Raw genomic sequence first — 56,979 nt, 5'->3', positions numbered from 1 at the left:
GCGCGAGCAGATCATCGCTCAGGTCGCGGATACCCCTCCGCAAATCGCGTATTTCGACATTCCCAAACGCCGTGCCGATGATGGCTATTTACGCGGAGTGGACGAATGGCACGACGCGATTGCATTGCGCTGGCAGGAGGCCATCGCAGCCCACCCGAAGGCCCGCCATGTGGCGCTGCTGATCTGGGGGGATCCGTCGCTGTATGACAGTTCGCTGCGAATCGCGGCACGTTTGACCCCTCAGCCAGAAACACGGGTGATTCCCGGCATCACAGCGCTGCAAGCGCTGACGGCGGCCCATGCGATTCCGATCAACGAACTGGGCGCGCCCTATATCGTAACAACTGGTCGTCGCATCCGGGACGAAGGATGGCCGGAAACCGCAGAAAACGTGGCGGTGATGCTGGATGGCGAATGTTCCTTCCAAAACCTGGACATGGAAGACTTGGACATTTGGTGGGGCGCATATGTCGGCATGAAAGAGGAAATCCTGATCAAAGGCCCTTTGGCCGAGGTTGCGCAGCAGATTCTGGACCGTCGCGCCCATGCCCGTGCCGACCATGGTTGGATCATGGATATTTATTTGCTGAAAAAGCGCATAATCTGACACAATACGTCGCAAATGATGATTGCACCGCCACAGCTATAGCGGCTAAATGGGGGTGTCTGGTCCTGCCGGAGAAATCCGGATGCTAAGAGGGAATTTGGTGCGACTGCCTCGGTGGTCAACTCCAAAGCCGCCCCCGCGACTGTAAGCGGAGAGCCCCTGTTCAACCAGCCACTCCCGGTTCTCCGGGGGGAAGGCGAACAGAGGCATCGACCCGCAAGCCAGGAGACCTGCCAGGCGCAAAAACGAAACACCGGCCGTCGGGTGCGGCGGCAGAGGAGAATACAAAATGGCAACACAAACGAAAACAGCATCCGCCGCGCGTACAGGCTTTGTTCCGGTCATGTTTGCAGTGGTTCTGGGTCTGGGTCTCATCACGCTGACCGGTCACGTTCAGGCAGCGGCCCTGCATGATGCAGCGCATGACGTGCGTCACGCGACCGGCTTCCCCTGCCACTAAGACCGTGTTCAGTCGTATATTGACCAGCGCGTTGTTCGCTGGTGCTGCAGCGGGGCTGATTGCCGCCTTGCTGCAGTTGGTATTTGTGCAACCAGTATTGTTGCATGCCGAGCTTTATGAATCCGGTGAGCTGGTGCATTTCGGGGCCGAGACCGTATCGGCTCATCCCGAACTGCCGCGCATGTTCTCTGAACTGACGCGCGATGCGCTGAGTGTCATCTTTACCATGCTGACCTATACCGGCTATGCGTTGGTGATGGTTGCGCTGATGTCGGTAGCCGAAGGTCAAGGACATCAGATTGATGGCCGGACCGGCGTCCTTTGGGGGTTGGCCGGATTTATCGCCTTCCACCTTGCACCAGGTTTCACCCTGGCGCCCGAAGTGCCGGGTGTCGCGGCAGCCGATGTCTATGCACGTCAGGTCTGGTGGTTCGCAACAGTTGCAGCAGCCCTTGTCGCCATGTGGTTGATCGCCTTTGGAGGTAACCTGATCAGCTATGTGATCGCCGCGGTACTTCTGTTGGTGCCACATCTTATCGGTGCACCCGAGCCCGATGTTTTCACCGGCCCTGTGCCGACTGAAATTGGCGCGTTGTTCGCGGCACGAGCTTTTGGAATCGGTCTGGTTGCATGGGTTCTGGTTGGCGCGTTCGCTGGCTATTTCTGGCAGAAAGAAGCGCAACCTTCCGAAGCAACGGCCTGATCGCACTTCGATTGAACGCGCTGGGGGTAAACTCGGCGCGTTTCCCTATGTTTTCAAGGAAATACAATGACCCGTTCACTTGCTCTATTCGTGATCGGTCTGGTCTTTGGTGGCGGTGCAGGATTTGTAATCGCTGCTGCAAATGGCGTCACATTTGATGGCCACGACCATTCTGATCCGTCTCTTCACGGAGCCTCACACACTGAGACCATGGCCCACGATCATTCCACGGCCCTGAACCTACCGGCAGGCGCAGATGCACCTACACTGGACATCGCTCTGACACAGGATCCTATGTCTGGCTGGAACCTGCATGTCATGCCAAAAAACTTTACCTTCGCACCGCAGAACGCATCTACCGCTGACATGGCAGGCGAAGGGCACGCGCATGTTTACATCAACGGAGAAAAGCTCGCCCGGCTTTACGGCAGTTGGATGCATATTGATCAGTTGCCCAAAGGCGAGGTCGAGGTTTCGGTTTCGCTGAATTCCAACAGCCATAGCCCGCTTTCGGTCGATAACGTGCCGGTTCGTGCTGCGGTTACGGTTCAGGTCGACTAAAGCGCCGGAATACGCGCACGCAAACACATCCGAAGCCGCCCGCAGGGTCGGGCGTCTTCGATCCAGCCCTGCGGGCTGTTCAGGTAAGTACGGCAAGTTTCAGCGATATCCGCGGCATCCGCCACCACATCGACACCCGAAAACACATAAGATGCGCGCCCCTGCGCCTGTATAGCCAGCGCCGTGGGTTCCGCGCAGCTGCTGAAACAGGCGTGTTCGCTCAATTCGACCTGATCCGTCAATCCAGCCCTTTTCAGTGCGTCCTTCACAGCCTGCACCTCGGCCGCCCGATCGCGTGCGGTGCCACAGGTTTTGCAGATCATCAGGCGCATCCGATCCAGACCTTTCCCTTCGTCCTGCGCCCGTTTCTGCGGCTTTAAGCGGCGCGGCGCAATCCCGAATGCGCACAAGATTGTGAGTGCGACGTCCTCACATTTCTGGCAGGATTCCTGCAGACACCTTAAAAGGAGGCCTCTGGATGAAACTGCTTTGGACTGTCTTCGCCCTGCTGGCTCTGCCCGCCTGGGCCGACGAACCGCTCTCGGGATGGGCCGTGTATCCAACAGGCAAAAGCTATGATGAATTGGTCTCGGACACCAAATCGGCGGTTAAGGCAAACGGTCTGATCGTGGTCACGCAGGCCGGCCCCACCAAAGCCGCCGCCGCGCGGGGGATTACAATCCCAGGCAATCTGGTGATCGGCGCCTTCAACAATGAATATGCGGTGCGCGTGCTGGAAACCTCGGTGCGCGCAATGATCGAAGCACCGATCCGGTTTTACGTGACCGAAAACGAAGACGGCACCGCCACCCTGTCCTATAAAACGCCCAGCTTTGTATTCGCGCCCTATATCTATGAGGGCGGAGACCCCCTGAGGGACATTGCCCAGGAATTGGATGACACCTTTCAGATCGTGGCCGAAGCCGCTGTCAAATAGTCACACTGGCGTGATGCGCCTTGCGTCCGGGTCTGTCCTCCGCAATCTGCGTTGAAACAGTTTTCGGAGCTTTACTGATGCAGGACTCGTCGCCCCGCGCTGCGGACATTCTGGCCCAACGGCTTTATGAGGCTGGCTGCCGTCACGCTTTTGGCATGCCAGGTGGCGAGGTGCTGACCCTAGTGGATGCGTTGGAAAAGGCGGGGATAACCTTTCACCTGACCAAACACGAGAACGCGGCCGGCTTTATGGCCGAGGCGGTGCATCACCGCGACGGCGCCCCGGCCATTCTGGTGGCCACGCTCGGCCCAGGCGCGATGAACGGGATCAATGTGGTCGCCAATGCGTTGCAGGACCGGGTGCCAATGATCGTGCTGACCGGCTGTGTCGACGCAGATGAGGCGCTGACATACACCCATCAGGTCATGGATCACGCACGGGTCTATCGCTCGATCACCAAAGGGACGTTCATGCTGACCGCCAAAGGCGCGGATATTATCGCAGACAAAGCGGTGTCGCTGGCCAATCAGCCGCGCCCAGGACCGGTGCATATCGACGTGCCGATTTCGGTTGCGGATGCGCCTGTGACCGATGTCAAACGCCGCCGTCTTGTCAAACCTGCCGCCGTCGCGCCCGAGGGGGATTGCGTTGAAAAAGCCCGCCGCTGGGTGGCACAGGCCGAACGGCCCATCGCGATTATCGGCCTGGATGTTCTATATGACGACTCGCGCAATGTGGTGCAGGCGTTCCTTGAACATTTTGGCATTCCTTTTGTGACAACCTACAAGGCCAAGGGCGTGGTTCCCGAGGATCATCCACTGTGCCTTGGCGGCGCGGGCCTGTCGCCGCTTGCTGACACCCATCTGGTGCCGCTGGTTGAACAGGCCGATCTGGTGTTGTGTCTGGGCTATGACCCGATCGAAATGCGCCCAGGCTGGCGCGAGATTTGGGACCCCGAAGAAAAGCGCGTCATCGACATTTCAGCGGTTCCAAACGATCACTACATGCATCAGGCCGGGTTGAACCTGGTGGCTGATACCGGCGCGACCCTCGAGGCCATTGCAAAGGGCAACCCTGCCCGCGCCACCTGGCCCGGCGGCGAGCCCGAACAGGTTCGGGCCGCCCTGGCGCGAGCCTTCCCTACTGATGACGTATGGGGTCCCGCCGCGGTAATTGCGGAAACCCGCGCGGCTCTTCCTGCCGAGACATTGGCTACCGCTGACAGTGGCGCACATCGCATCCTTCTCAGCCAGATGTGGGGATGTTCCGAAGAACGCGGGCTGATCCAGTCTTCGGCGCTCTGCACCATGGGCTGCGCTCTGCCAATGGCCGTCGGGCTGAAACTGGCCGAACCCACGCGCCCGGTCATCAGCTTTTCCGGCGATGCCGGGTTCCTGATGGTCGCCGGAGAACTGTCGACCGTTGCCGAGATGGGTGGTAACCCGATTTTCCTGGTGTTCGTCGACGCCAGCCTTGCCCTGATCGAGTTGAAACAGCGTCAGCGGCAAATGGGGAACGTAGGCGTCGATTTCGACCGCCACGACTTTGCAGCTATTGGCCGGGCCTTCGGCGGGAATGGTCACACGGTGCGCACCCGCGCCGAACTGAGGGATGCTCTGGAAGCGGCAACCAAGTCTGATAGGTTCACCGTAATTGCTGCTGAGATTGATCGCGGAGGATATGATGGCCGGATCTGAAGGACCGCTGAAGGGCGTCAAGGTTCTGGACCTGTCTCGCATTCTGGCCGGACCGACCTGCACACAGTTGCTGGGCGATTTGGGTGCCAGCGTTATCAAGATCGAAAACCCTGCTACTAAAGGGGACGACACGCGCCAGTGGGGCCCACCCTATGTCGCAGATGCCGACGGGTTTCCATCAGATCTTAGTGCCTATTTCATGTCAGCCAACCGCAACAAGAAATCGGTCGCCATCGACATCACCACACCCGAAGGTCAGGCGGAAATTCGGCGGCTGGCCTCGTTTGCGGACATCCTGATCGAGAATTTCAAACCCGGCGGGCTTGCGAAATACGGGCTGGATTACAAATCGCTCTCGCAGGAAATCCCTAGCCTCGTCTATTGTTCGATCTCAGGCTATGGGCAGGATGGGCCTAACGCATCAAAGCCCGGATATGATCTGATGGCGCAGGGCTATGGCGGTGTCATGTCTCTGACCGGCGATCCCCAAGGGGCGCCGATGAAAGTTGGCGTTGGTATCGCTGATGTCATGTGCGGTATGTATGCCTGCGTTGGCATTTTGGCAGCATTGCGCCATCGGGACCAGACCGGAGAGGGACAGCAAATTGATCTGGCTCTGGTCGATTCCCAGATTGCGTGGCTGATCAATGAAGGCGTGAATTATCTGACATCCGGCAATGTGCCACAACGCCGTGGGAATGGTCATCCAAATATCGTTCCATATGACGTTTACGAAACCGCTGATGGCCATGTGATCCTTGCTGTAGGTAATGACAGTCAGTTCCGCCGGTTCTGCGAATTCATCGACCAACCTGATCTGGCGGATGACGTCCGCTTTGCGACGAATCCGGCGCGGCTGGAAAACCGGGATGCGTTGAACGCCCTTTTGCGCCCTGCGGTTCAGTCATATGATACCACAACCGTCATCGCAGAACTTGAGGCACGCAAAGTACCAGTTGGGCCGGTCCAGACCCTGGATCAGGTTTTTGACACCGAGCAGGTCGCGGCGCGGCAAATGCAGATCGCAATGCAGGCCGCCCCAGCCGAGGTAAAACTGATCGGAAACCCGCTGAAATTGTCGCGGACACCGGTAACCTATCGGACGGCTCCGCCACAGTTCGGAGCGGACACTGCAGCAGTCTTGAACGCTAAGAACCCATTTGAAGATTGAAACACAATGCCTTACTAGGCGGCATATTGCTGAAACATGCCGTTGAATCGGCGGATTTTTTCACGTTTTCCACACACAGCTTTTCACCAATTCGAGAGCAGGGCCGATACTGATACGACCCCGCCTGACTCTCTGCTAAATCGAATAAAGTAATAAATCGCAAATGGATTGGATCCCGCGCATGAAACAAGATGTTTTCGGACAGAATAACACTCTTTGCCATTCGGCCAGTGTCGAGGCGTGGAATGGTGTTCTGCTTGGTTTCATGGCGCATTCAGCTGTCACACCCCAGCATCTGGGCAAAGTGCTAGAGCTTGAGCCCGATTTCGCGCTTGGTCACGCCATCAAAGGTCTGTTCCTGGTCTTGCTGGGCCGGCGCGAGATGATGCCAGTTGCAGCGGAAGCGTTGAATGCTGCCAACACCGCTATGGATCGCCAACCGGTAACTGAGCGCGAGCGGCTTTATGTCGACGCGTTGGCCCTTTACCTGTCCGACCTGCCCTCACATGCAATCCAGAAGTTTGAAGAAATTCTGCGCCTACACCCACAGGACTCGCTGGCGATGAAACTCAGCCACGCAACACGGTTTGTCTTGGGAGATGCCGCTGGTATGCGACGGTCGATCGAACGTGTCCTGCCCGCTTATGAACCCGACCACGCCGGTCGCGGATATCTTCTGGGGTGCCATTCCTTCGCGCTTGAGGAAACCGGGGCCTATGAAAAAGCCGAAATCGCCGGACGTCAGGCCCTGTGGATGGTGTCGGATGATGCCTGGGGCCTGCACGCAGTGGCCCATGTGCACGAGATGACCGGCAATGCGCAGCAAGGTCTTGACTGGCTGGCCGGACGCGAGGATGCCTGGGCGCATTGCAACAACTTTCGCTATCATGTCTGGTGGCACAAGGCGCTGATGCATCTGGACCTGGGTCAGGTCGATCAGGTTATGGAACTGTATGACCAGTATGTCCGGCAGGACAAAACCGACGATTACCGTGACATATCGAATGCCACGTCGCTTTTGTCCCGGCTCGAGCTTGAGGGCGTCAAAGTTGGAAACCGCTGGGAGGAACTGGCCGACCTCAGCGCCGCCCGGACCGAAGATGGATGCCTGATCTTCGCCGATCTTCACTATCTGCTGGCCCTGACTGGCGACAACCGGACCGAAGCGACCGGCAAAATGCTGCAGCGCATCCAGAAAGATGCCCAGCGCAATCAGGGCGACACTCCGATCCGGATGTCGGATCCCGGTATTGCCGCAGCCAAAGGGCTTGAGGCTTTTGGCGACGGCCTTTACGGCGAAGCATTTGATTTCCTGTCGAATGCACGGGACGGAATGCAACTGGCCGGTGGTAGCCACGCCCAACGTGATGTATTCGAGCGCATCACTATTGATTCCGGCTTGCGTGCCGGCCGTTTGGATGCTGTCGAGCGCATTCTAGACGACCGCCGTGCCAAGCGGGCCGGGGGTGAGGACAATTATGCTATGGCGCGCCGCGCATTGATCGACGCGGCTCGCGATAACCAAGACGCACAAAGCGTTCCGGCAGAATAACAAAACAAAAAGACTGAAGAAGGACAGAACTCGTATGGCGACTCTATCGCCCGCTTCTGATTTTGCACCTGTGGCAGCCACCTCGGCCGCCCCTGTTAGTACGCGCGACCCGCGTCTGGATTTCTATCGCGGAATTGCGATGTTCATCATCCTGATTGCGCATATTCCCAACGACCCTTGGGCCAAGTGGATCCCTGCCCGGTTTGGTTTTTCGGATGCAACCGAGATTTTTGTTTTTTGTTCGGGCATGGCCTCGGCCATCGCCTTTGGCGGCGCGTTCCTGCGCAAGGGCTGGTGGATGGGCACTGCGCGGGTATCATACCGGATCTGGCAGGTTTACTGGGCGCATATCGGCCTGTTCTTCTTTGTCGCGATGACGATGGCTGCGCTGAATCAAACAGGCCTGTTTGAGAAGAACTACATCTCGTCCCTGAACCTGCAGCATTTCTTCAATGATCCTGCGCCGCAGATCGTCGGCCTGTTCACCCTGACCTACGTGCCGAATTATTTCGACATTCTACCCATGTATCTGGTGGTACTTGCAATGATGCCGCTGTTCATGGGCCTGTCCCGCATCGGATTCTGGGCGGTTGCAGCCACATCCGTTGCTATCTGGCTCGTGGCGCAGACCGACGTTCTGGACCTGCCTGCCGAGCCCTGGTCGGATCGTCAGTGGTTCTTTAACCCTTTTGGCTGGCAGTTGCTGTTCTTTACAGGCTTTGCATTCATGCGCGGCTGGATCCCGGCCCCTCCGGTGTCAAAAACGTTGATCTGGGCAGCGGCGCTGTTCCTGATCTTTTCAATGCCTTTCGGGTCGTGGAAAGTGTTCACATGGGTGAATGCCGCAGCCCCGGATTTGGCCGATGAAATCCGCAAAGTCTGGCCCGTCACGAAGGAATTCCGCGACAAGACCGATTTCGGTCTGTTTCGCTACATGCATTTCCTGTCGCTGGCCTATCTGGGCTGGGTCGCTGCTGGCGAGCATGGACACCGCCTGATCGCAACCGGTCAGAGCGCAGGCGCCAAAGCTTGGCAAATCGTGCTAACCCTGGTCACCAAAGTGGGTCAGCAATCACTTGCCGTATTCGTATTTTCCATGGCAGCAGCACGACTTATCGGCGTTGGGCTCGATATGTTTGGGCGGGATTTTGCCACTGTCTTTGTCGCTAATATGATTGGCTTTGCCATGATCATCAGCGTGGCCTATTTGGCCGCGTGGTTTAAGTCACAACCCTGGAAATCAAAGAAATGAAATTCACACGTCGCGCATTTCTGGCCACGACTTCGGCGCTTGCCTTCGCCCCGGCCACCTTTGCCGTGGGCGGAGAGGTCCCGTTTGACCGCAGTGACGTGATCTCGCTGGCCCGCGAGTTGGCCGCAAAGCCCTTTGCCGAGCGCGAGATGGTCCCGCAGGAATGGCAGGACCTGACCTATGAGCAATACCGCTCGATCCGGTTCCGCCTGGATCGCGCGATGTGGTACGAGACCGAGACGCCGTTCAACGTCGATTTCTTCACCCCTGGGCTTTATTTCCCCCGCACGGTTCAGGTGTCGACTGTGGAAGACGGCATGGCCAAACCCGTAGCCTTCGATCTGTCAATGTTTGACAAGTCGACCGAGGTCCCTCAGTTGCCCGTCGACGACACACTTGGTTTTTCGGGCCTGCGCCTGCGGACTGAAATGCACCGCCCCGGAAAAACCGATGAGTTCTGTGTGTTTCAAGGCGCCAGCTATTTCCGCGCCATCGGCCTGCACGAGGTCTACGGCCTGTCGGCCCGGGGGTTGGCGCTGAAAACCGGCGATCCGGATGGCGAAGAATTTCCCGAATTCATTCGTTTCTGGCTGGAACGTCCCAAGCCCGGTCAGCGCAACATGGTCGTTCATGCCCTGATGGACAGCCCCAGCGTGACAGGGGCCTATCGGTTCAATGTCACGGCAGGCGCGGATTGCGTGATGGAGGTCGAGGCCACTCTGTTCCCGCGTACGGAACTGACCCATGTCGGCATTGCACCCGGCACGTCGATGTTCCTGTTCGATCAGACCAATCACAGCCGTTTCGACGATTTCCGCCCTGCTGTGCATGACAGCGACGGGCTGCTGATCCGCAACGGCGCTGGCGAGGTCCTGTGGCGGCCTCTGGCAAACCCGACCCGCCTGCAGTTCTCGTCCTTTGTCGACATGAACCCGCGCGGGTTTGGCCTGATGCAGCGGAAACGCGCGTTCTCGGATTATGCCGATCTTGAAGCGAGTTACCACAAACGCCCCGGCCTCTGGGTCGAGCCAACCGGCGATTGGGGCAAAGGCGCGGTCACTCTGGTCGAAATCCCGGCTGATCAGGAAATCTACGACAATATCGTCGCCTATTGGCGCCCGATGGAGCCCTATGCGGCCGGAAGCCAGGTGGACCTGTCCTACCGCCTGATCTGGGGTGAAGAACCACAGCGCACCCCGATGCCACGCGTGATCAACACCGCGATGGGTGACAACACATTTGGTCACGGCCGTCTGGCAGTGATTGACTTTGAGGCCAGCGAGCTATTCGACGAACCTGAGGCGATGACGATCTTTGTGGACTCGCCCCATGCAGAGACCTCGGAAGGCGTCCTGCAGCGCAACCCCGATACTGGCGGCCTGCGGTTGGCCTTTTCCTTCGAGCCGGGAGACCGGAACCATGTGGAACTGCGGGCACAGTTGCTGAAAGACAAGCAGCCTGCCTCCGAAGTCTGGCTGTATCGTTGGACATCATGAGCAACGATCTGCATATCATGCCGCCTGAGGCACCCCTGGCGATGCCGGAGCAGAATTTCAGCGCTGGGTTCCGTGACGCTCAGGCGCCCCGCAGTAGGCAGGCATCTGCGGGATTCTGGCGTGCGCTGGCGTTCTCGCCTGCGATGGCGGCTACGCTGGGCATGCTTTGGGTCATGACCGACTGGTTCGGAGCCGAAGGGATCAATCTAATCGAAGCGATTCTGTTGGCTCTGATCTCATTCAACTTTTTCTGGATCTCTTTCACGGTCTGCACCGTGTTGTTGGGTATGATTTCCCTGTCGCGGCAGGAACAGCCCAAACGTCAGGGCCGCCCACAGGCGCTGCGCGTCGCGCTTCTTATGCCGGTCTATAATGAAGTACCCTGGAACGTGCTGGGCAACGCCCGCACGATGCTGGAAGACCTGCGCGCGCGGGATGGTCAGCACCACTATGCGATGTTCATCCTCTCTGACACCCGCGACCCCGAGATCGCGGCACAAGAACAAGCCAGCGTCGAAGCGTTGCGCACCACCCTCGCGCCGGGACTGGAACTGTATTACCGTCGGCGAGAACAGAACACAGACCGCAAGGTCGGAAATATCGCAGATTGGGTCAGCCGTTGGGGTGCGGATTGGGCTGCGATGCTCGTGCTGGATGCCGACAGCCTGATGACCGGCCGCGCCATCCTGCGCCTGACGAATTCTCTGGCGCGCGACCCCGGTGCGGGCCTGATCCAGAGTTACCCTCAGTTAATTGGCGCTCAGTCGGTTTTTGCCCGGATGCAGCAATTTGCCAATGGTGTTTATGGTATCGCCTTCGCCGAAGGTCTGGCCCGCTGGTGTGGTCAGGAAGGTAACTATTGGGGCCATAACGCGATCATCCGCACCAAGGCTTTTGCCAACTGCGCGGGGCTGCCAAGACTGCGCGCAATGAATGGTCAGGAACAACTGATCATGAGCCACGATTTCGTCGAGGCCGGCCTCATGCGTCGCGCCGGATGGGGCGTGCGGTTCCTACCGCGCATCCGAGGATCCTATGAAGAAACCCCACCAACGCTGATCGACCACGCGTTGCGTGACCGGCGCTGGTGTCAGGGCAATTTGCAACACCTGAAGTTGCTGGGCTCAACCGGATTCCGCGCTGTGTCGCGGTTCCACATGTTCCATGGAGCAGTCGGATATCTGATGTCGCCGCTGTGGTTTGCCTTGCTGGTGATGTGGGCGCTGATCGGTCAGGGTGAGGATGCCTCGGTCCTGCACTATTTCAGCCCCGACAATCCGCTGTTCCCGCAATGGCCCGAGATGTCGGAAACCCGCCACGTGCTGATCATTCTGGTCATGTATGCTATGTTGCTGGCCCCCAAGGTACTTGGCGTGCTTGCCCTGCCACTTAGCGGTGTGCGCTATGCGGATTTCGGTGGCGCAGGTAAATTCATGACCTCATTCATCTCGGAAGTCATCCTGTCGATCCTCTATGCGCCGATCCTTATGGTGCAACAGATGATCGCCGTCTTCCGGACAATTCTTGGTATTCAAAAAGGCTGGTCGCCTCAGGCGCGCGATGGTGGCAGCTATGGCCTGCGGACGCTGATCATCTGTCACGCGCTGGAAACTATCAGCGGTATAGCCTTGGGCGCCGGCATCCTATCGGGTCTGGTGTCAATCTGGCTGGCTCCGATTGCCATAAGCCTGGCCTTTGCCATCCCGCTATCCGCACTCAGCGGCGTTTCAACCTCACCGGCGCGGCGCATGGTCGGAATGAAAGAAGATGTTCAGGAACCGGCAATCACCCGATCCGCCCGTCTCCACAGGGATGAATTGAAGCGCCTGGTCGAAGGCAAAACTGTCATGACTCCTGCCGAGTGATCAACCACCCGGCAGGCCCTCGTACCACTCTACCATCATATCCGACCATCCCTGCGGCACGTTGTGACCACCTGGGAAAAGTGCGAATTCCAACATCGCGCCATCGGCGCATCCGGTCCATCTGCGGCGCATGAATTGCCCGGTCGTGGAAAATCCGCTGGGTTTGGTATCGGCGCATTCGTTTGCGACCCGCCAGATTTCCAGACCGGCAAAGATATCGCCCTGATGGAATCGACCACCGCCCAAAAGGCGCCCTTCCAGCGGGACTACATTGTCGGTCCAGCCATGGGTGTGAAACATACGCACCGGGCCATCGCAGGCCTCGGGATGCGGTCGCCAAAACCCACCTGAAACCGGAGCATAGGCCGAAAACGTATCCGGCGCCGCGCAAGCGAGGTAGTAGACCATGAAGGCCCCCGCAGAAAACCCGCCCAACACGACGCGGTCATCATCGACCCCGAACCGGTCCGACGCATCCTGAACCACCTCGCGCAGAAAAGCCGTTTCGTCACGCCCTTCCCAACCCGGGAAGAAATTCCAGCTTTGGCGGCCGTTACGCTCGGACCCCTCCGGTGCCATAACCGCATATCCGCGCGCAAGCAGAGGATCAACCAAGCTGCGGTTCTTCAGCGTTCCGGTCGCAGTCCCGCCATAACCGTGCAGAAACACCACCAGCGGTGGGTTTTCGGTTTCGGGAAGTTCGATATGGTACCCACCCGACGGCGTTTCGCACATGTCTTCCTGATCGACACAGGCGGCCATTCCTGCATTCGCGATCACGGCCATCCCAACCGACAGAAACAAGCTTCGGATCATTCTGCTTTCCCATCATAGTGTTGAACCGGCAGGCCTGCCCGGACCCAGCCCGGCCCTGCTGCTGAGCCTAACATACCCTCGGGCACGTCGATGATATTTTCGAATCCCGCCTCGGACAGCCGGTTGCTCAGCCGGGCCGAGCGCACACCGCGCGCGCAGATCAGGGCGATTGGGGCATCGAGGTCTCCGCCGACAATCTGCAGCAGCGCCTCATCAAAATCATCGCGACGCATGTCTAGGGGATGCGCGCCTTCGCCCACGCCCGAGGCATCCCATTCGCGTGGGGTACGGATGTCCACCAAAAATATATCTCCAAGCCTAGCTCGCTGATGCGCATCCCTGACACTGATCCGACCGCCCGCATAGCTCTGTGGGATCAGGCGGTATTCGCGGATCGCAAAACCGCCCAGAACAGCAGCCGCACCAAACAGCAGAACCTTTCGCCGTGTCCGGTTTGCCCCAGCAGCCACTGTAATCCCTCCTGATCCGATGCGGTCCTATGTATCACAGCAGCTTATCCAGTTCCGCGTCGAAATTAACCTGCCTGTTCAAGTTCGTGTCATCGCCGCTTTACCTGTACCATCCTCTGCCTTGGGGCCCCTGAACAGGCAGAATGGCTTGCAATCGCTGGACACTCCGCGAATTATCCTTACAAAATCAATAGCACTTTTGACCGCCCAGACCGGAGTATCGCAGTTGTCCCTATTCCTCATCGCGGCCCTTCCCTTCCTCGGAGCTGTATTCCCAGCCCTTTTGATCCGGGCTGGACGAAACGCAGCAGCCTCGGCCGCTGGGTTGACCACTTTTCTGGCGCTGATGGGGCTGTTGATTCACATCCCAACCGTGATGCGCGGCGAGGTCGTTACCGCCCGGTTCGACTGGATTCCGGCACTGGGCCTAAACGCCAATTTCATGTTGGACGGCCTTGGGTTTCTGTTCGCGCTGCTGATCCTTGGCATCGGTTTGCTGATCATCCTCTACGCCCGGTTCTACCTGTCGCGCGAAGACCCGATGGGGCAGTTTTACACCTATTTGCTGCTGTTTCAGGGCGCGATGGTGGGAATCGTTCTGTCGGACAATATCCTGCTTTTGCTGATATTCTGGGAACTTACCTCGCTTAGTTCATTCCTTTTGATCGGATATTGGAAACACCTCCCCGAGGGACGACAGGGCGCACGTATGGCGCTGGCTGTGACCGGCTCTGGCGGCTTGGCGATGATTGCGGGGATGCTGATCCTGGGCAATATCGTTGGCTCTTATGACCTAAGCGTCATTCTCCAGAACAAAGAGCTGATCCAGTCTTCACCCTATTACATGCCAGCGCTGATCCTGATTTTGCTGGGGTGTTTCACCAAATCGGCACAGTTCCCCTTCCATTTCTGGCTGCCACACGCGATGGCCGCCCCTACGCCAGTATCAGCCTATCTGCACTCGGCCACGATGGTGAAGGCAGGGTTGTTCCTGATGGCCCGCATGTGGCCCGTTCTGGCGGGTACTGATGCGTGGTTCTACATTGTGGCCACAACCGGCCTGGTAACCATGCTGATCGGGGCCTGCATCGCCCTGTTCAAAGACGATCTCAAGGCGCTGCTGGCGTTTTCGACCGTGTCGCATCTGGGCCTGATAACCATGCTGCTGGGGTTTGGAACCAAGATCGCCGCCGTTGCTGCCATCTTCCACATCATCAACCATGCGACGTTCAAAGCAGCCCTGTTCATGACCGCCGGGATCGTGGATCACGAGGCCGGGACCCGCGACATCAAGCGACTGGGCGGATTGCGCCATTTGATGCCAATCACCTTCACCATCGGGACGATTGCCGCACTTTCCATGGCCGGTCTACCTCCGCTGAACGGGTTTCTGTCCAAGGAGATGATGCTGGAGGAAACGGTCCACACAACCTGGCTGCATTCGCATTATCTTGTGCCCGGACTGGCGCTGCTGGCGGCCTTGTTCTCTGCAGCCTATTCGTTCCGCTTTGTTGGTCACGTGTTCCTTGGTCCAGTACGCGACGATTACCCAACCCATCCACATGACCCACCGGCCGGGCTTTGGCTTGCACCCGCTTTCCTGGTCGTGCTTGTCGTCCTGATCGGTCTTTATTCCAACGCCATCGTAGGTCCGCTGGTGGCAGTTGTTTCAAGTGCGGTAATCGGGGGCGAGAAGCTGCCCTATTATTCGCTGAAACTCTGGCACGGGTTTACGCCTGCCCTGTATATGTCCGCGTTCGCGACACTGGGTGGCCTGGCCTTGCTGACACAGCATCGGCGCGGTGAGTTTATCTGGAATGCGCTGCCCAGACCCGAGGCGAAAACTATTTTTGACGCAGTGATCGCTGCGCTTACGACGACCAGCCGCTGGGTCACAGATACTCTGCATAATGGTGTCCTCAGCCGGTATGCGGCCATCCTGATCGTCTTTACGGTTGGGCTGGGATATTACGCATTCGCAACCGGATCTATTGGCGTTGAAACACGCACGCCCCTACCCGTTCAGATCATTCCGTTCATTGGCTGGATCTGCCTGATCGCCGCGACGCTGGCCATCATGTGGTTCCACCGCAACCGGCTGTTGTCCTTGGTGCTGATCGGGGTCGTGGGCCTGATCGTCTCGATGGCCTTCAACTATCTGTCCGCACCCGACCTTGCCCTGACACAGATTTCTGTCGAGGTAGTGACGATGATCCTGCTGTTGTTGTCACTGAACTTCCTGCCCACGGACACGCCCTGGGACAGCAGCGCGGCGCGGCGTTGGCGGGATGCGGCAATTTCGGTCGTGGCAGGCATCGGATCAGGTGCGTTGATTTACGCGTTGATGCTGCGGGATTTCGGTTTCCCGAGCATTTCCGAATTCCATCTGGCCAATTCGTATAAGGGCGGCGGAGGCACCAATGTGGTCAACGTGATCCTGGTGGATTTCCGTGGCTTTGATACTTTCGGCGAAATCATCGTTCTGGGCATTGCCGCCCTGATCATCTTTGCCCTGACCGAGGCGGTTCTGGAAACCAATGTCCGGGGGTATTTGCTGAACCGTAAACCGCACTGGCCGCAATCGGGTGACTCTCATCCGTTGATGATGGTCGTGGCGACAAGAGTGATGATGCCGATCGCGCTGATGGTCGGGGCCTATATCTTTTTCCGCGGCCATAACCAGCCAGGCGGAGGGTTCATCGCCGGTCTGGTCGTCGCCATCGCCTATCTGATGCAATATATGGCCAGCGGCTATACCTGGGCCATCGAACGGCAACGGTTCTATTATCACGGCACAATCGGCTGGGGCGTTCTGATCGCCGCAGCAACTGGAATTGGCGCATGGTTCAATGAACGTCCCTTCCTGACCAGCGATTTCGGATATCTGAACTGGCCGCCGCTGGAAGAGTTCGAATGGGCAACCGCCATGCTGTTCGATACCGGCGTGTTCCTTGCGGTTTTGGGCGCGGTGATGCTGGCACTGGATAGCCTGTCCCGCTTGGCCTGGCAGCCCGGCATGGCGCAGGAATTCCCGATGGATATCAACCCGCTGCGGGACGATCCGCCTGAAGAAGAACAAGAAGAAAAGGAGCAGGTCTGATGGAAGCGCTCGTAGCCTCTGCGGTTGGCGTGATGACCGCCGCCGGGATTTTCCTGATCCTGCGTCGCCGGACTTTTCCGGTCATTCTGGGCCTATCTCTGCTGACCTATGCGGTGAACGTCTTTTTGTTTGCCACCGGGCGGCTGGCTTTGGACGCGCCGCCGGTTCTGAACAAATATGAAGAGGTCGCCTATACCGATCCCTTGCCGCAGGCCCTGGTGCTGACCGCCATCGTGATTTCATTCGGGATGACTGCGGTGATCGTGATGATCTCGCTTTCGGCCTACCTGTCGGCCAAGGATGACCACATCGACATGGCCGCCCATGACAATACGGACGCGCCGGGAGAAGACGCATGAACCATTGGATCGTTGCGCCAGTCGTCCTGCCCGCGATTCTGGCTCCGTTCATCATCATGGTCCTGCGGTACCACCTTGATTTGCAGCGCATATTCTCGGTCGCCGGTGTCGTGGCACTGCTTGGCATCGCCCTGACAATCACCGCACAGGCCGCAGGTGGAGATATTCTGGTCTATGAGTTGGGCAACTGGCCAGCGCCCTTTGGAATCGTGCTGGTGCTGGATCGGTTATCTGCCATGATGGTCTTGCTGACCGCGCTTTTAGCCCTTCCGATAGTGCTTTATGCGATTGCCTCCGGATGGGATGCACGCGGCAAGCACTTTCATCCCTTATTCCACTTTCAGCTTATGGGCGTATGCGGTGCCTTCCTGACAGGTGACGCCTTTAACCTGTTCGTGTTCTTCGAGGTATTGCTGATCGCGTCCTACGGTTTGATGACGCACGGCGGTGGAGCCGTTCGGCTCAAGGCAGGCGTGCAATATGTCGCCTACAACCTTTTGGGCTCAACGCTGTTTTTGTTTGCCCTTGGCACGCTCTATTCAGTGACCGGCACGCTGAACATGGCGGATATGGCTGTACGGATTGCCGAGCTTCCGCTCGAAGACACCGCTCTGATAAGAGTGGGTGCTGCCCTGTTGCTGCTGGTATTCTGCATTAAGGCTGCAGTTCTGCCGCTGCATTTCTGGCTACCGGCCAGTTATGCGAATGCTCCTATGCCAGTTGCAGCGCTGTTTGCGATCATGACAAAGGTCGGGGCCTACTCGATCTTGCGCATGTACACGCTTGGCTTTGGCCCCGAGGTATTGGTTGCGCATGATCTTGTGATCAACTGGCTGCAACCTGCCGCTTTGGTAACTTTGGCCGTTGGTACAATCGGCATATTGGGCTCACAACACATCGCGCGCCTTGTGGCTTTTTGCGCCATCGCGTCAATGGGTACCCTGCTGATCGCAATTTCCCTGTTCACCGAAACGGCCACTGCTGCCGCTTTGTTCTATATTTATCATTCGACACTGGCGACGGCACTGTTGTTCCTGATTGCTGATCTGGTGATCGAGCGGCGCGGAGGCGCAATTGCCCCAAAGCACCCAATGGCACAGACCGGACTGATTTCCGCACTGTTCTTTATTGGTGCGATTGCTTTGGCCGGGATGCCGCCTCTTTCCGGGTTCATTGGCAAACTGCTGGTCCTGGACGCCGCGCGAGATGCACCAGACGCAAATACGGTCTGGGCTGTGGTATTGATCGGCTCATTCGTAACCATAGTAGGGTTGGCCCGCGCCGGAACTTTGATCTTTTGGAAAAGCCATGACGCCAGCTTGACCACCGACCAAGCCGATACAACTGACGGCGAGACCGCCTTTCAGGCAGCCCCGGAACCTTCGCCCGGGTTGGCCTTTACGTCGGTATTTGCTTTGATCATCGGTCTGGTCATGCTGACATTGTTTGCCGGGCCTGCAATGAACTACGCTACCAGCACAGCGGAACAGTTGTTTGCACCCGAAAATTACATCTCGGCCGTGTTAGGGGTGGAAGAATGAAAAAACTGCTTCACCGGATATTCCCGCACCCGCATCTGACTTTCCTGCTGACGGTCGTGTGGATTTTGCTGGCAAACACACCATCGCTGAATTCACTTGTGTTTGGCCTTGTGCTGGGGATTATCATCCCCTTCGTCACACAGCCGTATTGGCCAGACCGGCCCGTTCTTCGGAATTGGCCGATGATCACCGAATACATATTGGTGGTTCTATGGGACATTGTTGTCGCCAACATGACAGTTGCCAGGATCATCCTGTTCAAACGGGATTCCGACCGTGAACCGAACTGGGTCTGCATTCCGCTGGAACTGCGCACACCCGAGGCGATCACGGTTCTGGCCGGAACCATCACCATGACCCCCGGCACCGTCAGTTGCGATCTGTCCGCGCAGGGTCACAACTTACTGGTACACTGCCTCGATGCGCCAAACCCGGACGAAGTACGCGATCAAATCAAGCAACGATACGAGCGCAGGCTAAAGGAGATTTTCGAATGATCGAGCTGGCAATCTACTTCGCCTTCGCCTGTTTCGGCGCAGCCATCATGATGTGCTTGTGGCGGATCATTACTGCCGATGGTGTAGGCACACGCGTTCTGGCGCTGGACACGATGGTGATCAATACAATCGCCCTCATGGTGCTTTATGGGCTGTTTCTGGGGACCGAAATCTTCTTCGAGGCCGCCATGATCATCGCCATGCTCGGCTTTGTCTCAACCGTTGCCTACGCGCGTTTTATGCTGCGCGGCAATATCATCGAGTGAGGGCGACATGTCGGTAATCTTCGAATTCCTGGTCGCCTTCTTCCTGGTTGTTTCAGGCATATTTGGTTTTGTCGGATCGTACGGGATGATCAAGCTAAAGGACCCGATGTCCAGGCTTCACGCCCCCACCAAAGCGACAACGCTTGGGGTGGGTGGCGTTCTGATCGCCTCAATCATCCATTCCGTATTGATCGAACATCACCTGTCTCTGCACGAGCTGCTGATCACGCTGTTTCTGTTCCTGACTGCTCCGATCACGGCCCTGTTTATTGCCAAATGGCATATTCACCGCCATGAAAAGCCCCAGGATCTGCCGGACGCGGGTGAGGACAAAATCTGGGCCACACATGCGGTCGAACAGGTCGAAGACGTTCCTGATCACAGAAACACCTGATACCTATGTATAGACCTCCGCTGCCCCTGACCCGCGATCTGGTTCTTATCGGCGGCGGTCATACGCACGCGCTGGTGTTGCGAAAATGGGGGATGAACCCTCTGCCTGGCGCGCGCCTGACGGTCATCAACCCCGCGCCTTCAGCCCCCTATTCAGGGATGCTGCCCGGTTTCGTTGCCGGTCACTACCGCCGGGATGACCTGGATATTGATCTGGTGCGCTTGGCTCGCTTTGCCGGGGCACGGGTGATATTGGGTGCCGTCGAAGGGTTAGACCCTGACCGGCAAGAGGTACATGTACCCGGCCGACCGCCCGTCGCCTATGATGTAGCCTCGGTTAATGTTGGCATTACATCCGACATGCCGGCCCTGCCTGGATTTTCCGACCATGCGGTCCCCGCAAAACCGTTAGGGTCTTTTGCCGCCAGGTGGGCCGAGTACCAATCTGGCGCAGGCGCCGCCTCGGTTGCCGTGATCGGTGGTGGTGTTGCCGGGGTCGAGTTGATCATGGCGATGGCGCACGCTCTGCGTTCCGCAAACCGCAGCGCCCGATTGACCCTGATCGACAATGCTCGGGCCCTGACCGCGATTGGCGCAAAGGCGGCCTCGATCATTCGCAATGCGATGGCTGACCTTGGCATCGACGTGATCGAACAGGCCGCCATCGTCGAAATTCATGCGGATCACATCCGGTTGGAGGACGGGCGCCAGATTGCGGCTGAATTCGTGACGGGGGCGGCGGGGGCCAAACCCTATGGTTGGATGGCGCAGTCCGGGCTGGATCTTCACGATGGATATATCACGGTGAATAGCAGGCTGCAGTCCAGCAATCCTTTTGTGTTCGCAGTCGGCGATTGTGCCCATCTGTCAGAAAACCCCAGACCAAAAGCAGGTGTCTATGCCGTCCGAGAAGCCCCGATTCTTTATGGCAATCTTCGGGCCTCGCTGGGTGCCGGAAAGATGCGCCCCTATCATCCGCAAAAAGATTACCTCAAGCTGATATCGCTGGGTGAGAAATCCGCATTGGCCGAGCGATTGGGAACCTCGCTCAGTGGTCCGTTGATGTGGAAATGGAAGAACCATATCGACCAGAATTTCATGAGTAAGTTCCGGAATCTGCCCCAGATGAAAGCAGCAGAGTTGCCCCGCGACCACGCTTTGGGCGTGCCCGAAGTCCTGGGTGAAAAGCCCATGTGCGGTGGGTGCGGCGCAAAGATTGGGCGTCGCGCTTTGCGCAGTGTTCTGTCTGATTTACCGCCCCCCGATCGGCAAGACGTAATACCGCTTTCAGGTGACGATGCGGCTTTGCTTCTCACCGGCGGCGCGCGGCAGGTGATAACCTCGGACCATTTGCGCAGCTTTACCAATGATCCGGTTTTGATGACACGGATCACGGCCATTCACGCATTAGGTGATATCTGGGCGATGGGTGCGGCACCGCAGGCCGCCACCGCGACGATTATTCTGCCTCGGATGTCACCCGCACTGCAACAACGTACCATGTCAGAAATCATGGCCACTGCTAGTGACGTCATCCGCGCAACCGGGGCCGAAATCGTCGGAGGCCACAGTTCGATGGGGGATGAGATGACCATCGGGTTCACTCTGACCGGCCTGTGCGAAAACGACCCGATCATCTTGTCCGGGGCCCGCAAGGGCGACGCTTTGATCCTGACCAAGCCGATTGGCAGCGGCGTGATCATGGCCGCCGAAATGGCCGGTTTGGCCAATGGCATCTGGGTCGCAGAGGCGTTCCGCCACATGGTTCAGCCGCAGGGCGAAGCCGCGCGCATTCTGTTCAGCGCCCATGCGATGACCGATGTGACCGGGTTTGGTCTGGCAGGGCATCTGCAAGGTATTTGCGGTGCCTCTGGCTGCGGTGCGGTAATTGCTCTGGATGCGGTTCCCGTGATGGCCGGGGCCGTAGAGCTCAGCACAAGCGGTGTTCGGTCCACGATCTTCGAGGACAACCGCGCCATCGCGCCTGAACTCGCCAACGGACCCAAGGCTGATCTTCTTTTCGATCCTCAAACCGCCGGAGGGCTATTGGCCGCTGTCCAAGCCGATGACGCGCCAGGCCTGTGTGCAGACCTACATGCGGCTGGATATCCGGCAGCAATCATCGGCATGATCGACGATACGCCGGGTGTAAAACTTCAGAGCTGATCCAGGACCTGTTCGACCCGCACAGCGACCTCTTTCAGACCGGTACTTGCCAGCGAGGGCACCTGGATCGAGGCTACAATTTCGGCGCTGTGTACGCGCGCCGACTTGGCATAAGCCGGGTCGTAATGCTGTTCCATAAGTGACCGTGTAAGGGCCAACTTGTTACCGCCGTCAATCAGCGCAAACCACCCATCCACCACCTCATGCCCACGGTGAGACCTCAGCGGCGACAGGAGATCTTTCAACCGCTCGGCATCGCTGAGGACATCGTCATATGCCGAGACCAGATATTCCGCGCGCGCTTCTATCGGGGCGTCAATCTGAATACGCACGGCCGCACACATGGCGGACCAAAGCCTCGGCGGCAGGATCAAAGAGCCGATTTTGGACGATTCCGCTTCGACTACGACGGGACGGGTGGGGGCAAAACCACAAAGTTCTGCGGCCAGCGCGGATTCGAATGCCTTTTGACTGGGTTGTCCGCCCGGCATTGCCCCCAGCAACGACCCCCGGTGATTGGCAAGCCCTTCGAGATCCAGAACCTGGACACCACGTTCCTGAAGGTGTGTAAGCAGCTCGGTCTTTGCTGTGCCCGTATACCCATCCAGAAGGACGAATTGAAACGGCAACGGATCGTCATAAAGATACCGGCTTACCAAGCGGCGATAGGAGCGATAACCGCCTTCGACAACCTCGGCCCGCCAGCCGATCTGTTGCAACATCCAGGTAAACGCGCCTGATCGCTGCCCACCGCGCCAGCAATAGACAAGGGGCCGCCATCCTCCTTCATGATGGGACAGGCTGTGTTCGATGTGATTGGCCGCATTCCTGAAAACCAAAGCCGCCCCCAGTTTGCGGGCCAGAAACGGGCTTTCCTGGACATAAATCGTCCCGACGCGCGCGCGTTCATCGTTATCCAGAACTGGCAGGTTGATTGAGCCCGGCAAATGATCCTCGGCAAATTCAGCCGGGCTGCGCACGTCTATGGTCGTGTCGAACTCATGCGCATATAATTGCGGAAGGCTGGTAAATTTCAGAACCATGTCAACGATCTAACGCGCGTGGGAACGGATGGAAAGCCACGGCGTCAACCGGCGATGGGATCGACAAGCGCCGGCCCGCTGGCCCGATTGGAATTGACGCCCCGATCGACGCGGTGAAAGCCAAGAATATCTTCATGTCCCGGAGACACCAGCCGCGCAGCCCCCTTACCCGCTTCACCCAGCCATAGAGGCCAGTTTTCGGGTTCGACAATCAAGGGCATGCGGTGGTGAATGCGTCCCAGGTTGCGGTTCGCCTGTGTCGTAACTATCGCGCATGTTCCCATCCGGTCGCCCTCAGGGCCCCACTCCTGCCAGACGCCACCAAAGGCAATCGGGGCCGCGTCATTTCTGAATATGTACCAGGGCAGCCGGTCGCCGGTCTCGGTTTTTGTCCATTCATAGAACCCGCTGGCGATAATCAAACATCTCCGTTCCCTGCAGGCCGCCCTGAAAGCCGGTTTTTCAGCTAGCGTTTCGGCGCGGGCATTGATCAACAATGGCCCAGCGGTTTTGGACTTGTACCAGTGTGGTAAAAACCCCCAACGCAGGGCATCCAACTGACGCCCGGTTTCGCCTGCCCTGACCACATGCACCTGACATGTCGGACAAACGTTGAAATTCGGGACAACAGGCAGAGCATTGGCCGGGCGCGCAGAAAACAACTGGGCCATGGCATCATTTGGAAGGGTTATTGCAAACCGTCCGCACATAGGTAATGAACTTTCAACAATCGTTTTCTACAGGCACAGGTTCTCACGGGGTCATATGCAAAATCAAACGGCGAAAACCTTAAAAGTCAAAGCTGTCGCAGCGCTGGAAGAAGGCAAATTCCAGGCTGCGCTGAAAAAGGCTCAACTTGGCGTAAAAAAGTTTCCGACCGACTCGGATTTTCATGCCATTTCCGGTTTTGTTCTGACCGAGATGAAACAGTATAAAAGGTCGATCCCGCATTTTGTCGAAGCCGCGCGGATGAAACCTGACGATCCGCAATTCGTCGAAAACCTCGCCAATGCTCTTATGCAAACCGGCCAGATGGCCAAAGCCTTGGAATATGCCGAACTCAAGGCCGAAAAATTCCCAGCCAGCAAGGAACTGAACCGGGTCATTGATGAGATTACGCTGAAAGGACAGAACTGGCGTCTGATCATTGATCACGTGACCAAAAAACTTCAAAGCGACCCTGAAAATGTCAGCCTTTTGTCGACTCGTGCCCGCGCCTATGGCCGCATCGGTTATATCGAGCACAACTCACGCGATATAACCAAGGCGTATGAATTGGCACCGGACAACGAAAAGATAGCCTTTCAAAAAGCCGTAAATCTGCACCAGAGTGGCGACAAAAAGAGATGCGCCAATATTCTGCAGGGCATCTACGCCAAAGAACCCTTCCATGTTGCCACCCTTCTTCAGCTTTCGACAATGTCCAGCAAAGAGGACGCCCCGAAACTGATGGAGGCGGTAGAAGCAGCGATATCCGAAAGCGTACACGAGCTGTCGGAACTGGAATTTGCCAAGGCCCACCTGATCCAAAAAGCCGATAGCCTTGGCGCAGCACTGCCGCAATTTGCACGTGCCAATGCCATCCAACATAATGTCAAACCCTATGATTTAGAGGCGGAAGAACAGAAGTTCGAACGTATCACTGGCCTGTTCCCTGTAGGGGGAAGAGTTCCTTGGTCCGAACAAACCGATCAGCCGGTTCCGATCTTCGTTCTGGGCCAGCCGCGCTCTGGCACAACGCTCATGGAAATGATGCTGAGCTCCGCGCCAGACATTGCTGGCTGCGGCGAACTGACGGTTGGGGCCGATCTTTCGCGCGACTACGCACAACATCGCAAGACCTTCGATTCCACTGCCGCAGCGAAATATGCCAAAGAGTTCCGAGAGTTGATGCCGCCGATCCCCGATGGCTCGACCACTTTTGTTGACAAGATGCCCCACAATTTTCAGCGGGTCGGCTTCCTGTTGTCGGCATTCCCAAACGCCAAGATAATAAACATGCTGCGTGATCCGCGCGATGTCGGTCTTTCGAAATGGATCCGCCGGTTCCCTGCGGGGGGCATGAACTATGCCTCGAATCTTAAAACCATCGCCCATTCTGCCAACCTGTATCGTCGCTATATGGCGCATTGGGATGCTGTTTTTGGCGACAAGATCCTGACCGTTCCATATGAAAAGCTTGTCGCGGACCCCGAAACCTATAGCAAGCAGGTCGCCGCTTTCTGCGACCTCGAATGGACCGAGACGATGATGCATCCGGAAGAGAATACCAAACAGGTCCGGACTGCCAGTATCGACCAGGTTCGCAACAAAATCTCAACCAAATCCATTGGGGGATGGCGATCTGTGTCGGAACATATCCAGCCCATGCTTGCGGGTTTTGATACAGGGCTTTGGCCGGAATACGACATTGATCAAGGCTGAAGGTTAGCTGAATGAAATAGGGCCGCATCCCAAAGTGCGGCCCTTTTCGTTTCGCTCTGGTCGCCTTACTTTTGCTTGATGCGACCGTCCAGATAAGGCTGGTAAGGCGCGTTTTCGGCTAGGTATTCCGCCGTGACATCCGCCAGATCCGGGCCAAAGTCATAGGCATTTTTATCGTCGCCTTCGAACATACTGTACCCGTCACCGCCATTTCTGACGTAGTTATTGGTAACGACAAGGTAAGTCGCCGCCGGATCAATCGGGGTAAGCCCATCGCCGTTGGATACCATGACCTCTGATACGCGCCCTTCGTTTGGTGCCACCGATGCGTCCCAAACAAAGGTCAGACCGGCAACCTGCGGAAAGCGGCCCTTGACCTCTTCTACCTGGCTCACGCCGTTTTCAAGCGCGTCAACGATGCCTTGTCCGCTGATCTCAAAGGTTGAAAGCGTATTCTGGAACGGCAGCACGGTCAGAACTTCACCCATGGTCACATCGCCAGGGTCAATCGAAGCGCGCAGGCCGCCAGAGTTCGCAATCGCGATATGAACGCCCTGATCAGCAACCCGCGCAAGCATGGCATCAGCGACCAAATTGCCCATCTGACATTCCTGAACACGACAGATCGAACGGTCACCCTCAATCGCCTCAGACGTGCTGGCCACGACCTTATTGCGGATTTCGTCCAAAGGAGCGGCCAGTTCCGCGATACGGTCCAGCGAGGCCTGATCTTCGGCCACGTTGTTGTCCATGATCAGCGGCTCACCAGCCGCCGCGACAACATTTCCGTCGTCATCAAAAGTGACATTCAGCTCGCCCAGGAATTTGCCATAGGCATAGGCCTGAATGATCTGCACGCCATCGACCACTGTCGGATAGGGGCCAACAGCCTTGTCAGAAACGTTGGACAAATATGTATTGGAATGCCCACCTACGATTACGTCAACGCCGGTCGTTTCCTGTGCAACACGCTGGTCGACAGCATATCCCGAATGGCTGAGAACGATGATCTTGTTCACGCCTTCCGCGGTTAGCTTGTCCACTTCGGCCTGAACCGCGGGAACCGGGTCCGAGAATGTGATGTTCGGGCCAGGAGAGGCCAGTTCATGCGTGTCTTCCGGCGTCAGGCCAACAAGGCCGACTTTTTCTCCGCCGACTTCAATCACTGTAGACTTTTTGATCTTGCCGTTCAGCAATTCTTCGCCGGAAAAATCCGCGTTCGACATCAGCACCGGGAAATCAACCGTGTCGATAAACCCGCGCAGGACTTCCGGGCCATCATCGAATTCGTGGTTGCCCACGGTCATAGCGTTATAGCCCAGTTTGTTCATGAACTCGGCCGCGACCTTGCCCTTGTAATAGGTATAGAACAACGAGCCCTGAAACTGATCGCCGCCATCTACCAGGATCGAGTTTTCGGCACGCCCGCGGGCTTCTTCCACTGCTGTTACGAGACGGGCAGATCCGCCAAAACACTTACCTTCGGCGTTGTCATCTGAACTACAGCCGCTGTCATATTTGTTGATCGGCTCGATACGCGAATGAAAGTCGTTGGTGTGCAGAATGGTCAGTTTATATTCGGCGGCGGCCATTCCTGCAGTCAAACCCAGCACAGCAGCCGAGGCTAGGAAACGGGTGAACATATTTTAACTCCCTTTGTTAATTGCCAAGATGTTGCGCCGCCTTCAGCAAAGAGTCAAAGGGGGAAATCCGGCTTGAATCTAGCCGCAGCGCGGGGCATGACCGTTCTATGCTGATTTACAAGATTTTCCGCGCCAACGAATGGACGGCGCTGCAGACCGATGGCGCCACGGATGGTGCTCCGATTGATGTTTCGGACGGTTTTGTCCACTTTTCGACAGCTGAACAAGCTGCGGAAACCGCTGCCAAGCATTTTGCCGGCGCCGAAGGTTTGACGCTGTTGGTCTGCGATGCTGACGCGATGGGCGAGGAACTGAAGTGGGAGGTTTCGCGCGGGGGCGCTCTGTTTCCGCATCTCTACCGTCAGATCCGCATGACCGACATAGCTTGGTCCTGCCCCCTGCCCTTTGACGGCAACGCGCATCGCTTCCCGGACGACATGAAATGACGGAATATATCGACCCGGATCGCGCCCAGTTCGAAGCCTTCAAGGTGCTGGATCGTGACCACCCGATCGAGATGCTGAACCTGTTACGGTTTCGTGACCGTGCCGAATATCCATCGGGCCACAACCTGGCCAATAGCGGGCTGAGCGGAGCGCAAGCCTATCGGAACTATGGGGCCGAAACCGCACCGATCATCGCCCGCCTCGGGGCGTCAATCCTCTGGCGTGGCGCATTTCAGACCACGTTGATCGGCCCGCGCGATGAGGCATGGGACGCGGTATTTATCGCGCGTTACCCATCGGCCCATGCCTTTCTGGAAATGATATCCGACCCTGATTACAAACAGGCGGTCGTGCATCGTCAGGCTGCGGTGAAGACCTCTCGCCTGATCCGATGCGCGCCGACCGAAGGCGGAGAAATGTTTGGATGAAACTGACTGAAAAGCTGGGGCTGGCTGCCCTGCACCGCTTGGATCCGGAAACCGCACATGCCCTGTCGATCAAAGCCCTGAAGGCAGGGCTTGCGCCTGCACCAGGGCCGGTCACGTCACAGCGTTTGCGGACCAAATTCGCCGGGCTGGATCTGCCCAATCCGGTTGGTCTGGCAGCTGGGTTCGACAAGAACGGAGAGGTTCTTGGCCCCCTGTCTCGCGCCGGGTTTGGGTTCATCGAAGTCGGTGCCGTTACCCCACGCCCGCAGCCCGGCAATCCCAGGCCGCGCCTGTTCCGCCTGACCGAAGACCAGGCTGCCATCAACCGCTTTGGCTTTAACAACGAAGGGATGGAGGCCATGGCCCGTCGTCTGGCGGCGCGCCCCAGGGATGCGGTGATCGGACTGAACCTTGGTGCGAACAAAGACAGCGATGATCGACCCGGTGACTTTGCCAAGGTACTGGCCCATTGTGGGGCGCATCTGGATTTCGCTACGGTCAACGTGTCATCTCCGAACACTGAAAAGCTGCGGGATTTGCAAGGCAAAGCGGCGCTGAGCGCTCTGTTGAGCGGCGTGATCGAAACCCGAAACACCCTAATGCGCCCTCTACCAGTATTCCTCAAGATCGCCCCCGATCTGACCGAGGATGAGCTGCGGGATATCGCCGAAGTGGCCCATGCATCGGGCGTTGATGCGGTCATCGCCTCGAACACCACTTTGTCGCGCGATGGGTTGCGCAGCGCACACAGAGACGAAGCAGGCGGCCTGTCCGGCGCACCTTTGTTCGAAAAATCCACCCGCGTTCTTGCCCGGTTTAGCCATTTGACCGACGGTCAGATTCCGTTGATCGGTGTTGGTGGCATCAGCACAGCAGAACAGGCCTATGCCAAGATATGCGCCGGTGCTTCGACCGTGCAATTCTACACCGCGATGGTTTTCGGTGGTATCTCACTTGCGGCGGATATCGCGCGAGGTTTGGATGACTTGCTGGCGCGCGACGGGTTTGAAACAGTTGCGCAGGCCGTTGGAAGCAAAAGACAGGACTGGATATGATCGAATACTGGCACAATCCCAGATGCTCTAAGTCTCGCGCAGGGCTCGCTTTGCTTGAGGAAAACGGAGCGCAGGTCGAAATTCGCAAATACCTTGAGGATACGCCCTCGGCAGACGAAATCCGGGCCGTACTTACACGCCTTGATATCCCCGCCATAGACCTGATGCGGACTAGCGAAAAGCTGTTCAAGGAACTGGGCCTAACCAAGAATACCGCTCAGGATGACCTGATCACAGCAATGGCGGCCCATCCGATTTTGATCGAGCGCCCGCTTGCAATCAAAGGGGACAACGCAGCCATTGGTCGCCCTACGGAATCCCTTCTGGACCTTCTTTAGGCGACCAATGCCTCAAGCTTGGGGTACCGCCATCCCAGCGTGCAGGCACGCGCGATGTTCAAGATCATCAGCGCGGCCCAAAGGCCGTGATTGCCGAGCGCAGGCACCAATATGAACAGGGCCAAAACATAAATCGCAACCGAATGGATCATCGCATTGCGCATTGCGCGCGTCCAGGTAGCGCCTATGTAGATGCCGTCAAACATCCAGCTTGCCACACCGATCACCGGCGCCAGCGCCGCCCAGACCAGATACTCGCGTGCGGCTAGTCGCACCTCAGGTGCAGTTGACATCAGGTCGATCAACGCTGGCCCGGCCAGATAGAAAACCGCACCAAGTACAAATGCACCCCCTACCCCCCATTGCGAAGCCATGGCCGCGGCTCGGCGCACCTGATGCCGATCCCGCGCGCCAATGGCGCCGCCGACCAGTGCTTCGGCGGAAAAGGCGAACCCATCCAGTGCAAAGGCGGTAATTTCGAGAAACTGCAGCAAGACCTGATTGGCTGCCAGATTAACATCCCCCAGATCCGACCCGACGAAGAGGAATGTGGTAAAGGCGCCGGTCAGCAATACCGAACGGACCATGATGTCACCATTCACCTGCATCATCCGACGCAGACGCGTGGGATCAAAAATTCGCGGCCAGTCACGCCATTGATTCCCGGTAAAAGCACTGCGGCACAGCCAGAGACCCAGTGCCAGCCCGCTCCACTCGGCGATGAGCGTCGCGATGGCCACCCCCTCGACGCCCCAACCCAGACCAAGCACAAACCACAGATCCAGCAGAATATTCAGCCCGTTCATCCAGACCTGCAGGACAAAGACCCCACGCGTACGTTCAATCGCAATCAACCAGCCAGTGATGGCGAACAGCGCAATCGTTGCCGGCGCACCCCAGATGCGTATCCGCAAATAGTCGCGGGTCAGCGCCTCAACCTCGGGGCTGGCGGGGGAAAGGGCAAAAGCCCCTTTGAACAAAAGGACCTGGGCCAATATGAAAACCATACCTGCCGCACTGCCCAGCAATATGCCCCGCATCAGCAGCGCACCGGTTTCGGCAGTGTCACCCGCCCCGCGCGCCTGCGCCGCCAGGCCGGTGGTCCCCATCCTCAGAAAGCCGAATATCCAGTAGATCGAGGCCAGAATCACGGCCCCCATCCCAACAGCCCCAATCGGCGCAGCCAGACCCATCTGCCCGACTACGCCAGTATCCACGGCCCCAAGGATCGGAACCGTGGCATTCGACAGCACGATGGGCGCTGCAATTTTAAGCACGCGCCTGTGCGTGATGGGTGCCGAGGCGTCTTGCATGGAAATCTACTCAGCTTTCGATTTGGACTGCGGCATCAGAAAATGCCCGCTGGCCTGTGCGAAAGGACGCTGATGATTGTCCTGCCACGCTTCGACACGAACCGACGCATACCGGCGCCCTAATCGGCGAACAAAGGCACGCGCATAGGCATCCCGAGGCAAGCCCGATCGCAGGTAATCAACGGTGAAATCGACTGTTTTTGGAAACATGATGGTTTCATCTTGAAAGACCGTGCTGGCATCCAATTCGCCGTTTTCGATCCGGGGAAAGAAATACTCCCAACTCAGGGTGATAACCGCGGTTACTTCCAGAAAGGCAGCCGTCACACCACCATGAAGCGCCGGAAGCATCGGGTTTCCGATCAGCTTTTGGTCAAAGTTCAGTACCCCGGTCAACTCATTTCCCCGCCGGTCAAATTCGATTCCGAGAAACTGAATATATGGAACACCATCCACGATTGCCTTCAGTGCTGCATCGCGACGCTGTTCGATGAGCTGCATGGCTTCGGGCCGAGGTCGTGACATCATCGGCTCTCCACTGTGAATGAACCGGTGGCGGTTGCCACGGGCAGGTCCTTGTCCTCATCCATCGCAGTTGCGCGGACAAAGGCCACGTTTCTGGTGATATGATAACAGACAGCATGTGTCGTAATGCTCTGCCCTGGCGTCGCCGGGCGCATGTAGTCTATCCGCAGATCTATTGTCGCGGTGGCGCCGGGCGAAGAAGGATGGCACATGACCGCGGAACCGCAGCAGGTGTCAAGCAGGGCAAAAACCGCCCCGCCATGGATCACACCCGTGCGTGGATCACCGATCAGTTCGGCCTTGTAGGGCATCGAAATCTCGGCCTCGCCATTACCCATTTTGGTGAGTGTCAAACCCAAAGCTTTGGCATGCGGAATGGCCTCAATAAACTGTCGTGCTATAGCAGCTTTGTCGACCATCTACTTGTGTCCTCTCTGTTTCTCCCTTTATGAGCGTCAGGCTAGCAAAAGAGCAAGCCCGCCTGTTGCGCTTGAAGTCGCCACGTCCTACGCTGTTTCGAAGGAGACCAGGAATGCCCGACAACCGTTTGTCATTCAAAGAGATGTGCGCCGAGTTTGACGTGACTCCACGTACCCTGCGCTACTATGAATATATCGAACTTCTGCAGCCTGACCGCGAAGGCCGAACTCGCTTTTACGGGCCTAGGGAATGCGCTCGGATGACGCTGATCATGCGGGGACGGAAATACGGATTTCCACTGGAAGATATCCGCCAGTGGCTGCTGATCTACGAAGATCAGGGGAATCAGGCACAGATGAAGGCCTTCATCGAAATGGCCGAACATCAGCTTGTCGAACTGAACAATCAGAAAAAACAGTTGGATGAAGCCATAGATGCCTTGGAACAAATGCGTGACCAGACCGCGAAATTGTTAGACTAGGCATTGCTGCCCGGCTGACCGCGTTTACTATCGGATTTGCCAAAGCCAAAAACAGACCCTTCCTGGGCTCTTTTACCCTTTCAGCATGCTTTTCCGTGTTTGGAAAATTGCATCTGGAAGGTGATCTGACGTGACGTCCTGAAATTCCCTGCAGTAGAAACCTTGACGCGAACGGAAGTTACGTCAACTTATTTGTGACGCAGCGTTCGCGTTACGTGAACGGCATCTACGTGCTGTAAGACGCGCATCGACTGCGCAAATCAGCTTAACGAAGGCCAGTTACAAGAGTGCAGAAACCATGACCGAAGATCTGATGACCATTCGTGAAATGTGCGAGACCTATGATGTCACGCCGCGCACATTACGTTTTTACGAGGCAAAGGAACTTTTGTTTCCGATCCGCGAAGGGCAGAAACGACTGTTCACCAAAAGCGACAGGGCGCGTCTCAAGCTGATCCTGCGAGGCAAACGCTTTGGCTTCAGCCTGGAAGAAATTCGCCAGCTTCTTGATTTGTATCACGTAGGTGATCAGCAGGTTACGCAGATGACCCGCACCTATGAGATCGCGTGCGAGCGGCTTGCCGATATGGAATCCCGGCGTGAAGAGCTGACCCAGGCCATTGACGATCTAAAAGAACAGTTGAGATGGGGCGAGAAAGTGATCGCCTCGATCAAGAGCGACAAAAAGGCCGCAGAATAATCCCGGCGGCGCCCACCCACCGGACAAGCGAAACTAAGGAAGTTCCCAATGCCCGTATACAATGCACCAACCAAAGACATGCAGTTCGTATTGCACGAAGTGCTCAATGTATCGGGATCGGACATCCCGGGTTATAGCGAGCTTGAACCTGATTTTACCGGCGCTGTTCTAGAAGAAGCCGGTAAGGTGGCCACAAATGTTCTGCACCCGCTGAATACAATCGGTGATACCGAAGGATGTCGTCTGGAAAACGGTGTGGTATATACCCCTACTGGCTTTAAAGACGCATTCGGTCAGATGAAGGAAGGCGGCTGGACCGGCCTGGACATGCCCGAAGAATTCGGCGGCCAGAACATGCCTTATGTCATCGGCTCTGCCGTGGCCGAGATGTTTTCCGCCTCGAACCAGGCGTTCACCATGTATCAAGGTCTGACCCACGGCGCAGCATCGGCCATTCTGGCGCACGGCACCCAAGAGCAGAAAGAAACCTATCTGCCGAACATGGTTAGCTGCGATTGGACCGGCACCATGAACCTGACCGAACCGCATTGCGGCACCGACCTGGGTCTGATGCGCACCAAGGCTGAACCGCAGGCGGATGGCTCCTACAAGATTTCCGGTCAGAAGATCTTTATCTCGGCTGGTGAACACGACATGGCCGACAACATCATTCACCTGGTGCTGGCCAAGATCGTGGGCGGCCCCGAAGGCATCAAGGGTGTATCCCTGTTCATCGTTCCTAAATTCATGGTGAACGAAGATGGCAGCCTGGGTGAACGCAACGGCGTATCGGTCGGCAACATCGAAGAAAAGATGGGCATCCACGGCAACTCGACCTGCGTCATGAACTATGACGAGGCAACCGGCTATCTTTTGGGCGAAGAGCATAAAGGCATGCGCGCGATGTTCACCATGATGAACGAAGCTCGTATGGGTGTAGCCATGCAGGGTCTGTCCCAGGCCGACGCGGCCTATCAGAACGCGGTGGAATATGCCAAGGACCGCCTGCAGGGCCGCGACGTGACCGGCGCGAAAAATCCGGACGGTCCAGCCGATCCGCTGATCGTGCATCCCGACATCCGCCGCAGCCTGATGGATCAGAAGAGCTTTACCGAGGGTGCCCGTGCCTTTGTTCTGTGGGGAGCCACCATGATCGACAAGGCCCACCGCTCTGGTGACGATGACGCCGATGGCTTGATCTCACTGCTGACGCCGGTCCTCAAAGGGTTCCTGACCGACGAAGGCTATGACATGACGGTCAAGGCCCAGCAAGTCTATGGCGGCCACGGCTACATCGAAGAATGGGGCATGTCGCAATATACCCGCGACGCCCGGATCGCGATGATCTACGAAGGCGCAAACGGCGTTCAGGCGCTTGACCTTGTGGGCCGTAAACTTGCCCAGGATGGCGGCAAACACGTCATGGCGTTTTTCGAAATGGTCAAAAACTTCTGCAAGGAAAACGCAGGTCAGAACGAAGCCTATGATACGGCGTTTATCGAACCGCTGAAAGCGGCCTCCAAGGATCTGCAGGCCGCTGCCATGTACTTTATGCAAAGCGGCACCAAGAACCCCAACCATGCGCTGGCTGGGTCGAATGACTTCATGCACATGTTCGGTCATGTCTGCCTGGGCCTGATGTGGGCACAGATGGCAAAAGCCTCTTATGCCGCACTTGAAGCCGGGACTTCGGACACCGAGTTCTACGAGACAAAGATTACCACCGGCCAGTTCTACATGGTGCGTCGCTTGCCAGCCACCGGTCTTCATCTGACACGCATCCAGAGCGGTGCGGATACTGTCATGGGCCTGGACGCGGCAAGCTTCTGATCTCTGACCGGCCCCAGACCATCTTGGGGCCGGCCATTCGAAAGGCTCGATATGCCAAAACGATTTCGCCTAACACGCCGTTTCCCGGTCGCCATGACCGAAGACGGCTATCGCAAACTCAGAGGGTTCGCGCGCGAGGCTGGTCTGGACGAAGGTGAGGCACTGTCATTCCTGTTCGAGAACTTCAACAGTGTCATCGACGAAGAGAGCCTGACGCACCGTTTGCGTATCTTCAATTCCGAACTTGAAGAACGCAAACGATAAGAAAACAGACCCGCCCAAAAAAGGGCGGGCTACATGATACAGCACATCGCACTGACTCATGTGCCAAGGGAGGCAAATGATGACCATCAAACTGCATTGTTTCGGCGTCAGCGGAAACTCGTACAAGGCGGCGCTGGCTCTGGAGTTATCAGGGTTAGAATGGGAAGCCGTCGAAGTCGACTTCTTCAAAGGAGTGACACGCACTCCCGAATTTCGTGCCACTGTCAACGAAATGGGTGAAGCGCCCGTCATGATTGATGGCGACTTTCGCACCAGTCAGTCCGGGGCCATTCAGACTTATATAACTGAAAAGACAGGTATGTTCGGAGGAAAGACGCAGGAAGAGAAATACGAGGTACTGCGCTGGGTGCTGTGGGACAATCACAAACTCAGCTCGATGGCAGGCCTGACCCGTTTTTTGATCAACTTTCTGCCGGAAGAACATCGCAACCCAGACGTGATCGCATTCAACCAGGGTCGTCTGAAGGCTGCGTATCAAGTCCTGGATGCACATCTGAACGGTCGCGACTGGATCGTAGGGGACGGTGTAACCAATGCTGATCTCAGCTGCTGTGGCTATCTCTACTATCCTGAACCCTTCGGCTTTGACCGCACCGAATGGCCAAATATCGACGCCTGGCTGACACGCTTGTCCCAGCAGCCTGGCTGGAAACACCCCTACGACCTGATGCCCGGCTCTGTGCCGGATCGAGCTTAAGGAGAAAACTATGACCGACGCATATATCTATGACGCCCTGCGTACTCCGCGCGGCAAAGGCCGCAAGGATGGCAGCCTGCACGAGCTGACTTCGGCGCGCCTGTCCTCGCTGACATTGAACGCCGTAAAAGAGCGGAACAATCTAGAGGGCCACGCCGTAGAGGACGTCATCTGGGGCAACGTAACCCAGGTTATGGAACAGGGCGGCTGTCTGGCACGAACCGCAGTGCTGGGTTCTGATCTGGATGAATCGATCCCCGGGCTGGCGATCAACCGGTTCTGCGCCTCGGGCATGGAAGCTGTGAACCTGGCGGCCAACCAGGTCAAAGGCGGCGCAGGCGACGCCTATATTGCAGGCGGGGTCGAGATGATGGGCCGTGTTCCGATGGGCAGCGATGGCGCTGCGATTGCGGCTGACCCTTCACTGGCGATGAACACCTATTTCGTTCCGCAGGGTATCTCCGCTGATATCATTGCGACCGAATACGGGTTCACACGCGATCAGGCTGATGCGCTGGCGATGGAATCGCAGCGCCGTGCAAAAGCTGCGTGGGACGACAACCGGTTCTCGAAATCGGTCATCACCGTTAAGGATCAGAACGGCCTGACCATTCTGGACCATGATGAATACATGCGCCCCGGCACGGACATGCAAAGCCTGGGTGGCTTGAACCCCGCATTCCAGATGATGGGCGAGCAAATGCCCGGCTTCGACAACGTCGCAAAGCTGAAATACCCGCATCTGGAAAAGATCAATCATATCCACCACGCGGGTAACAGCTCGGGCATCGTGGATGGTGCGGCGGCAGTTCTGATCGGCAACAAGGAATTCGGCGAGAAATACGGCCTGAAGCCGCGCGCACGCATCAAGGCCACGGCCAAGATCGGCACCGACCCCACCATTATGTTGACCGGTCCGGTTCCGGTGACCGAGAAAATCCTCGCCGACAACGGCATGAAAATCAGCGATCTCGACCTGTTCGAAGTGAACGAAGCCTTTGCCTCGGTTGTTCTGCGCTTCCAGCAGGCATTCGATGTCGATCCGGCTTTGGTCAACGTCAATGGCGGCTCGATTGCAATGGGCCACCCGCTGGGCGCGACCGGCGCGATGATCATCGGCACCCTGCTGGATGAGCTTGAACGTCAGGACAAGGAAACCGGGCTGGCCACTCTTTGCATCGCATCTGGCATGGGTGCAGCAACGATCATCGAGCGCGTCTGATGCCCAAGCTGGATCTCTCTCAGATTCCGTTTCAGGGCGGCTCGGCCTATCCCGGCAAGCTGGCCGAGGCGACCGCAGGCCGTTTTGTTCAGCGCCTCGGTGATGCGGGCGGGCTAACCCAGTACGGGGTCAACATCGTACGGCTTGAACCGCAATGCATGTCCTCGCTGCGCCACTACCATATGGAGCAGGACGAGTTTGCAATCATGCTAAGCGGCACCTGTACGCTGATCGACGACGATGGCGAGCATGAAATGCAGCCCGGCGATTGCGCCGCATGGCCCGCAGGTGAAGCCAACGGCCATCACCTTGTGAACAACACCGATGCGCCTGCGACCTTTCTGGTGGTGGGCACACGGACCCCGAACGAGACCGGCTATTACAGCGACTTAGACATGATGGTGAAGGATGATGAGAACGGATTCTCTTTCACCCGGAAAGATGGCAGCCCGCTAACGGCTGACCAGATTGGAGATGACAATGACTGATTTCACTCTGAGCAAAGACGCGGACGGCGTCGCCATTATCACCTGGGACGTTCCAGGAAAATCCATGAACGTGATGTCTTTTGACGGCTTCGCACAGTTGAGCGATTGCATCGATCAGGCACTTGCCGATGACGAGATCAAAGGCATCGTTATCACCAGCGGGAAAGAAGGTTCGTTCGCCGGTGGCATGGACCTGAACCTGCTTGCGGTGATGAAAGAACAGGCGGGCGACAACCCCGCCAAGGGCCTGTTCGAAGGCACCATGAATATGCACGGCGTGCTGCGCAAGATCGAGCTGGCGGGCATGGACCCCAAGACCAAGAAAGGCGGCAAGCCGATTGCAACCGCCCTGCCCGGTACAGCCGCAGGCATTGGCATGGAACTACCGCTGTCGACGCACCGCATCTTTGCAGCCGAGAATCCAAAGGCGAAATACGGCCTGCCTGAAATCATGGTTGGCATCTTCCCCGGCGCTGGTGGCACCACCCGAATGGTCCGCAAGGTCGGTGCGATTGCAGCCGCTCCGCTGTTGCTGGAAGGCAAGATGCTGGACGTCAAAAAGGCGAAAAGTGCAGGCTACATCGATGAGATCGCAGAGGATCCAGTTGCCGCGGCAAAAGATTGGGTGCTGAACGCCAAAGATGCGGACATTGTGAAGCCTTGGGATGCCAAGGGTTACAAAATGCCCGGTGGCGCGCCTTACCACCCTGCCGGTTTCATGAATTTCGTCGGCGCCTCGGCTATGGTGAATAGCAAAACCCAGGGTGCGTTCCCTGCCGCCAAGGCGTTGCTAAGCGCTGTTTACGAAGGTGCGCTGGTCGATTTCGACACCGCGCTGAAGATCGAAGCCCGTTGGTTCACCTCCGTTCTGATGAACCCGTCTTCGGGTGCCATGATCCGATCACTGTTCCTGAACAAGGAAGCCTTGGAAAAAGGCGCCGTGCGTCCTGCGGGCGTACCGGATCAGTCAGTCAAGAAGATCGGTGTTCTGGGCGCTGGCATGATGGGTGCGGGTATCGCACTTGTATCGGCGCAGGCCGGTATGGAAGTTGTTCTGATCGACCGCGATCAGGAAGCCGCAGACAAAGGCAAAGCCTATACCGAAACGTACCTGGACAAAGGTATGAAGCGCGGCAAGGTTACGGCTGAAAAGAAAGAGGCCATGCTGGGCCGCATCACCGCGACCCCTGACCTTGATCATCTGAAGGGCTGTGACCTGATCATCGAAGCCGTCTTCGAAGACATGGGCGTCAAGGCCGAGATGACCAAAAAGGTCGAGGCGATCATTCCCGAGGACTGCATCTTTGCCTCGAACACCTCGACCCTGCCGATCAGCGACCTGGCCAAAGCTTCGGTGCGTGCGGATCAGTTCATCGGCATCCACTTCTTCTCGCCCGTCGAGAAGATGTTCTTGGTCGAGATCATCAAAGGCAAGGAAACCGGTGATCGCGCAGTGGCCAAGGCGCTGGACTATGTGCGCCAGATCCGCAAGACGCCTATCGTGGTCAACGATGCCCGCTTCTTCTACGCCAACCGCTGCATCATTCCCTACATCAATGAAGGTGCCCGGATGGTGACCGAAGGCGTAAGCCCGGTTCTGATCGACAACGCGGCACGCCAGTTGGGCTTCCCTGTCGGGCCTATCCAGCTGACTGATGAGACCTCGATTGATCTGGGTGCCAAGATCGCACGCGCGACCAAGGCCGCGATGGGCAACGAATATCCTGAGAGCCCGTCCGATGATCTGATCTTCTGGATGGAAGAACAGGGCCGTCTGGGCCGCAAGGCAAACGCGGGCTTCTTCGACTATGACGAAAAAGGCAAGCGCGTCGAATATTGGAAGGGTCTGCAGGACAAGTATCCGCTGGCAGAGGATCAGCCCGACCTGATCGAAGTGCAGGAACGCCTGATGTTCGCTCAGGTTCTGGAGGCCGTCCGCGCATTGGAAGAAGGCGTTCTGGAAGACATCCGCGAGGGTGACGTCGGCGCAATCTTGGGCTGGGGCTTTGCACCTTGGTCAGGTGGCCCACTGAGCTGGCTGGACATCATCGGCACCCCTTATGCGGCCGAGCGCTGCGATCAGTTGACCGCACAATATGGGGAACGGTTTACCTGCCCGCCGCTGCTGCGTGAGATGGCAGATAAAGGCCAAAGCTTCTACGGGCGGTTCAACCCCGAAGCCAAGGCTGCCTAAACAGTTGGTGCTGGCGTAAGAGACCTTACGCCAGCACCCTGCTTGTCGTGTTTGGTTGGTCTGCCGTTCAGATCACTGGGAGAGGTCGGCCCGGACGACCCGGGCGACGCGCACCCCTGCTGGGTCTCAAAGGGACAACTTGTTCCAGCGAGATGGGTGCAGGCAGCGCACCCAACGGGTTGGCAAGGGCTGCCACGCGGCCCTCGGTTCGTATTTCTTCGACCAAATCCGCCGCTGTTTCGCTTTCGGCAATTTGATAGCCCGCACTTGTGCCGCTGTGGCCGCCGAAACGCCCTGACGGGCAGAAGGCGCGCATGCCGCCTTCCATATAGACCACTTCATCCTCGTCAAAGAACAGTGCGCTGACATCGAATGATGATGCCGGGACGTCCGACTTGATGCGGAACAAACCGCTCAACTTTCGTGCTGCCACAACAGTCAGATCTGCGGTGCCATGCTCCAATGCTATACCCTGTTCAGGCATGATCCAAATCGTACCTGGGCTGTCGACGGCACTTGGGGGTACGCGGACTGGCAAATACTCGATCCGACTTTCTTCAGTAGGAACCGAAATCGTATCGACAGAAATGCGCCTTACTACCTTAAAGCCGTTCTCGACTGTCCGGATCAGATCACCAGGCTGAATGTCTTCAATCGGCGTCCAGCCGTCGACAGTTGCAACCCTGGTCCCGTGGATCAAGCCGCCACGGCGCGCGTTCAGTTCTACTCTGGTTTCGAATTGTGTCCGGCTTTCCGGAACATCTGAAATACCCATGTCACTCACTACTTCAAACACGTGCCTCCCCCCCTGCTGGCACCAAAAACAATAGATATTCATTAGCATCCAAACCGATCAAGCGTCCAAATTTTGACACATTTGAGCCTGATTTGGGTCCCAAACCCCGTTGGATAACGCTAAAAACGGAACAACGATCTGTAATCGCCCGGTATTAAGTCCCGCAGGGAAACGATATTTCTGTCATCTAATCAAAAGAGTATCCGAATCTGTCTATATCTTCAGCGCAAGCCTCGGCGATGGCCTCCTGTGATGCGGCTGAATAATAGCTGCGGTAGTCTTGTGACCGCTCTGATCGGTTCAAATGCGGCAGCGTGATCCGAAACCCCAAATGGTCAAACAGAGGCTCTGCGTCCTGATCAAACGCTTCGAGTCTGATGAAATACTGGCACTGCTCGATACCATCGGCTCGCGTCACGTAGTGCCGCGCCGGATGCTGACGGAGCGACTGTTGCGTCGCGGGATGGCAGACAAATCCTTCAAACGAATGGGCGCGGGCCAGCGCGATTGCGGGATGATCAAAGCCTTGCACCTTGAGCCAGTGATAATAGCTGACAAGCCGATCCCAAGGATTTCGGACCAGAGTAAAGACTGTCATCCCCGAAAAGTCATCCGGTGAAAGAACACCTTCGATATCGGCGAGGGTTGAATGTTTCCAAAGGCGGCCACGCGCCGATAGCTGTTTGATCCGCCTATTGCGTTTCTTTGCCTTGGGCGTATCTCCCAGCAAAATATCATCCTTCATCGCGCGCTGTTCCAAAGCCAGCGACAAAGATGTCCCTCCAGTTTTGGGAATGTGGACGAAGATATAAGAGCGACCGCGCGAAATGATCACGATGCGGCCTCTGTAGCGGCGGGACGCGTGGACCGCCAGGCCAGCAGAACTCCGGCCGTTGCGATCAGGCATATGCCGAGGATCTGCAGAACACCGATATTCTGCCCAAAGACCCTCCAGGCGAACAAGGGTCCAAATATCATCACCGAATATTCAAACACCGCCACATAAGAGGTCTCACCGATCTGATAGGATTTGATCAGCATGAATACCGCAATCGTCGACCCTATTGCCTGAACTATAATCCAAGGAATTGCCGGTCCCATTTGCCAGACCCAGCCACGGGTGACGAAGCCCTCCGGCCCAGCGTCCGGAACCCCCGGAAACAAGGATAACACGATCAGCCCTACCGCTCCGGCCACTCCCAAGGTTGTCACCATAGCCGCCAGCAATGCCGTTGTGCTTTCCTGCGCGCAGTGGCTTCGGGTGATGACTGAACTGAACGCGTAGAACAGCCCTCCGGCGACCGGCAACAGCGTTTTTGCATCAAACTCGCCGGGATTCGGCTGCAACACGCACAAAATCCCGGCAAACCCTACTGCAACGGCCAGAATACGCCATGGGCCTATCCGTTGCTTCATGGCGACGGTTGTAATCAACAGCACAAAGATCGGCGACGTGAACAAACCCGCCAACGCCTGAGCAATCGGCATCAGCGCAAGCGAGGCAAAATAGAACAACATGGCCAATGTGATGAGAACACTACGCAGGATCACGGGGCCAAGCCTAATCGGGCGCAAGCGGCCCAGCCCAAGCAGTGACAGGCCCATTATCAGCGGTAGCATGAGCAGAGCCCGGCTGAAATGGAACTGCCACAGTCCGATCGTTTCGGCCACCAAGATGACCACATTATCAATTACGCCGATGATTGCCATAGCACTGACCATCAGCACCGAGGCCAAAACCGGTGAAGTCTGGGTGTCCGCCTGCATCATTTTCCCCGCGGCATGATGGAGAGCGGTAACAGAATATTCCGCTCGTCTAGGTATCCAGCACATTTCCTGAACATCGCGCAACAGGTTTGCGCCGGTTGAATTTAGCGTGTTAAGCTGGCTCCAATTAAGAACGAGCAGACATCACCCCGATGACGGCACTGAAACAGTTCCAGCGGATCGAAGCCACCGGTCTGTGGCGCCCCTCGCCCGATGTTCAGCGGCGCGAGGTTGTTGTGTCGATTGGCGAAGCGACTCTGACGATATCAGATTTCAACGACCGGGCACTGACGCATTGGTCGCTGGCTGCGTTAGAGCGCCAGAACCCCGGTGTTTTCCCTGCGATTTACCACCCGGATGGCGACCCGCAAGAGACGTTGGAACTGGCCCAATCCGAAACCACGATGATCGAAGCCATTGACCGTCTGCAGCGTGCCATCGACTGGTCACGCCCCCACCCCGGGCGTTTGCGGTGGTTCAGCGTGGCCGGGGTTGTGGCTGCTGTGGCCGCGCTCATGCTGTTGTGGTTACCGTCAGCGTTACAAAACCATGTCGTATCCGTCGTTCCCGAAATCAAACGTATCGACATCGGTGACACAATCCTGAGGCGCATCGAAAGAGTGTCAGGCCGCGCCTGCGTGTCCGAGGGCACTCAGGAAGCACTGGATCATCTGGCGGCAAGAACGGGCGTGCGCGCAATCGTTATCCTACCCGCCGGAGTACAGACCAGCCTGACCCTGCCGGGTGGAATTGTCCTGTTGAACCGATCTCTGGTCGAAGATCACGAAGACCCCTCGGTCGTGGCCGGGTACATCATTGCGGAACGTGCACGTGTGCAGGCACAGGACCCACTGGATGATCTGCTGGACCGGACCGGCATCAGATCTGCGTTCCGCCTGCTGACAACCGGTGAGCTGACACCTCAGATTGTCGACAGTTATACCGAAGAAGTTCTATCAGAACCCCGTCCGGCTGTACCAGACGAGAACCTGCTGGAAATTTTTGCCGAGGCAGCTTTGCCCTCGGTCCCCTTTGCCTATGCGACGGACGTCACAGGTGAAACCGTGCTGGGCCTGATCGAGGCCGACCCGATGGCGGGCCGGCCCCTGCAACAGATACTGCCAGATCGCGAATGGGTCCGGCTGCAGAATATCTGCGGCGGATAAGCCCGCTTACTTGGTCCCGAACATCCGGTCACCCGCATCGCCCAAACCTGGCATGATATAGCCTTTTGAGTTCAGCTCACGGTCCAGTGCGGCGGTGACGATGTGAACATCCGGGTGCGCCTCTTTCATGCGGGCAACACCTTCGGGGGCGGCCAACAGGCAGAGGAAACGGATATCCGTCGCGCCAGCCTCTTTCAGCAAATCAATCGCAGCGGCCGAGCTGTTGCCGGTTGCCAGCATCGGGTCGACGGCTATGACCAGACGGTCCTTCAGCCCCTCGGGCGCTTTGAAGTAATATTGGACGGGCTTCAAAGTCTCTTCATCGCGGTACAGGCCAACGAAGCCGACGCGGGCCGAGGGGATCAGTTCCAAAACGCCGTCCAGCATTCCGTTACCGGCGCGCAGGATAGAAACCAGCGCCAGTTTCTTACCTGCCAGGATGGGGGCGTCCATCTCTTCCATCGGGGTTTCAATGTGCCGGGTGGTCAATGGCATTTCGCGCGTGATCTCATAGGCCAGAAGCAAGGTGATCTCACGCAGCAACTGACGGAATTCGGCGGTCGAAGTGCCCTTGTCCCGCATGAGCGTCAATTTGTGCTGCACCAACGGGTGGTCGACGACGGTCAGGTGTTCGCTCATGATATCTCCAGTCTTTTCTTGACCCGCGCACGGGTCGCTTCATCGCAAAAAGCCGCATTCAGGGCAGTTTCGTTCACAGCGGCAAAATCCTCGACCTCCCATCCAAAGGCCTTGGCCAACATCTCATATTCACGCCGCATTGTGGTATGGAAAAACGGCGGATCGTCGGTGGACACGGTGACCTGGACACCTGCCTCGCGCAACTTGGAAATCGGATGGCTGGCAAAGTCGGGAAACAGGCCCAGAACCACGTTCGAGCCCGGGCAAACCTCGAGCGTCACACCACGATCAACGATCTCATGCACAAGGTCGGGATCTTCGATCGCACGCACGCCATGGCCGATGCGTTCAACTCCCAGATCACGGATCGCATCGCGGACACTATCCGGCCCGCCGAACTCTCCGGCATGGGTGGTCAGGCGTAGTCCAGCCTCGCGCGCGCAGTCAAACGCCCACTTATAGTCGCCCTGAACCCCCATGGATTCATTGCCCCCCATACCGAACCCAGTAATCCAGTCGCCCGCTGTTTCAGCGGCACAATATGCACTGAGCTTGGCCTGATCGGGTCCGAAATGCCGGACACAGGTCACCACGCCGCGCAGAGTGATATCGTATTTCCGCTCGGCTTCATCAGCGGCATCCTGAATGGCACTTAGATAGTCGCGCCAGGCCACCAAATCGCCACCGCCACAGAAATCGGGGCTCAGAAAGCTTTCCGAATACACCACCCCGTTCGCCGCGCTTTCTTCAAGAATAGCCAACGTCAGACGGCGGAAATCCTCGGGCGATTTCAGCACTTCACAGGCGGCCTCATATACGCTGAGGAAATGGGCGAAATCCCGGAAATCATATGACCCATCAGGTTTGAAAATCCCGCTGAGGTCGATGCGCTTTTCATGCGCCAGCTGACGGATGAAGGCAGGCGGCGCGGCACCTTCGTGATGCAAGTGCAGTTCGATCTTGGGTAGGTCAGCGACAGTCATAGAAAGCTCCGCCCCGGCCCTTGTGCCGGGATATTCAGGTGATGTGCGATACTGGCGGCAATGTCGGCGAATTTGACCTGACCGATCTGCCCCGCCCCCAGCCCTGCAATCAGGACAGGTACTTGCTCACGCGTGTGGTCGGTGCCGATCCAGCTTGGGTCGTTGCCGTGATCAGCGGTCAACAACATCAGGTCATCGGGGCGCAACCGGGTCAGAATTGCACCTATCTCTTGGTCAAACCATTCCAGCGCGCGGGCATAGCCGCTGATGTCGCGCCGATGGCCATAGAGACTGTCGAACTCGACAAAATTAGCGAATGTCAGGCTGCCCTCTTCGGCCTCATCGACCAGATCGGACAGATGACCCATCAAGTCAACATCCGACCCTTTGCGCAGTGTGTCGATCCCCTGCATGGAAAAGATATCGCCGATCTTGCCCACTGCATGAACACGGCGGCCCACATCCTGACACCAATTCGTCAGCACCGGAGCGGGCGGCACGATGGCAAAATCCTTGCGGTTGGTCGTGCGGGTGAACCCCTGTTCGGGCGAGCCGACAAAGGGCCGTGCGATCACACGCCCCACTTTCATCTGGTGCAAACGTGGGGCCAGCGCGCGGCAGAGGTCAAGCAGACGGTCTAGGCCGAAACTTTCTTCATGAGCGGCGATCTGAAAGACACTGTCGGCCGAGGTATAGCAGATCGGCCAACCGGTTCGCATATGCTCGGCCCCCAATTCGGCGATGATCGTGGTGCCCGAGGCGTGGCAATCCCCTAAAATCCCTTCGGTTCCGGCGGCCTTGGCTGCGGCCTTGCTCAGATCAGCCGGAAATGATGGTGTTGTATTGGGAAAGTAATGCCAGTCCCACGGCACAGGCAGCCCTGCTAGCTCCCAATGCCCCGATGGCGTGTCCTTGCCCGGTGAATCCTCACAGGCGCAGCCCCACAGACCTGTCGGCTGGGCCAGCAAACCCGGCGTTTCCGCACCCGAGGCCAGCCGTGCCGCAGCACCCAACCCCAGCGCATCCAAATGCGGTAGATGCAAAGGCCCGGATCGCCCCTCTTCCGCCTGGCCTTGTGCACAAGCCTGCGCGATATGGGCCAGAGTGTTTGCCCCAGTATCCGGCATGTCGCCATTAAAGAACTGATCAGCATCGGGCGCGCCGCCGATACCCACAGAATCCATCACCACAAGGAAGGCGCGGCTCATGGCGTGATCCTCTCGTGGACAAGGGATGGCACCACTGGTTTACCCGTTCCAAGCGTGATCGCCTTTTGAACAGCATCAGCCGCACGTCGCGCGGCATCCTCGCGGGCGGCATGGACGACAGCCAATGGAACGCCTTTTTCGACCCGGTCGCCCAGTCGCACCAGATCTGACAGCCCGACCGCAGGGTCGATCACATCGCTTTCAACCTGACGTCCGCCACCCAATTCGACAACCGCAAGGCCCAGAGCCTCTCCGTCTATCGTGGTTACATAGCCCGCAGCGGGAGCGGACACTTCGAGGATCACGCTGGCTTCGGGCAAATAGCGCGACCAATCGTCGACAAAGTGAATGGGTGCCCCAACTGCGGCCATCATGCGGCCAAACCGTTCTGCGGCACGGCCATCGCGGATGACCTTGGCGATTTTGTCCCGGCCTTCTTCCGAAGTGGCAAACATACCGGCGTCAGCCAACAGAACCCCACCCAGTTCGGCAGAGATCACAGCCAACGGCGCGTCAGGCGCTTGGGTCAATACCTTCATGACCTCATCCACCTCAAGTGCATTGCCCAGCGCAGAGGCAAGCGGCTGGTTCATATCGGTTATGACTGCCGAGGTCCGACACCCTGCAGCGTTGGCGGTTTCCGTCAGCGCCCGTGCCAGATTGCGCCCGTCATCAAGGGTTTTCATAAAGGCCCCACTGCCAACCTTAACGTCCAGCACCAGCGCATCCGGGCTGGCCGCAAGCTTTTTCGACAGGATCGACGCGGTGATCAGGTCGAGGCTTTCAACTGTCGCCGTGACATCCCGAATGGCGTAAAGCCGTTTGTCCGCCGGCGCTATTTGCCCGGTGGCCCCGACGATGGCTGCTCCCGTTTCGTTCAGCACCTGCACCAGCCGGTCCTGGCTGATCTGGGTGGTCACACCGGGGATGGATTCGAGCTTGTCCAGCGTGCCGCCCGTATGTCCCAGTCCCCGGCCAGAAATCATTGGCACATAGGCCCCAAGCTCGGCCAGTGCGGGGGCCAGTACCAGGCTGACGCTGTCGCCCACACCCCCGGTCGAGTGTTTGTCGATTACCGGACCTTCCACATCCCAGTTCAGGACATCGCCGCTGTCGCGCATCGCAATGGTCAGATCGGCACGGCCCTGCGCACCCAACCCACCCATGCAAACCGCCATCGCAAAGGCCCCTGCCTGCGCGTCACTGACCCCACCATCGGCAAGCCTCTGGGCAAACCAGTGCAGTTCCTCGGCGGAGGGTATATCCTTGCGGCGCAACTTTGCGATGATCGAGCGGGCGTCCATGGGGTCAGACATCCTCCATATGCGAGGCGTCAAATGCGCCTGGCAGCAGATCCCCGATAGTGGTTTTCAACTCCGCCCCGTCCAAGCTGGCCAATACCACCTTGACGTCACGCTTGCCGAACTCGGCCAGTTTCTGGCGGCACCCCCCGCACGGCGGTACTGGCTGAGGAGACGACGCGACCACGTAAACCTCGGTCAGTTCCTGCTCGCCAGCAGCGACCATGGCGGCAATGGCTCCGGCCTCGGCGCAAGTGCCTTCGGGATAGGCCACGTTTTCCACATTGCAACCGGAGTAGATCTGCCCCGACAGGGACCGGATCGCCGCGCCGACCTTGAAATTGGAATAAGGCGCATAGGCGTTTTCCCGCACGGACAAGGCTGCGTCTTTCAAGCTCATGGCGATTCCCCATTTTTTGATCATCTGGTCAGAAAGTCATACCCTAAATGAAAGCCCCCGGGGAATTGAAGCCCCGAGCGCAGAATTCCTGAGCCAAAATGCTTAATCCAGAACCGTATTGAACACGCCAGGCAGCGTGACCTCAAGCAGTTCAACATCATCGGTCGGATCAGACAGGCGTGTCCGCATGCCCGGTGGAATGACAAAGGCATCACCTTGTTCCAGCCGATACGGGTCGCGCCCCTCGTCTTCGAGCGTCAACTCACCGTTCATAACGAAGGTGAAATGAATATCGGTATCATGTGTAGCCCAGGCGGTGTCACCCTGCCCCCGACGCACCACCTGAACGCCTGCGACACCCATCGTGTTCTGGGCAATCGTGGTGTCGCGACAGATGTAGCCCGGCAAACGGAACGGCCCCCATTCTGCCCCCTCGGCCCGGTTGTAGACAAAGCGCTGGCCCTGCCATTCGCGATCCGGGCGGTATTGCGGGGTCGGCAACTGCATTTCGTGGTCGATTTCGGTGACATGTTCGGCAGGAACACCAATTTCGATCACCTGCACATTGTCCGATGCTTCCAACACACGATGACGGATTTCGGGCGGCTGGATAAAGCAATCACCGGCGGTCAGGCGCATCTTGTCGCCCTGATCCTCGTAAACCACATCGACCCAGCCATGGATGCAGAAAATCAACTGAAACCCGACCTTGTGGAAATGCACCATGTCCGGAACCGGACCGCCATCGGGAATGCGGATATGGCTGGCAATGATCGACCCGCCCAAGCGATCGGGTACCAGATCGCGATAATGCATTCCGGCGCGCCCGATGACCCACGGGGCCTGATCCTTGAGTCTGCGCACGACAAAGGAATGCACGGTATCCGGCATCACCATCGGCGGGTTCAGTTCATCAATTTCGACACGCGTCCCGTTCGGCGCGACCAAACTGCGCTGGCCAGCCGCAAACTCATCCGGATTTTCGGTCAGAATGCGCAACATTCCGGGCGCCTCGGGTGCATCCTGTTCGATCCGCAATCGCAATCCATGCCCGGAGAACACGGCGACCCGAGGGTCATCAGCAGGATAGATCATATCCATCCGCATCCCCAGTACCTTGGTAAAAAACGGGATGTCGTCACGTAATTCCTGCGTCGGCAGACGAATCTCAGCTTTGGTCTGATTGCTGGTCATTCAAGTTCTCTTCGGTCGTGGCTTTGGGCCATCCGATCAGAACAGAAGCCAAAATGCCAATCGAAAAGAACATCTCAAGCGTTTCTTCCAACACAAACAAACGCATGATCATCTGGTCCGACAGGTCGTCTTTCAGTGCACCACTGACTTCTTCCAACCCCTGCGCAACCACCGCACACATACCGGCCAGAAAGAACACCATTAGAAACGGGACCCGTTGCTTGAACGCACGCCACCCGTTTGGCACCCCGTGCCAGAGCAAGCCTCCCAGAACCAAAACAGCCAGGATGACGCGAACCGCGTTCATATCAAGCAGCGTGTCCAGCCCATTCAGAATCCCATATGGCAGGCTATCTACGGCATAGATATCCGCAGCAAGTTCGCGCTCTGCCAGCAGCAAACAGACGAGACCGATATAGAGACGGGAAATCCCGCGATACCGGAAAAGCGCAATGCCCCCGGCCAGAACAAGTGCCGCGGCCGAAATGGATTCGAACGGGCCGCCCTCATGGCTGAGGGACATCGCCTGCACCGGCCAGATACAGAGGACCACCAAGATCAGCAACGCAACACCAATCGCTGCACGAAACAGCGGCTGGTCCAGCCCAAAGGACCGCTTGGTATCGGTTGTGACGGGTATCGACTGAGATTGTTTTTCCGGGGTCATCTTGGGCCTTCGATCTCCTGTGGAAGCGGTGCCGAATATGAAGATGCGAGACCGTAACCATATTGGAACAAAATTCAACCTACGGCCGTGTTTGGCAAAAATCCATTTATGAAGTGACGTCACGTAGCCAAGGCGCCAGAAATAGTTTAACCCTTCAACCAAATTCGGAACGGAGATGAATTGCCTATGTCTGACACTCCCAACCTGCGACAGGCCGCGCTTGATTATCACGCTCACCCAAAGCCTGGAAAGCTCGAAATCAGGGCTACGAAACCCATGGCCAACGGTCGGGATCTGGCGCGCGCATACTCGCCTGGCGTCGCCGAGGCCAGCCTGGAAATCAAGGCCGACCCATCCAACGCCGAGCTTTACACTGCGCGGGGCAATCTTGTTGGCGTGGTCTCGAACGGAACAGCAGTGCTGGGCCTGGGCAATATAGGCGCTCTGGCTTCCAAGCCGGTGATGGAAGGCAAAGCGGTTCTGTTCAAGAAATTCGCAGGGATCGACTGTTTCGACATCGAGGTTGACCAATCCGACCCCGAAAAGCTGGCCGATATCGTTTGCGCGCTGGAACCCACGTTCGGTGCGATCAACCTTGAAGACATCAAGGCACCCGATTGTTTTATTGTCGAAAAACTGTGCCGCGAGCGGATGAACATCCCCGTTTTTCACGATGACCAGCACGGCACCGCAATCGTCGTGGGCGCCGCTGCCAAGAACGCGCTGTACGTTGCCGGGAAAAAGTTCGAAGATATCAAAATCGTCTCGACCGGCGGAGGCGCGGCTGGGATCGCCTGCCTGAATATGCTGGTGAAGCTGGGTGTGAAACGCGAAAACATCTGGCTGTGTGACATTCACGGGCTTGTCTATGAAGGGCGAGCCGAGGACATGAACCCGCACAAGAGCCAATTCGCGCAAAAGACTGATCTGCGCACGCTGGATGACGTGATCGGGAATGCCGATCTGTTTCTGGGGCTTAGCGGACCGAATGTCCTGAAACCCGAAATGGTCGCGAAAATGGCCAACAGACCAATCATCTTCGCGCTGGCCAACCCGACGCCCGAGATTCTGCCGGACGCAGCTCGCGAAGTGGCCCCCGATGCGATAATCGCAACGGGTCGCAGTGATTTTCCCAATCAGGTGAACAACGTTCTGTGCTTTCCTTTCATCTTCCGGGGCGCCCTGGATGTTGGTGCGACCGAAATTAACGACGCTATGCAGATCGCCTGCGTAGATGGTATCGCTGATATGGCCCGGGCAACGACCAGTGCAGAAGCCGCCGCCGCCTATAAGGGCGAGCAACTGACATTCGGACCTGACTATCTGATCCCAAAACCTTTTGACCCGCGCCTCGTCGCTGTTGTGTCCTCGTCAGTGGCCCGGGCGGCTATGGACAGTGGCGTTGCCAGGCGTCCGATTCCAGATATGGAGGCCTATAAAGAGCGCCTGAACCAGACGGTTTTCAAATCCGCCCTGATCATGCGCCCGGTTTTCGAGGCCGCAGCAGCTGCGTCGCGCCGAATAGTATTTGCCGAGGGCGAGGACGAACGTGTGCTGCGCGCCGCTCAGGCCATTCTGGAAGAAACCACGGAAACACCGATCCTGATCGGACGTCCCGAAGTCATCGAAGCGCGATGCGAGCGCCTGGGCCTGACAGTGCGTCCCGGCGAGGATTTTCAGATCGTGAACCCGGAACATGACAGTCGCTACTATGATTACTGGACCTCATATCACCAGATCATGCAGCGCCGCGGTGTCACCCCTGATCTGGCCAAGGCCATTATGCGCACAAACAGCACAGCCATTGGGGCGATCATGGTCCAACGTGGCGAGGCCGACAGCCTGATCTGCGGAACCTTTGGCGAATACCGCTGGCACCTAAGCTATGTCGAACAGGTGTTGGCCAATGGCGACCTGCGCGCGCATGGCGCTTTGTCTCTGATGGTTCTTGAGGACGGCCCCTTGTTCATTGCCGATACACATGTGCGGCAATTACCAACGCCTGCAGAGCTTGCCGAAACCACCCTGGGCGCGGCCCGTCATGTCCGGCGTTTCGGGTTGGAGCCAAAAATCGCGTTCTGTTCGCAATCTCAATTCGGCAATCAGGCCGAAGGCTCGGGCAAGCGCCTGCGGGCCGCTTTGGAGATTCTGGACTCGGAGCCACGCGATTTCACATATGAGGGTGAGATGAATCTGGACGTAGCGCTTGACCCGGAACTGCGGTCGCGCATTTTCCCGCATTCACGTCTAGAAGGTGTCGCCAACGTCCTGATATTTGCCCACGCAGATGCCGCCAGCGGTGTGCGCAACATCCTGAAGATGAAGGCCAACGCGCTGGAAGTTGGCCCGATCCTGATGGGTATGGGCAACAAGGCACATATCGTGACCCCCTCGATCACCGCACGCGGGTTACTGAACATGGCGGCGATCGCAGGAACGCCTGTCGCTCATTACGGGTAAAAGGTCACGGATCCCCTCCGGGCACCGAAACAGGTGCCCGGAGTGATTCCTTCATATTTGCACCAATACATTTGCAGTTTTGCAAAACTGTGAATTCGGCGCGCAAAATCCATAAATTGCCGACAGATTTGCAAAAATTTGCAGGGAAATTCTTATACATCTGCAAATATTTTGCGATAAAGTGACGCCCCGTCACTTCGACCGCTTGTCTGCCCCCTATACCCCGCCCTAGACACGGTGCAGGGATTTTTCGGAGGAGACCAAAGTGGCATATCAGGACGTTTACCAGAGCTGGAAATCCGATCCAGAGGCATTCTGGATGGAAGCTGCAAAAGGAATTGATTGGGTTCGGCCACCCAGCAAGGCTTTGTTTGACGACAATGCTCCTCTTTATGAATGGTTCTGTGATGCCAGGGTCAACACCTGCTGGAATGCAGTTGATCGCCATGTCGAGAATGGTCGCGGTGAACAGACGGCCATCATCTATGACAGCCCAATCACCCACACCAAGCGCGAGATCTCATATGTCGAACTGCGCAATCGGGTCGCTACTTTGGCCGGGGCATTGCGGGCAAAAGGTGTCGAAAAGGGCGACAGGGTTATCATCTATATGCCGATGATCCCCGAAGCGCTTGAGGCGATGTTGGCCTGTGCCCGGCTGGGTGCGGTGCACTCGGTTGTGTTTGGTGGCTTTGCAAGCAACGAATTGGCGGTCCGTATTGATGACGCCAAACCAAAAGCAATCATCGCCGCTTCTTGCGGGATGGAGCCGGGCCGTGTGGTGCATTATAAACCGCTGCTTGACGGTGCCATCGAACTTGCCAGCCACAAGCCCGATTTCTGCGTGATATTCCAGCGCGAACAAGAGGTTGCGCATTTGATCGAGGGGCGTGATTTCAACTGGCACGGGTTCCAGTACGGTGTTGAGCCTGCGGAATGTGTTCCTGTCGATGGCAATGATCCAGCTTATATCCTGTATACATCGGGCACGACCGGAGCGCCCAAAGGGGTCGTACGGCCGACGGCCGGCCATCTGGTCGCCCTGAACTGGACGATGAAGAACATCTATAACGTGGATCCCGGCGACGTGTTCTGGGCGGCTTCTGATGTCGGCTGGGTCGTTGGCCACTCATATATCTGCTACGCGCCGCTGATCCACGGCAACACCACGATAGTGTTCGAGGGCAAGCCGGTTGGAACCCCGGACGCGGGCACCTTCTGGCGGGTGATATCCGAGCATAATGTTCGCAGTTTCTTCACTGCTCCCACCGCAATCCGCGCGGTCAAACGTGAAGATCCCAAGGGGGAATTAATCCCTGAATACGACCTCTCCTGCCTGCGAGCCCTGTTTCTGGCCGGAGAGCGGGCAGATCCCGACACGATCGAATGGGCCAAAGACGCGCTGAACGTTCCGGTCATCGACCATTGGTGGCAAACCGAAACCGGTTGGACCATCGCGGGCAATCCGCTGGGGATTGAAGAGCTGCCAACCAAGCTGGGCTCACCTGCCAAGCCGATGCCCGGCTACGACGTGCAGATTCTGGACGAAGGCGGCCACCCGATGAGACCCGGAGAGCTGGGCGCGATTGCGGTAAAGCTGCCCCTGCCCCCCGGCACTCTGCCAACGCTGTGGAACGCCGAAGACCGGTTCAAAAGCTCGTACCTGAATCACTTTCCCGGATATTATGAAACCGGTGATGCGGGCATGGTTGATGAGGACGGGTACCTCTACATCATGGCGCGCACCGATGACGTGATCAACGTCGCCGGCCACCGCCTGTCCACCGGCGGAATGGAAGAGGTTCTGGCCGCGCACCCTGACGTTGCCGAATGCGCCGTGATCGGCGTGTCGGACCAGTTGAAAGGCCAGATGCCGGTTGGTTTCCTGTGTCTGAACGCGGGCTGTGATCGTGACCACGGTGACGTCGTTCAGGATGTCGTCAAGCTGGTGCGCGAAAAGATCGGACCGGTCGCTGCTTTCAAACTGGCCGTGGTTGTGGACCGGCTGCCCAAAACGCGGTCGGGCAAAATATTGCGCGGGACCATGGTCTCGATTGCGGATGGCAAGGAATACAAGATGCCCGCCACTATCGACGATCCGGTGATTCTGGACGAAATCACCGAAGCCCTGAAATCCATAGGCTACGCCCAGTAGAATATCGGCACAGTTGCCGCCTCTTGCAACCTGACACTGGGCCTCTACTGTCTGACCAAGACAGTGAGGCCCCATGACAGTGACCGACATCTGGCGTCTGAGCGCCACCGATCTGACCGCGTTGACCCGCAACCGTAAACTCAGCGCGGAAGAGGCCGTAAAAGCCGCAATCGAGCGGATGCATCAGGTCAACCCTTCGTTGAATGCGGTTGTTGAAGATCTGAGCCTGCAGGCGCTGGACCGTGCGCGATATCTGGACAAGGCGGTCGGTGGCGGAGAGCAGCCCGGCCCCCTGCATGGTGTGCCGGTCACCATCAAGATCAACGTCGATCAAAAAGGACATGCGACCTCGAATGGGGTCGTCGCCCTGAAAGACGTGATCGCCCCGGATGATGCGCCGGTTGTTTCCAACCTGCAAAAGGCGGGCGCCATCGTCATCGGTCGCACCAACACGCCCGAATTTTCATTCCGTGCTGACACAGATAACGAACTGCATGGCCGCACGTATAACCCCTGGGGGCGTCATATCTCGCCCGGGGGATCTTCTGGTGGCGCGGGCGCGGCTGTGATGGCTGGGATCGGTGCGCTGGCCCATGGCAACGATATAGGGGGCAGTCTGCGATTTCCAGCCGCCGCCAATGGGGCGGTCACCGTCAAACCGGGTCTGGGTCGTGTTCCGGCGTGGAATCCCAGCCAATCGGCAGAACGGGGCATATTGGCACAATCGATGTCGGTGCAGGGTCTGATCACGCGCTCCGCAGCGGACCTGCACCTGTCCATGCCCAGCTTGATCGCGCCCGATCCGCGCGATCCGTTTCACGTGCCGATGCCGTGGCGGGGTGAGGACCAAACCGGCCCGATCAAGGTCGCCTTCACCAAGCAGACCTTTGGATACGATTTGCATCCCGAAGTCGACAAGGCTCTGGATACTGCATGCGATGCATTGATCGATGCAGGCTATGTAGTGGAAGAGGTCGCACCACCCGATATCTTTGAAGCTGGTCGTGGTGGGTACCGCGCCCTGATGGGTGAAGTTCTGACCTTGTTGAAAGCCGATATCGAGGCTGCGGGATCAAAAACAATCCGCGACATATTCGAGGTCTACTTTCAGGAATTCCCACCCATAGTTGGCACAGACCTTATCGAAATGCTGGCCAAGCGCAGCCACTATGCGCGCGAGTGGTCTCTGTTCATGCAAAACTATCCTCTGGTCCTGTCACCATTCCTGCCACAGCCGTTCTTCAAACCGGACCGAGACACCGAGGGCGCCGAGGGCGTGCATGAAGTATTGGGCTGTGCGGTCTATTCCTATGCGATGAACTTCATCGGCCTGCCCGCGGCATGTGTTCCGGCGCGGCTGGCCGAGCTGCCGCATGGGCCGCAGCCGATCAACATCCAGATCGCAGCCCGCAGATGGCGCGAGGATATGGTCGTAGACGCCGCCGCGGCAATAGAAGACCGGGTAGGGCAAATGTGCCTGCCATTGTGGAAGAAAATGGGACGTCCTTCTAAATAGACGTTGTCCAAAAAAATTGACCCCGGGGTTTTGTACCCGGGGTCCGCTTTCTAAAATATGCCTAGAAATCCGATAACGAGCGTAGCACCACCTACCCTCGCCCGCACATAAACTGCACGTTCATTTCGAAACCGCCGTTGATGGCCACTCACTTCCACCATGGCGTGTTCTCCAGGCAAGTTCACAGTACCTTAATGTTAATCGGATTAGTGTGAACTGGTTCACACAAGCGCGATTAATTCATACTTGGCCTTTCATTTAGGTGAACTGCTCCGAAATCAGACGCTCTTCCAGGCCGTGGCCCGGGTCGAACAGGATACGGTGCCGTATCGCCGGTTCAGATCGAATTTCGACCCAATCAATATCCGGAAATGAATTTGAATCCGCATCCGCCATGACCGGCCGCTTATCCGCATCCAACACATCGAAGCGCACCTGGGCGATTTTGGGCAGCAGCGCCCCCCGCCAGCGTCGCGGACGAAAGGCAGCAATCGCTGTCAGGGCTAGAACATCCGATCCAATCGGCAGGATTGGCCCATGCGCGGAATAGTTATAAGCCGTCGATCCTGCTGGCGTTGACAGCAAAGCGCCATCGCAAACCAATTCATCCATGCGCACGCGACCGTCCACACTGATCCTCAGCCGCGCCGCCTGAGGGCCTGCCCTTAGCAAAGAGACCTCATTGATGGCTAGCGCCTCATGAATCTTGCCGGACTGATCCATCGCGCGCATTGCCAGCGGGTTGATGACCTCTTCTTCAGCGGCGGAAAGACGGTCCATCAGGTCTTCTTCGTGGAACTCGTTCATCAGGAACCCGATTGTTCCACGATTCATGCCATATACGGGCGTATCGAGGTGCTGCATGTTGTGCAAAGTGTGCAGCATAAAGCCGTCCCCACCCAGCGCGACAATTACACCGGCATCACGCGGCGCCGCATTGCCATAGCGCCTGACCAATTTGTCGCGTGCGGTTTGAGCCACCTTGGCGTCGCTGGCAAGAAAAGCGATTCTTTGAATCATCTATTGTGGTTTCCAGTGCTGCACATTTGGTTCCGAAACAATCATACCTTTCCCCTATAGACCAGACTTGACGCCACCGCTGGCCAAATCGTCGCTTTAAGCCTTTTGCCGATGTCCCGTTTCCGATAGGAAATCCGCAAGAAATCCCAGCATTGTGGAGCCCCCATGAACGCCAATCTACGTGATACCGGTTTTTTCACCCAGTCTCTCTCAGCGCGCGACCCAGAGCTGTTCGGCTCGATCACGTCCGAGCTGGGCCGTCAGCG

55 protein-coding genes and 1 riboswitch (1 of these 56 only partly in view) are annotated in these 56,979 nt (G+C 57.4%); of the genes, 35 read left to right on the top strand and 20 right to left on the bottom strand.

Translation table 11 applies throughout. From position 1 onward, the window contains the following. The 4 genes from cobF to AC2FJW_RS05685 all read left to right on the top strand — a co-directional run. Positions 1–607, top strand: partial view of a precorrin-6A synthase (deacetylating) gene (gene cobF, locus AC2FJW_RS05700; protein WP_281971820.1) — the 3' portion only. The gene continues 137 nt to the left of window position 1, outside the view; the window shows 607 of its 744 coding nt (coding positions 138–744); its start codon lies beyond the left edge, outside the window; the stop codon is at positions 605–607. 43 nt (positions 608–650) lie between these two features. After that, a riboswitch (cobalamin riboswitch) is annotated at positions 651–859 on the top strand. 37 nt (positions 860–896) lie between these two features. Continuing rightward, positions 897–1,067 carry a CbtB domain-containing protein gene (locus AC2FJW_RS05695; RefSeq protein WP_142632876.1) on the top strand — a complete coding sequence of 57 codons (171 nt, stop codon included), beginning with the start codon at positions 897–899 and terminating at the stop codon, positions 1,065–1,067. A 4-nt stretch (positions 1,068–1,071) separates the two neighbouring features. Beyond that, positions 1,072–1,770 carry a CbtA family protein gene (locus AC2FJW_RS05690; RefSeq protein ID WP_496692423.1) on the top strand — a complete coding sequence of 233 codons (699 nt, stop codon included), beginning with the start codon at positions 1,072–1,074 and terminating at the stop codon, positions 1,768–1,770. 66 nt (positions 1,771–1,836) lie between these two features. After that, the gene (locus tag AC2FJW_RS05685; protein ID WP_496749456.1) at positions 1,837–2,331 is read left to right on the top strand and encodes a hypothetical protein; all 495 of its coding nucleotides are present in this window, start codon (positions 1,837–1,839) and stop codon (positions 2,329–2,331) included. Here the strand turns inward: AC2FJW_RS05685 and AC2FJW_RS05680 are convergent. Continuing rightward, on the bottom strand, positions 2,328–2,741 hold the full coding sequence (locus AC2FJW_RS05680) for a DUF1636 family protein (RefSeq protein WP_496749455.1): 414 nt from the start codon (positions 2,739–2,741) through the stop codon (positions 2,328–2,330). The genes AC2FJW_RS05685 and AC2FJW_RS05680 overlap by 4 nt on opposite strands. Positions 2,742–2,809: 68 nt before the next feature. On the opposite strand from AC2FJW_RS05680, the gene AC2FJW_RS05675 reads away from it, so the two are divergent. The 7 genes from AC2FJW_RS05675 to mdoH all read left to right on the top strand — a co-directional run bounded on the left by AC2FJW_RS05675 (position 2,810) and on the right by mdoH (position 12,301). Next, positions 2,810–3,268, top strand: coding sequence for a DUF302 domain-containing protein (locus AC2FJW_RS05675; protein WP_496749454.1), 459 nt, complete (start codon positions 2,810–2,812; stop codon positions 3,266–3,268). Between the two features lie 77 nt (positions 3,269–3,345). Then, entirely contained in the window at positions 3,346–4,965 is a 1,620-nt protein-coding gene (locus tag AC2FJW_RS05670) for a thiamine pyrophosphate-binding protein (protein ID WP_496749453.1), read from the top strand. Then, the gene (locus AC2FJW_RS05665; protein ID WP_496749452.1) at positions 4,952–6,136 is read left to right on the top strand and encodes a CaiB/BaiF CoA transferase family protein; all 1,185 of its coding nucleotides are present in this window, start codon (positions 4,952–4,954) and stop codon (positions 6,134–6,136) included. The genes AC2FJW_RS05670 and AC2FJW_RS05665 overlap by 14 nt, the downstream gene beginning before the upstream one ends. Positions 6,137–6,317: 181 nt before the next feature. Next, on the top strand, positions 6,318–7,688 hold the full coding sequence (locus AC2FJW_RS05660; RefSeq protein WP_496749451.1) for a tetratricopeptide repeat protein: 1,371 nt from the start codon (positions 6,318–6,320) through the stop codon (positions 7,686–7,688). 34 nt (positions 7,689–7,722) lie between these two features. Then, positions 7,723–8,940 carry an OpgC family protein gene (locus AC2FJW_RS05655; RefSeq protein WP_496749450.1) on the top strand — a complete coding sequence of 406 codons (1,218 nt, stop codon included), beginning with the start codon at positions 7,723–7,725 and terminating at the stop codon, positions 8,938–8,940. Then, the gene (locus AC2FJW_RS05650; RefSeq protein WP_496749449.1) at positions 8,937–10,436 is read left to right on the top strand and encodes an OpgD/OpgG family glucan biosynthesis protein; all 1,500 of its coding nucleotides are present in this window, start codon (positions 8,937–8,939) and stop codon (positions 10,434–10,436) included. Before AC2FJW_RS05655 ends, AC2FJW_RS05650 begins: the two co-directional genes overlap by 4 nt. Continuing rightward, positions 10,433–12,301, top strand: coding sequence for a glucans biosynthesis glucosyltransferase MdoH (mdoH, locus tag AC2FJW_RS05645; protein ID WP_496749448.1), 1,869 nt, complete (start codon positions 10,433–10,435; stop codon positions 12,299–12,301). The genes AC2FJW_RS05650 and mdoH overlap by 4 nt, the downstream gene beginning before the upstream one ends. Here mdoH and AC2FJW_RS05640 read toward each other — a convergent pair whose 3' ends face one another. Both AC2FJW_RS05640 and AC2FJW_RS05635 read right to left on the bottom strand, forming a co-directional pair. After that, positions 12,302–13,117, bottom strand: coding sequence for a CE1 family esterase (locus AC2FJW_RS05640; RefSeq protein ID WP_496707889.1), 816 nt, complete (start codon positions 13,115–13,117; stop codon positions 12,302–12,304). Then, positions 13,114–13,587 carry a rhodanese-like domain-containing protein gene (locus AC2FJW_RS05635; RefSeq protein WP_496749447.1) on the bottom strand — a complete coding sequence of 158 codons (474 nt, stop codon included), beginning with the start codon at positions 13,585–13,587 and terminating at the stop codon, positions 13,114–13,116. The genes AC2FJW_RS05640 and AC2FJW_RS05635 overlap by 4 nt, the downstream gene beginning before the upstream one ends. A gap of 226 nt (positions 13,588–13,813) precedes the next feature. On the opposite strand from AC2FJW_RS05635, the gene AC2FJW_RS05630 reads away from it, so the two are divergent. From AC2FJW_RS05630 to selD, 7 genes are read left to right on the top strand one after another with little or no spacing between them, the layout of a single operon-like run. Beyond that, positions 13,814–16,687 (top strand): monovalent cation/H+ antiporter subunit A, encoded by a 2,874-nt coding sequence (locus AC2FJW_RS05630; RefSeq protein WP_496749689.1) that lies wholly within the window; start codon positions 13,814–13,816, stop codon positions 16,685–16,687. Beyond that, on the top strand, positions 16,687–17,046 hold the full coding sequence (locus AC2FJW_RS05625; RefSeq protein WP_142632852.1) for a Na+/H+ antiporter subunit C: 360 nt from the start codon (positions 16,687–16,689) through the stop codon (positions 17,044–17,046). The genes AC2FJW_RS05630 and AC2FJW_RS05625 overlap by 1 nt, the downstream gene beginning before the upstream one ends. Next, positions 17,043–18,587, top strand: a complete 1,545-nt coding sequence (locus AC2FJW_RS05620; RefSeq protein ID WP_496749446.1) for a monovalent cation/H+ antiporter subunit D — start codon at positions 17,043–17,045, stop codon at positions 18,585–18,587. The genes AC2FJW_RS05625 and AC2FJW_RS05620 overlap by 4 nt, the downstream gene beginning before the upstream one ends. Then, entirely contained in the window at positions 18,584–19,084 is a 501-nt protein-coding gene (locus AC2FJW_RS05615; protein WP_496692434.1) for a Na+/H+ antiporter subunit E, read from the top strand. Before AC2FJW_RS05620 ends, AC2FJW_RS05615 begins: the two co-directional genes overlap by 4 nt. Beyond that, on the top strand, positions 19,081–19,350 hold the full coding sequence (locus AC2FJW_RS05610; protein WP_142632846.1) for a K+/H+ antiporter subunit F: 270 nt from the start codon (positions 19,081–19,083) through the stop codon (positions 19,348–19,350). Before AC2FJW_RS05615 ends, AC2FJW_RS05610 begins: the two co-directional genes overlap by 4 nt. A gap of 7 nt (positions 19,351–19,357) precedes the next feature. Next, a complete protein-coding gene (locus tag AC2FJW_RS05605; protein WP_142632844.1) occupies positions 19,358–19,744 on the top strand; it encodes a Na+/H+ antiporter subunit G in 387 nt (128 codons plus the stop codon). Between the two features lie 5 nt (positions 19,745–19,749). Further along, a complete protein-coding gene (selD, locus tag AC2FJW_RS05600) occupies positions 19,750–21,909 on the top strand; it encodes a selenide, water dikinase SelD (protein WP_496749445.1) in 2,160 nt (719 codons plus the stop codon). On the opposite strand, the gene mnmH is transcribed toward selD, so the two are convergent. Both mnmH and AC2FJW_RS05590 read right to left on the bottom strand, forming a co-directional pair. Beyond that, a complete protein-coding gene (gene mnmH, locus AC2FJW_RS05595) occupies positions 21,900–22,952 on the bottom strand; it encodes a tRNA 2-selenouridine(34) synthase MnmH (protein ID WP_496749444.1) in 1,053 nt (350 codons plus the stop codon). The genes selD and mnmH overlap by 10 nt on opposite strands. Before the next feature lie 44 nt (positions 22,953–22,996). Further along, positions 22,997–23,662, bottom strand: a complete 666-nt coding sequence (locus AC2FJW_RS05590) for an SOS response-associated peptidase (protein ID WP_496749443.1) — start codon at positions 23,660–23,662, stop codon at positions 22,997–22,999. A 55-nt stretch (positions 23,663–23,717) separates the two neighbouring features. Between AC2FJW_RS05590 and AC2FJW_RS05585 the strand changes: the two genes are divergently transcribed. After that, positions 23,718–25,376, top strand: a complete 1,659-nt coding sequence (locus AC2FJW_RS05585; protein WP_496749442.1) for a tetratricopeptide repeat-containing sulfotransferase family protein — start codon at positions 23,718–23,720, stop codon at positions 25,374–25,376. A 65-nt stretch (positions 25,377–25,441) separates the two neighbouring features. On the opposite strand, the gene AC2FJW_RS05580 is transcribed toward AC2FJW_RS05585, so the two are convergent. Further along, entirely contained in the window at positions 25,442–27,019 is a 1,578-nt protein-coding gene (locus AC2FJW_RS05580) for a bifunctional metallophosphatase/5'-nucleotidase (protein WP_142632834.1), read from the bottom strand. Positions 27,020–27,126: 107 nt separating this feature from the next. Between AC2FJW_RS05580 and AC2FJW_RS05575 the strand changes: the two genes are divergently transcribed. From AC2FJW_RS05575 to arsC, 4 genes are read left to right on the top strand one after another with little or no spacing between them, the layout of a single operon-like run. Beyond that, the gene (locus tag AC2FJW_RS05575; protein WP_496749441.1) at positions 27,127–27,465 is read left to right on the top strand and encodes a DUF952 domain-containing protein; all 339 of its coding nucleotides are present in this window, start codon (positions 27,127–27,129) and stop codon (positions 27,463–27,465) included. Continuing rightward, entirely contained in the window at positions 27,462–27,893 is a 432-nt protein-coding gene (locus AC2FJW_RS05570; protein WP_496749440.1) for a DUF1330 domain-containing protein, read from the top strand. The genes AC2FJW_RS05575 and AC2FJW_RS05570 overlap by 4 nt, the downstream gene beginning before the upstream one ends. Then, on the top strand, positions 27,890–28,948 hold the full coding sequence (locus AC2FJW_RS05565; RefSeq protein ID WP_496749439.1) for a quinone-dependent dihydroorotate dehydrogenase: 1,059 nt from the start codon (positions 27,890–27,892) through the stop codon (positions 28,946–28,948). The genes AC2FJW_RS05570 and AC2FJW_RS05565 overlap by 4 nt, the downstream gene beginning before the upstream one ends. After that, positions 28,945–29,286: an arsenate reductase (glutaredoxin) gene (arsC, locus tag AC2FJW_RS05560; protein WP_142632827.1), complete on the top strand. Its 342-nt coding sequence runs from the start codon at positions 28,945–28,947 to the stop codon at positions 29,284–29,286. Before AC2FJW_RS05565 ends, arsC begins: the two co-directional genes overlap by 4 nt. On the opposite strand, the gene AC2FJW_RS05555 is transcribed toward arsC, so the two are convergent. The 3 genes from AC2FJW_RS05555 to AC2FJW_RS05545 are packed head-to-tail and all read right to left on the bottom strand — an operon-like array spanning position 29,283 to position 31,543. Next, complete coding sequence (locus AC2FJW_RS05555) at positions 29,283–30,599, bottom strand: MATE family efflux transporter (RefSeq protein WP_142632825.1); 1,317 nt, start codon at positions 30,597–30,599, stop codon at positions 29,283–29,285. The genes arsC and AC2FJW_RS05555 overlap by 4 nt on opposite strands. A 6-nt stretch (positions 30,600–30,605) precedes the next feature. Further along, a complete protein-coding gene (locus tag AC2FJW_RS05550) occupies positions 30,606–31,124 on the bottom strand; it encodes a PaaI family thioesterase (protein ID WP_271948008.1) in 519 nt (172 codons plus the stop codon). Beyond that, on the bottom strand, positions 31,124–31,543 hold the full coding sequence (locus AC2FJW_RS05545; RefSeq protein ID WP_142632821.1) for a PaaI family thioesterase: 420 nt from the start codon (positions 31,541–31,543) through the stop codon (positions 31,124–31,126). The genes AC2FJW_RS05550 and AC2FJW_RS05545 overlap by 1 nt, the downstream gene beginning before the upstream one ends. A 113-nt stretch (positions 31,544–31,656) precedes the next feature. On the opposite strand from AC2FJW_RS05545, the gene AC2FJW_RS05540 reads away from it, so the two are divergent. From AC2FJW_RS05540 to AC2FJW_RS05505, 8 genes are all read left to right on the top strand, one after another. Then, the gene (locus AC2FJW_RS05540; protein WP_142632819.1) at positions 31,657–32,025 is read left to right on the top strand and encodes a MerR family transcriptional regulator; all 369 of its coding nucleotides are present in this window, start codon (positions 31,657–31,659) and stop codon (positions 32,023–32,025) included. Between the two features lie 298 nt (positions 32,026–32,323). Next, positions 32,324–32,725: a MerR family transcriptional regulator gene (locus AC2FJW_RS05535; protein ID WP_142632817.1), complete on the top strand. Its 402-nt coding sequence runs from the start codon at positions 32,324–32,326 to the stop codon at positions 32,723–32,725. Positions 32,726–32,773: 48 nt separating this feature from the next. Then, on the top strand, positions 32,774–34,555 hold the full coding sequence (locus tag AC2FJW_RS05530) for an acyl-CoA dehydrogenase C-terminal domain-containing protein (protein ID WP_496749438.1): 1,782 nt from the start codon (positions 32,774–32,776) through the stop codon (positions 34,553–34,555). Between the two features lie 51 nt (positions 34,556–34,606). After that, the gene (locus AC2FJW_RS05525) at positions 34,607–34,819 is read left to right on the top strand and encodes a hypothetical protein (RefSeq protein WP_142632813.1); all 213 of its coding nucleotides are present in this window, start codon (positions 34,607–34,609) and stop codon (positions 34,817–34,819) included. Positions 34,820–34,898: 79 nt separating this feature from the next. After that, entirely contained in the window at positions 34,899–35,537 is a 639-nt protein-coding gene (locus tag AC2FJW_RS05520; RefSeq protein WP_142632811.1) for a glutathione S-transferase family protein, read from the top strand. A gap of 10 nt (positions 35,538–35,547) precedes the next feature. Then, the gene (locus tag AC2FJW_RS05515; RefSeq protein ID WP_142632809.1) at positions 35,548–36,759 is read left to right on the top strand and encodes an acetyl-CoA C-acetyltransferase; all 1,212 of its coding nucleotides are present in this window, start codon (positions 35,548–35,550) and stop codon (positions 36,757–36,759) included. Further along, positions 36,759–37,247: a cupin domain-containing protein gene (locus tag AC2FJW_RS05510; protein ID WP_496749437.1), complete on the top strand. Its 489-nt coding sequence runs from the start codon at positions 36,759–36,761 to the stop codon at positions 37,245–37,247. The genes AC2FJW_RS05515 and AC2FJW_RS05510 overlap by 1 nt, the downstream gene beginning before the upstream one ends. Then, the gene (locus tag AC2FJW_RS05505; RefSeq protein ID WP_496749436.1) at positions 37,240–39,441 is read left to right on the top strand and encodes a 3-hydroxyacyl-CoA dehydrogenase NAD-binding domain-containing protein; all 2,202 of its coding nucleotides are present in this window, start codon (positions 37,240–37,242) and stop codon (positions 39,439–39,441) included. Before AC2FJW_RS05510 ends, AC2FJW_RS05505 begins: the two co-directional genes overlap by 8 nt. A gap of 67 nt (positions 39,442–39,508) precedes the next feature. Here the strand turns inward: AC2FJW_RS05505 and AC2FJW_RS05500 are convergent, their stop codons facing one another. The 3 genes from AC2FJW_RS05500 to AC2FJW_RS05490 form a co-directional block, all read right to left on the bottom strand. After that, positions 39,509–40,237 carry a Hint domain-containing protein gene (locus AC2FJW_RS05500; protein WP_496692446.1) on the bottom strand — a complete coding sequence of 243 codons (729 nt, stop codon included), beginning with the start codon at positions 40,235–40,237 and terminating at the stop codon, positions 39,509–39,511. Between the two features lie 187 nt (positions 40,238–40,424). Further along, positions 40,425–41,072, bottom strand: coding sequence for a sulfotransferase family 2 domain-containing protein (locus AC2FJW_RS05495; RefSeq protein WP_496749435.1), 648 nt, complete (start codon positions 41,070–41,072; stop codon positions 40,425–40,427). Further along, positions 41,069–42,004 carry a DMT family transporter gene (locus AC2FJW_RS05490; protein WP_496749434.1) on the bottom strand — a complete coding sequence of 312 codons (936 nt, stop codon included), beginning with the start codon at positions 42,002–42,004 and terminating at the stop codon, positions 41,069–41,071. Before AC2FJW_RS05490 ends, AC2FJW_RS05495 begins: the two co-directional genes overlap by 4 nt. 152 nt (positions 42,005–42,156) lie before the next feature. Here AC2FJW_RS05490 and AC2FJW_RS05485 point away from each other — a divergent pair, with 152 nt between their 5' ends. Beyond that, entirely contained in the window at positions 42,157–43,170 is a 1,014-nt protein-coding gene (locus AC2FJW_RS05485) for a hypothetical protein (protein WP_496749433.1), read from the top strand. 6 nt (positions 43,171–43,176) lie between these two features. Here the strand turns inward: AC2FJW_RS05485 and upp are convergent, their stop codons facing one another. The 7 genes from upp to AC2FJW_RS05450 form a co-directional block, all read right to left on the bottom strand. Beyond that, a complete protein-coding gene (gene upp, locus AC2FJW_RS05480; RefSeq protein WP_142632797.1) occupies positions 43,177–43,809 on the bottom strand; it encodes a uracil phosphoribosyltransferase in 633 nt (210 codons plus the stop codon). Further along, positions 43,806–44,792: an adenosine deaminase gene (locus AC2FJW_RS05475; RefSeq protein WP_496749432.1), complete on the bottom strand. Its 987-nt coding sequence runs from the start codon at positions 44,790–44,792 to the stop codon at positions 43,806–43,808. Before AC2FJW_RS05475 ends, upp begins: the two co-directional genes overlap by 4 nt. After that, on the bottom strand, positions 44,789–46,000 hold the full coding sequence (locus tag AC2FJW_RS05470; RefSeq protein ID WP_496749431.1) for a phosphopentomutase: 1,212 nt from the start codon (positions 45,998–46,000) through the stop codon (positions 44,789–44,791). The genes AC2FJW_RS05475 and AC2FJW_RS05470 overlap by 4 nt, the downstream gene beginning before the upstream one ends. Continuing rightward, on the bottom strand, positions 45,997–47,304 hold the full coding sequence (locus tag AC2FJW_RS05465; RefSeq protein ID WP_496749688.1) for a thymidine phosphorylase: 1,308 nt from the start codon (positions 47,302–47,304) through the stop codon (positions 45,997–45,999). Before AC2FJW_RS05465 ends, AC2FJW_RS05470 begins: the two co-directional genes overlap by 4 nt. Positions 47,305–47,308: 4 nt before the next feature. Next, entirely contained in the window at positions 47,309–47,701 is a 393-nt protein-coding gene (locus AC2FJW_RS05460; RefSeq protein ID WP_142632791.1) for a cytidine deaminase, read from the bottom strand. 102 nt (positions 47,702–47,803) lie between these two features. Beyond that, on the bottom strand, positions 47,804–48,895 hold the full coding sequence (locus tag AC2FJW_RS05455; RefSeq protein ID WP_496749430.1) for a cupin domain-containing protein: 1,092 nt from the start codon (positions 48,893–48,895) through the stop codon (positions 47,804–47,806). Continuing rightward, entirely contained in the window at positions 48,870–49,562 is a 693-nt protein-coding gene (locus AC2FJW_RS05450; RefSeq protein WP_496692455.1) for a hypothetical protein, read from the bottom strand. The genes AC2FJW_RS05455 and AC2FJW_RS05450 overlap by 26 nt, the downstream gene beginning before the upstream one ends. 186 nt (positions 49,563–49,748) lie before the next feature. On the opposite strand from AC2FJW_RS05450, the gene AC2FJW_RS05445 reads away from it, so the two are divergent. The 3 genes from AC2FJW_RS05445 (at position 49,749) to AC2FJW_RS05435 (ending at position 55,693) form a co-directional block, all read left to right on the top strand. Beyond that, complete coding sequence (locus AC2FJW_RS05445; RefSeq protein ID WP_496749429.1) at positions 49,749–52,022, top strand: NADP-dependent malic enzyme; 2,274 nt, start codon at positions 49,749–49,751, stop codon at positions 52,020–52,022. Positions 52,023–52,287: 265 nt separating this feature from the next. Beyond that, positions 52,288–54,177, top strand: coding sequence for a propionate-CoA ligase PrpE (gene prpE / locus AC2FJW_RS05440; protein ID WP_496749428.1), 1,890 nt, complete (start codon positions 52,288–52,290; stop codon positions 54,175–54,177). Between the two features lie 73 nt (positions 54,178–54,250). Then, entirely contained in the window at positions 54,251–55,693 is a 1,443-nt protein-coding gene (locus tag AC2FJW_RS05435) for an amidase family protein (RefSeq protein ID WP_496749427.1), read from the top strand. A gap of 258 nt (positions 55,694–55,951) precedes the next feature. On the opposite strand, the gene AC2FJW_RS05430 is transcribed toward AC2FJW_RS05435, so the two are convergent. Beyond that, positions 55,952–56,713 (bottom strand): NAD kinase, encoded by a 762-nt coding sequence (locus AC2FJW_RS05430; protein ID WP_142632779.1) that lies wholly within the window; start codon positions 56,711–56,713, stop codon positions 55,952–55,954. Positions 56,714–56,979: the final 266 nt, after the last annotated feature.

The sequence above is a fragment of the Ruegeria sp. CDSA020 genome (genome assembly GCF_059612345.1).
The sequence above is the reverse complement of the archived record's forward strand: the minus strand, read 5'-3'. Positions and strand labels throughout refer to the sequence as shown.

Coding starts and splice junctions, on each gene's coding strand:
- AC2FJW_RS05625 (WP_142632852.1), top strand. CDS start 16,687: ATGGAAGCGCTCGTAGCCTCTGCGGTTGGCGTGATGACCGCCGCCGGG.
- AC2FJW_RS05615 (WP_496692434.1), top strand. CDS start 18,584: ATGAAAAAACTGCTTCACCGGATATTCCCGCACCCGCATCTGACTTTC.
- AC2FJW_RS05610 (WP_142632846.1), top strand. CDS start 19,081: ATGATCGAGCTGGCAATCTACTTCGCCTTCGCCTGTTTCGGCGCAGCC.
- AC2FJW_RS05580 (WP_142632834.1), bottom strand. CDS start 27,019: ATGTTCACCCGTTTCCTAGCCTCGGCTGCTGTGCTGGGTTTGACTGCA.
- AC2FJW_RS05435 (WP_496749427.1), top strand. CDS start 54,251: ATGACAGTGACCGACATCTGGCGTCTGAGCGCCACCGATCTGACCGCG.
- AC2FJW_RS05470 (WP_496749431.1), bottom strand. CDS start 46,000: ATGAGCCGCGCCTTCCTTGTGGTGATGGATTCTGTGGGTATCGGCGGC.
- AC2FJW_RS05650 (WP_496749449.1), top strand. CDS start 8,937: ATGAAATTCACACGTCGCGCATTTCTGGCCACGACTTCGGCGCTTGCC.
- AC2FJW_RS05515 (WP_142632809.1), top strand. CDS start 35,548: ATGACCGACGCATATATCTATGACGCCCTGCGTACTCCGCGCGGCAAA.
- upp (WP_142632797.1), bottom strand. CDS start 43,809: ATGAGCGAACACCTGACCGTCGTCGACCACCCGTTGGTGCAGCACAAA.
- AC2FJW_RS05520 (WP_142632811.1), top strand. CDS start 34,899: ATGACCATCAAACTGCATTGTTTCGGCGTCAGCGGAAACTCGTACAAG.
- AC2FJW_RS05675 (WP_496749454.1), top strand. CDS start 2,810: ATGAAACTGCTTTGGACTGTCTTCGCCCTGCTGGCTCTGCCCGCCTGG.
- AC2FJW_RS05555 (WP_142632825.1), bottom strand. CDS start 30,599: ATGCAAGACGCCTCGGCACCCATCACGCACAGGCGCGTGCTTAAAATT.
- AC2FJW_RS05575 (WP_496749441.1), top strand. CDS start 27,127: ATGCTGATTTACAAGATTTTCCGCGCCAACGAATGGACGGCGCTGCAG.
- AC2FJW_RS05685 (WP_496749456.1), top strand. CDS start 1,837: ATGACCCGTTCACTTGCTCTATTCGTGATCGGTCTGGTCTTTGGTGGC.
- AC2FJW_RS05670 (WP_496749453.1), top strand. CDS start 3,346: ATGCAGGACTCGTCGCCCCGCGCTGCGGACATTCTGGCCCAACGGCTT.
- AC2FJW_RS05510 (WP_496749437.1), top strand. CDS start 36,759: ATGCCCAAGCTGGATCTCTCTCAGATTCCGTTTCAGGGCGGCTCGGCC.
- AC2FJW_RS05550 (WP_271948008.1), bottom strand. CDS start 31,124: ATGTCACGACCTCGGCCCGAAGCCATGCAGCTCATCGAACAGCGTCGC.
- AC2FJW_RS05490 (WP_496749434.1), bottom strand. CDS start 42,004: ATGCAGGCGGACACCCAGACTTCACCGGTTTTGGCCTCGGTGCTGATG.
- AC2FJW_RS05475 (WP_496749432.1), bottom strand. CDS start 44,792: ATGACTGTCGCTGACCTACCCAAGATCGAACTGCACTTGCATCACGAA.
- AC2FJW_RS05430 (WP_142632779.1), bottom strand. CDS start 56,713: ATGATTCAAAGAATCGCTTTTCTTGCCAGCGACGCCAAGGTGGCTCAA.
- arsC (WP_142632827.1), top strand. CDS start 28,945: ATGATCGAATACTGGCACAATCCCAGATGCTCTAAGTCTCGCGCAGGG.
- AC2FJW_RS05665 (WP_496749452.1), top strand. CDS start 4,952: ATGGCCGGATCTGAAGGACCGCTGAAGGGCGTCAAGGTTCTGGACCTG.
- AC2FJW_RS05605 (WP_142632844.1), top strand. CDS start 19,358: ATGTCGGTAATCTTCGAATTCCTGGTCGCCTTCTTCCTGGTTGTTTCA.
- AC2FJW_RS05455 (WP_496749430.1), bottom strand. CDS start 48,895: ATGACCAGCAATCAGACCAAAGCTGAGATTCGTCTGCCGACGCAGGAA.
- AC2FJW_RS05530 (WP_496749438.1), top strand. CDS start 32,774: ATGCCCGTATACAATGCACCAACCAAAGACATGCAGTTCGTATTGCAC.
- mdoH (WP_496749448.1), top strand. CDS start 10,433: ATGAGCAACGATCTGCATATCATGCCGCCTGAGGCACCCCTGGCGATG.
- AC2FJW_RS05565 (WP_496749439.1), top strand. CDS start 27,890: ATGAAACTGACTGAAAAGCTGGGGCTGGCTGCCCTGCACCGCTTGGAT.
- AC2FJW_RS05465 (WP_496749688.1), bottom strand. CDS start 47,304: ATGGACGCCCGCTCGATCATCGCAAAGTTGCGCCGCAAGGATATACCC.
- AC2FJW_RS05545 (WP_142632821.1), bottom strand. CDS start 31,543: ATGGTCGACAAAGCTGCTATAGCACGACAGTTTATTGAGGCCATTCCG.
- AC2FJW_RS05570 (WP_496749440.1), top strand. CDS start 27,462: ATGACGGAATATATCGACCCGGATCGCGCCCAGTTCGAAGCCTTCAAG.
- selD (WP_496749445.1), top strand. CDS start 19,750: ATGTATAGACCTCCGCTGCCCCTGACCCGCGATCTGGTTCTTATCGGC.
- AC2FJW_RS05590 (WP_496749443.1), bottom strand. CDS start 23,662: ATGTGCGGACGGTTTGCAATAACCCTTCCAAATGATGCCATGGCCCAG.
- AC2FJW_RS05655 (WP_496749450.1), top strand. CDS start 7,723: ATGGCGACTCTATCGCCCGCTTCTGATTTTGCACCTGTGGCAGCCACC.
- AC2FJW_RS05695 (WP_142632876.1), top strand. CDS start 897: ATGGCAACACAAACGAAAACAGCATCCGCCGCGCGTACAGGCTTTGTT.
- AC2FJW_RS05540 (WP_142632819.1), top strand. CDS start 31,657: ATGCCCGACAACCGTTTGTCATTCAAAGAGATGTGCGCCGAGTTTGAC.
- AC2FJW_RS05450 (WP_496692455.1), bottom strand. CDS start 49,562: ATGACCCCGGAAAAACAATCTCAGTCGATACCCGTCACAACCGATACC.
- AC2FJW_RS05505 (WP_496749436.1), top strand. CDS start 37,240: ATGACTGATTTCACTCTGAGCAAAGACGCGGACGGCGTCGCCATTATC.
- mnmH (WP_496749444.1), bottom strand. CDS start 22,952: ATGGTTCTGAAATTTACCAGCCTTCCGCAATTATATGCGCATGAGTTC.
- AC2FJW_RS05660 (WP_496749451.1), top strand. CDS start 6,318: ATGAAACAAGATGTTTTCGGACAGAATAACACTCTTTGCCATTCGGCC.
- AC2FJW_RS05445 (WP_496749429.1), top strand. CDS start 49,749: ATGTCTGACACTCCCAACCTGCGACAGGCCGCGCTTGATTATCACGCT.
- AC2FJW_RS05460 (WP_142632791.1), bottom strand. CDS start 47,701: ATGAGCTTGAAAGACGCAGCCTTGTCCGTGCGGGAAAACGCCTATGCG.
- AC2FJW_RS05620 (WP_496749446.1), top strand. CDS start 17,043: ATGAACCATTGGATCGTTGCGCCAGTCGTCCTGCCCGCGATTCTGGCT.
- AC2FJW_RS05535 (WP_142632817.1), top strand. CDS start 32,324: ATGACCGAAGATCTGATGACCATTCGTGAAATGTGCGAGACCTATGAT.
- AC2FJW_RS05585 (WP_496749442.1), top strand. CDS start 23,718: ATGCAAAATCAAACGGCGAAAACCTTAAAAGTCAAAGCTGTCGCAGCG.
- AC2FJW_RS05640 (WP_496707889.1), bottom strand. CDS start 13,117: ATGATCCGAAGCTTGTTTCTGTCGGTTGGGATGGCCGTGATCGCGAAT.
- AC2FJW_RS05525 (WP_142632813.1), top strand. CDS start 34,607: ATGCCAAAACGATTTCGCCTAACACGCCGTTTCCCGGTCGCCATGACC.
- AC2FJW_RS05485 (WP_496749433.1), top strand. CDS start 42,157: ATGACGGCACTGAAACAGTTCCAGCGGATCGAAGCCACCGGTCTGTGG.